Source organism: Koromonas soli (genome assembly GCF_059726265.1).
In genome coordinates, this window is the sequence record NZ_AP040872.1 from 2,011,069 (window position 1) to 2,068,739 (window position 57,671).

The window sequence follows — 57,671 nt, forward strand, 5'->3', positions numbered from 1 at the left end:
GTGACTGTTGCCTTGCCGAAGCCATGCTCCTCAGCGTGTTCCGCCATTTTCTTCTGCGCGTCTTCGCAGGAGAGGCCATTGAACGGGCCGGAGTTGATGAGCAACGAATCCTCCGCCACAAACGGCAGCACAGGATGTTCCGGCTGTCCGGCTTCAGGCGGCTCCTGCTCGCGGCGCGGCAGAATGACAATGCGGATCTCGATACCATACTTCTTCGCAAACTCATAGTCGCGCTCATCGTGCGCAGGCACCGACATAATCGCGCCTGTGCCGTAATCCATCAGGATGTAGTTCGCCACCCAGATCGGAACGCGCTCCTGGTTGAACGGGTTGATCGCGAAATGCCCCGTATCGAATCCCTTCTTGTCGAGCGACCCAATGTCTCCCGACTCGCGTGCCTTCTTCTGGTCCGCGAGCATCTCTTCGAGGTTGGCAAGCTTCGCCGGGTCCTGGCCTACAAGCTCCGCCACCAGCGGATGCTGCGGCGCAAGCTGCAACGACGTTGCGCCAAAGATCGTGTCAATGCGCGTCGTGAATACCGTGATCTTTGTTCCGCTTCCACCGTCCAGAGTGAACTCGACGTTCGCACCTTCGCTGCGGCCAATCCAGTTGCGCTGCATCGTGCGCACCTTCTCCGGCCACCCATCCATCGTGTCGAGACCCTGCAACAGCTCGTCGGAGTAATCCGTAATGCGCACCGACCACTGCTCCAACTCGCGCTGTTCCACCAGCGTGTCCTCGTGACGCCAGCAGCAGCCATTCACCACTTGCTCGTTTGCAAGCACCGTTGCGCAGTTCGGACACCAGTTCACCTTGCTCTTCTTGCGATAGGCCAGGCCCTTCTCATACAGCTTGAGGAAGAACCACTGGTTCCAGCGGTAATAATCAGGCAGGCAGGTCGTCACCTCGCGTGACCAGTCATAGCTGAATCCCAGACGCTTCATCTGCGCCTTCATCGCGGCGATGTTGCCCAGCGTCCACTCGCGCGGCTGGCGCTTATTCTTGATCGCAGCGTTCTCCGCCGGAAGGCCAAATGAATCCCACCCCATCGGATGCAGCACATTGTGTCCGCTCATCCACATGTAGCGAGCCAGCGCGTCGCCAATAGCGTAGTTCCGCACGTGTCCCATGTGCAGTGCACCGGAAGGATACGGCAGCATCTCCACCACGTAGTACTTCGGCTTGCTGCTCGAGGGCGGCTCGGGCGCATACCGATGAAGGTCGCTCTCCCACAGCGCAGCCCATTTCTGTTCGACCGGCGTCGGATCGTAGCGGGTATCATCTGCCGCACGCGTACCACGCACCGGCTCGGCGACTGTGTTCGCTGGCGCGTTCGCCGCATGCTGGCTCAACGGCGGATTGACGATGCCGAGTTCCTGGGCCATGCCTTTTACGTCTTCCACAATGCCTTCCGTGGCTTCGCGTACCACTTCAACGACCTGATCAATGATGTCGGAAGGAGATTCCGATTTCGGGGTAGTTTTCTGCTCGTCTGCCATGAGTATTTGCTTCGCCCTATGTGTATCGAAAACTGCGGTATGGATAAGCTCTTATTCTACAACTTGTGCGCAGCAACGCTAAAGCAGCCACCGTCGGGCGATAACTCTCTAGCTGATCGGACGCGACCCGAGAATCAGTATCTGCACCAGTCTTTTTGCGCTTTGTGCCCAGTCCGGTGCCGACGCTACGTTGGAGACGCCAACCAGCGCCCGGAGCAGATCGAGCGGATCAAGATCGGCTCGAACATCACCGCTTGCAATCGCCCGCTCCACCAGTCCGTGGATCGCACCTTTGATCTGATCGCCTGAAGCGGCGAATAGTTTCGAAGGTCCTCCAACCAGCGTATTCAGTGCAGGCGCAATAATCTGCTTCGTTGAGATGTAATCCACAAACAGCAACATCCACGACCGCAAAGCCTCAATTGGAGGCATCGTTGCCGCAAACTCCCGCTCTGCAGCCGCCAGCTTTTCAACTTCGCTGCGATACACCGCCTCCAGCAGCGCGTCCCGAGTCGGAAAATGGCGATACAGCGTTCCCGGGCCAATCCCCGCCTGCTTCGCGACGTCATCCAGGCTGATGTTCGTCCCTGCACGCGTGAAGGCGTCCTTCGCAACCTCCAGTATCCGCTCGCGGTTGCGCTGCGCATCTGCTCGAGGCTTCCGAGCCACGGGTTTTGAATTCTTTTTCGCCATAGCTACTTGCAAACGGAGACACCCTCCGTTTATTATCCTCTTCACGGAGACAGTCTCCGTTTTATCCGCAATCGCACCGGCAGTCAATCACGAGTGTGTTGCACTAAACATTTCCGGCAGCAGGAGGAAGACAATGGCAAACGCATTTGGCGCGACCTCAACCACTGAAGATGTTCTGTCCGGCGTGAACCTACACGGCATCCGGATCCTCGTTACCGGTGTTTCCGCAGGACTTGGCGTCGAAACCGCGCGGGCACTCGCCGCCCATGGCGCGAGTGTAGTGGGCGCCGCCCGCGATCTGGCAAAGGCTGAATCCGCCACCGCTCCAGTCCGCAAAGACGCGGCAGCCAACGGTGGAAGCTTCGAACTGGTAGCGCTCGATCTTGCAAACCTCAAAAGCGTGCGCGCCTGCTCTGACAAATTGCTTGCCAAGAGGGAGCCCTTCGACGTCATCATCGCCAACGCTGGAGTCATGGCCACGCCCTTCGGCCACACAGCCGACGGCTTTGAAACTCAGCTCGGCACCAATCACCTGGGTCATTTCGTATTCGTAAACCGTATTGCATCCCTGCTGCGCGCAGGTGGAAGGCTCATCAACCTGGCCTCGTCCGGCCATCGCTTTGCCAACGTGGATCTTGAGGACCCAAACTTTGAGCACACGCCTTATGATCCATTCGTTGCCTACGGTCGCTCCAAAACCGCCAACATCCTTTTTGCTGTCGCCTTCGACAATCGCCATCGTGGACGCGACATACGAGCTGCAGCCGTGCACCCCGGCGGCATTCAAACCGAATTGGGTCGTCACATCTCACCGGCTCAATTGCAAGCCATGGTTGATCAGATGAATCAGCAGCTTGCAGCAGAGGGCAAAGCACCCTTCCAGTTCAAAACCGTTCCGCAAGGCGCTGCAACTTCGGTATGGGCCGCCGTTGTAGCTCCGGCTGACGAAATCGGAGGCCGCTATTGCGAGAACTGTCATGTCGGCAGCATCGTTGCCGATAACGTAACCATCTCCGCCATCAGCGAAGGAGTCCGCAGCTACGCGCTGGATCTCACATCAGCCGAGGCGCTCTGGAAGAAAAGCGAAGAACTCGTAGGGGAATCTTTCGCCTAGAGCGGCATTTCATCCTGCCACTGATTTCAGCGCTTCTATATTGTGAAGATCATCAAAGGGCTCATCGACAGGCGTCTCCAGAATGAAGGCTGCGTGCGCGTGGCGCGGATCATTCAGCAGGCGCCGAAACGCCTCGAGCCCGATACTTCCCTTCCCGATGTGATCATGGCGGTCGAGTTTCGACCCACACGCAGCTTTGGCGTCATTGCAGTGCCACACGCGCACATTCCCAATCCCCACCGTAGCCTCCAGCTGCCGCATCGTCTCCTCATACCCCTCCGCCGTGACAATGTCATATCCGCGCACGTGCGTATGGCAGGTATCGATGCACGATGCCACAGGAATGTGCTTCCCCAGTGCGGCAATCAATTCCGCCACGCTCTCAAAACTCGACCCCAGCGAGAACTCGGCTCCTGCCGTGTTTTCAATCAGCAGCGTGAGGCAGTGATCGGCCATATTGAGCCCATCGCTCGCCCGCGAAATGGCCGAGCACGCATTGTCGATTCCCTGCTCCCGGCTGCAACTGCGAAAACTCCCCGGATGAAGCACAACGTATTCCGCGCCAATTGAGATCGCTCGCTGCATCTCGGCCCTGAGCGCAGTCACTGACTTTTCCGTGAACACCGGGTCCGTCCCCGCCACATTGATCAAGTAGTTGGCATGAATAACCAGCGGCTTCAGATCGTACTCTGTCCGCAGGCGTCCCATGTTCTCGCATTGCTGCGTAGTTACGTCATAGGGCTTCCACATGCGCGGGCTCGAGCTGAAAATTTGAAATGTGTTGCACCCCAGCCGCCACGCACGCTCCGCCGATGTATCGACGCCTCCGGCCGTGGAGGTGTGAATGCCAATGCGGCGCGATTTCGGTTGAGGGCGGTGTTCCGCCGCTGGAATCAGTTTCAGGACGTCGCGTTCAGGCTTGCTGGCAGAGCTCTTGACGGCACGAGGCATTGAGCGATTGTAAGACCTCCGTGAGCACCGATCCAAAATGATCAACCCTGCTTCATTGCAGAACGTTGTGCATCGAATTAAGGTTAGACCAACGACAAGATGGCAAAACCCCGCATTCCAATCAGCGATCACTTCGATGGACGACGATTTCACAACCCGCGCCGACGCGAGCGCGGTCTCGGCGACCTTGTGCGCTGGCTACGCTCACGGCAGCAAGGTCCCTGGCCTGAGTGGGTCGAGAGCACTCCCGGCAGCGCCCCGCCCGCTCGCATACCGTGTCCGCATGATTCGCCCGATGCCCTGCGCCTCACGTTTATCGGGCACATGACTTTTCTTCTGCAATGGCAAGGGTTGAACATCCTCACCGACCCAGTCTGGTCCGAGCGAGCAAGCCCCGTGCAGTTCATGGGACCACGTCGCGTGCGTCCCGCAGGCATTCGCTTCGAAGATCTCCCGAAGATCGACATCGTTCTGCTCAGCCACGATCACTACGATCACATGGACCGCACGACGCTGCAGAGGCTCTGGACCTCGCATCGCCCTCAGTTCTACACCTCCCTGGGCAATGCACGCCGTTTGCGCAGCTTCGGACTCCCCGGCCTTAGTCGCGGCGATGTAGTGGAAATGGATTGGTGGCAGCAGTCTCTGTATCCCGGCGGAATCCGTATCGTTTGCACTCCGGCGCAGCACTTTTCAGGACGCACGCCCTGGGATCGCGATTCGACGCTATGGTGTGGGTTCGCCCTCGTGCCGGAATCCGGACCTGTCGATGGCCGCGCAATCTACTTCGCTGGCGACACTGGCTTTGGACCGCTGTTTTCCCAAGTTGCACAGAAGTTCCCAAGGCCGCGTCTGGCATTGCTGCCCATTGGCGCATTTCGTCCCGAGTGGTTCATGAGCGAGGTGCATTGCAGTCCGGCCGATGCTCTGGAGGCACATAAAATCTTGAACCCGGGGCTGAGCGTCGCCTCTCATTTTGGTACGTTTCCACTCGCGGATGACGGCTTCGACGAACCTCAGTTTGAACTGACGAACCTGCTACACACGCTTGATCCCCAGGCGACCGCAAATTTCGTCGTGCTCGCTGAAGGCGGATGGCGCATGGTGGACTGAACCTACTCACGGCAGAGCACGCGCGGTGGTATGCTAAACGGCATTACGCCAACAAAGAGGCTTTACCTCCATGGTCAACCCGCGCGGTTCTGAATCCCAACCCACACCTGACTCCAACGAATCTTTCGCCGATATGCTCACGCAGTACGAGCGCTCGCACACCCACAAGGCTCCCGACGGAAACAAGCAATTGGAAGGCACCGTAGTCGCCGTCAATGCCGAGTCCGTGTTCCTCGATATCGGCTACAAGACCGAGGGCATCCTCCCAATCGCCGTATTCCAGGGTGCCGGAGAGACGGTGAAGGTGGGCGACAAGCTTCCTGTGTCGGTCAAGGGCCGCAACCCGGAAGGCTATTACGAACTGTCGCGCATGAAGGTGGAGCTGCCAACCGACTGGTCGGCGCTCGAGAAGGCATTTGCTGAGAAGACAACGATCCTCGGCACCGTGACCGCCCTCGTCAAGGGCGGACTCAGCGTTGACGTTGGAGTACGCGCCTTCATGCCATCCTCCCGCAGCGGCGAGCGCGATGCCAAGCTGCTGGAAAAGATGGTGGGTGAGCAGATTCGCTGCCGCATCATCAAGCTCGACGTTGCCGACGAGGACGTCGTCGTCGATCGTCGCGTCGTCCTCGAAGAAGAGGAGCGCGCCAAGCGCGAACAGCGCTACGGACAGATCGAGGAAGGCGCAACTCTCAGCGGCACCATCCGCAGCCTGGCCGATTACGGTGCGTTCGTCGATCTCGGTGGAGTGGATGGTCTGCTGCACGTCAGCGACATGTCGTGGGGCCGCGTCGGCAAGCCCGCAGATGTGCTCTCGGTCGGCCAGCAGGTCGAGGTCAAAGTGCTCAAGATTGATGCCGAAAAGCACCGCATCTCCGTCGGCCTCAAGCAGCTCCAGGCGCATCCTTGGGACGCCGTTCCCGAGAAGTTCAAGGTCGGCGACCGCGTGACCGGCACGGTCACGCGTATCGCAGAGTTCGGTGCATTCGTCGAACTGGAGCCAGGAATCGAGGGCCTCATTCACGTCTCGGAAATGTCCTGGGGCAAGAAGGTGCGCAGGGCCGATGACGTCATCAAGCCCGGAGAAACCGTCGAAGCCGTCATCCTCGGCGTGAACCTTGGCGAGCGTCGTATCTCGCTCGGATTAAAGCAGGCTCTCGGCGATCCGTGGTCGCAGACGGCACAGAAATTTGCTCCGGGCACCGTGGTCGAGGGTCCGGTGACTAACATCATGAAATTCGGAGCTTTCGTGCAGTTGGCCGAAGGCATCGAGGGCATGGTGCACGTCAGCGAGATCAGCGCCGAAAAGCGCATCGAGCATCCCAGCGACGTGCTCAAGGCTGGGCAGGTCGTGAAAGCTCAGGTGCTCGACCTCGATCTCGAAAAGCGCCAAATCCGCCTCAGCATGAAGCAGTTGATCCCGACCGGCCTCGACGAATACATCGCCGAGCACAAAGCTGGTGACGTCGTCACCGGACGTCTCATCGAGGAATCGGGCAATCAGGCGCGTGTCGAACTCGGCGATGGCATCCAAGCCACGTGCAAAATCGCCCCGGTTGCGTCAGTCAAAGACGAACCCAAGGCGGAAAGCGGTAAGCTCGACATGAGTTCGCTTTCAGCCATGCTGAACGCAAAGTGGAAGGGTGGCCCAACGACCGCCAGCACATCGAAACCTGAACCGGCGCGCGCCGGGCAGATTCGCAGCTTCCGTATCGTGAAGCTGGATGCTGCTTCGAAGAAGATCGAGCTCGAACTCGCCTGAGAGTCAGCTTAAAAGACATTGCGCCGCAAGTTGGACTATCAACTTGCGGCGCATTTCTTTTGGGAGAATTGGCTTACCGGCCAGCCGCCAGTGCACGCTTCTTCTCAATCGCCTGCACCAGGCTCTCCACAACGGCGGAAACCTCAGGTCCACTGTCGATCACTGTATCTGCATAGGCCTTGCTCGGCAGCAGGAACTGTTTCTGCGCGGGCAGCACCGTGTTCTCGTATTGCCAGCGAATCAACTCCAGCGGACGCTGGCGTTCCGTGATGTCGCGCACCTGGCGGCGACGGAAGCAGGTTTCGTCAGCCGTAGTGAGATAGATAGACAGGTTGTAATGCGGGCGCAGCTGCGCGAAGTGCAATGCCAGAATGCCCTCAACAATCAGCAGCGGCTTCTGGGCCAGATTTTCTGTGCGATCCGGAACCCGCAGATGCTCCGAGAAGTCATAAACAGGAATATCAATGGCACTTCCCGATGCATATTGCGCTACATGACTGGCCAGCAGAGATATATCGATTGCCTCAGGAGCGTCGTAGTTCAGCTTCGAACGCTGCTCAAGGGGAAGATGGTTCATGGCGGTCGAGTAGGTCTCCATCGAAATGACCTGCCCGCTCAGGCGTGAAGCTGCGCGCCGGGCCACCGTAGATTTGCCGCTTCCGGTGGGCCCGGCAAGTCCGACTATAAATGGCTTGCTGGTATTCGAAGGATTGCTCATGATGCAAGTGATTGTTGCAGGTATTTAGTTCAATTTGCATGAATTTTGTGCAAATGGTTTCAATTCGGATACGCGGCACTACCCTCCCCAACGGATTCCCATGGCTGCACGGCAATTGCCCGGACCATGCAGCCTCCGCTAAACTAATGGTTCTGCGAGGGAACCATGCTGGTAGTAATGCAATCGCGCGCTACGCCCGACGAAATCCGTGCCATCTGCGAAAGAATCGAGGCCCTGGGCTTCCGGGCGCACTCAGTCGAAGGCGCTCAGCGCTACGCCATCGCCGTCACCGGCGATCTGCGCGGGATCGAGACCTGCGGGATTGAAGAAATGCCCGGAGTACAGGAAATCATCCGCATCAGCAAGCCTTACAAACTGGTGAGCCGCGAGGCCAAACCCGAAAACACCATTGTGCGGTTCCCCAACTCCGACGTCACCATTGGCGGCGAGGAGTTCGCCATCATTGCCGGGCCGTGTTCTGTCGAGAGCCGCTCGCAAACGCTCAATGTGGCGGAAAAGGTAGCAATCGCTGGCGCACGCATGTTCCGTGGAGGCGCCTACAAGCCGCGCACCTCGCCCTACGCATTCCAGGGCATGGGCGTCGAGGGCTTGAAGATTCTGGCCGAGGTCCGCGAACGCTTCGGCATGCTTATCGTGACCGAGGCCGTTGATACCGAAGCGCTCGAAGCCATCGAAGACTACGCCGACATGATCCAGATCGGTGCGCGCAACATGCAGAACTTCTCGCTGCTCAAGCGCGCAGGCCGTTCCCCGCTCCCCGTGCTGCTCAAGCGCGGCATGAGCGCAACCCTCGAAGAACTTCTGATGGCCGCCGAATACATCATGAGCGAGGGCAATCGCAACGTGGTTCTCTGCGAGCGCGGCGTGCGCACCTTTGCCGATCACAGCCGCAACACGCTCGACCTGAGCGTCATCCCGGCAGCTCAGAAACTGAGTCACCTGCCCATTCTCTCCGATCCAAGCCACGGCACCGGCAAGCGCGATCGCGTCACTCCGCTCGCCTTGGCCTCAGCCGCCGTTGGAGCCAACGGCCTCATCGTCGAAGTGCACCACGATCCCGACCGCGCACTCTCCGATGGACCGCAATCCCTGTTCCCCGATCAGTTTGCCAACATGGTCTCGCAAATTCGCGCGATCCTCCCTGTCGTAAATCGCAAACTCGGTCCCGCACCATACAAGCAAACCAGCGCCACAGAATCGCAGGTAGCACGCTCGTGAAGCTACAACAGATTTTCTCAATGGGCCGGCAGTCTGCCGGCCTTGCACTTGTCGCCGCACTCATTCTTGCAGGCTGTGCCCAGCGAAGCGCGGAACCGGCACACAGTTTCGCGTACATCACCAACTCGGGTTCGAACACCGTAAGCGTTCTCGACCTGGGTACGCTGAAGGTCATTCGTACCCTGAACACAGGCAACAATCCCTCCGGTGTCACCGCCAGTCCGACCAAAGACGAAGTTTACGTTGTGAATACTGACTCCGGTACGGTCAGCGTCATTAACGCAGCCGCCAACCGGGTAGCCGGAAACATTGCCGTCGGACGCACGCCTTACTCGATCTCCGTCACCTCGGATGGCAAGCGCGGGTGGGTCGCCAATGCCGATTCGAACACCGTGACCGCGCTCGACCTCGACTCGCATCGTGCCGTTGCTCAGATCGCAGTCGGAAAGCAGCCCGGGGTCGCGCGCGTTGCACCAGATGGCTCTGTGGTCGCAGTCGCCAATCGCGGCGATGACTCCGTTACGCTCATCGATGGCCCCACGATGAAGGTGCGCGGCACGCTTCACGTCTGCAAATCTCCTGACTCGCTAGTGATCCTGCCGGACGCATCGAAAGCCGTCGTTGGCTGCTCCGGCTCGCGGCAGATTGCCTCCGTAAACCTGAAGAATTCCGCCGTAGAGGCGCTGCTCAGAGTGGGTGGAACCCCCGTTGATCTCGGCATGAAACCCGATGGCGGCGAAGTTTTCGTCTCCAACTACGAGGCGCAGACGATTTCCGCCGTAAGCCCTTACACCGATGAAGTCGCACAAAGCTTCCTTGCCGGAGATCATCCCGTGCGTGCGCTCGTTAGCGGAGATAACGCCACGCTCTTCGTCAGCAACTTTGCATCCAACGATGTGGCCGTTTTCGAAGCACTGACGCGCAAGCTGATCACCACGGTGCAGGTCGGCTCGCATCCTGACGCGCTGGCCCTGAGCCCGACGGAAAACATGCTGCTAGTGGCCAATGCGGGATCAGGAGATGTAGCCGTGCTGCGCCTTGATCGCCGACGTGACAAAAAAGTTCAGCAGCCCGCGCCGCGCTTGTTCCTAATGATTCCAACCGGACTGAGGCCTTCCCAAATCGCGGTGAAAACGGCATCGAAAGCTATCTAGCATGAACATCTGCACATACTGTGGGCGTGAGTTTCAAGCTGAGTCAGACACGGACAGCCTCTGCCCTCAGTGCACGGCAGAGGTGCTCTCCAGCAGGCAGGCAGAAGAGACTCCAAGCCGCTTCCGGCAGTTGCTGGAGTCGCCCACGATCGTACTCATTGCGCTGAACACGCTCGTGTACGTGCTCATGGTGATCCAGAGCCGCCATCTTGACTTCTCCGGTTCGGGCGAACTGCTGCTGAACTGGGGCGGCAACTCCGGCGTACTCACCCCGAGCGGACAATGGTGGCGCCTGCTCACCTCCACGTTCGAGCATGGCGGCTTGCTGCACATCGCGCTGAATATGTGGTGCCTCTACAACCTGGGGTGGCTGGCAGAGTTGCTATTCGGACGCGGGCGATTCACGCTGCTTTACCTGTTGTGCGGCATCGGCGGCAGCCTGGGCAGTATCTGCTGGCACGCAAATGTATTAAGCGTGGGCGCATCTGGCGCAATCTTCGGAATCGCCGGCGCGCTCATTCCGGCCATGCTGTTGCACAGCAACCCGCAGCTCCGCGCGGCACTCAAAGGCCAACTCACCAGTATCGCAATGTTCGTCCTTTACAACCTCGCATTCGGAGCTGCCGTGCGGGGCACCGACAACGCCGCCCACGTCGGTGGTCTGCTTACAGGATTTGCCCTTGGAGCCATCTTTCCCACCGGGCGTGACCGGCATCAGTCGCGCGGCCAGATGCGCGTACTGGCCGGCACCGTAGCCATCCTGCTGGTCTTCGCCGGCGCTGGATACTATGCGCGTCAACACAACGAAACTTACATCGAACTCGACCGCGCCTCCGATGCTCGTGAAAAGGGTGACATGCAGGAAGCTCTAGCCCATGTACAGCGGGCAGTAGAGCTGAAACCTGACAATGCGCAGGCACAGTTTCTGCTTGGAACTCTGCTTGTCAATGAAAAGCGCTATCCCGAAGCGATGAATGCATTTGCCGAGACTACGCGCCTGCGTCCCAAGTTCGGTCCAGCGTATGTCAATCTGTGCTTAACTCAGCGTCAATTGCACATGCTGCAGGAAGCATTGGCAAATTGCGAGCAGGGCGTGCGCCTCTCCGGCAACGATTCGGAATCCTGGTTCAACCTTGGCAGAGTTCGTTACGACCTGAATGATCTTCCGGGCGCGCGCGACGCTCTGGCCAAGGCCGTCGCCATCAATCCTCAGGGCTTCGATGAAAATCTGCAGTACGCGCTGCTCTTGATCTCCAACGGAGAAACAGCGCGGGCCCTTCCCTACCTGCAAAAGGCACACGACTTGCGCCCGCAGGACGACGGAGTGACCCGGATATGGCGGAGAGTACAGGGGCAATAAACGGAGCCACCATGTCGATGGCTCCGCGTCTTTACGCTGCCGGTTGACAGACCTGCTCGAAAGCTTGCTTGAGAGATGCGGCAATGGCTGTCGCATCGCGAGTCTCAATCTCTGAGCGTGGCATGAAGTAGGCGAGCTTGCCCTCACGCAGAATAGCAATACTCGGCGATGAAGGGGGCTGTCCCTCAAAGTAGGAGCGGGCCCGCTCGGTGGCAGCCACATCCTGACCAGCGAATACCGTAATCGCATAGTCAGGCTTGACTGTATTGCCCAACGCAGCGCGAACGGCGGGGCGCATCTTCCCGGCGGCGCAACCACAAATAGAATTGACCACTACCATCAGAGTTCCCTGAAGATTGCGAACTGCGCTGTCCACTTCTTCCGGGGTTCGTGCTTCCTGCACGCCCAGCCGAGTAAGCTCCTCACGCATGGGCACGACCATAATCTCTGGATACATTTCGCCTCCACTACGTTGGATGATTGCTTCCCATGATCGGGCGCAGAACCCTGCGGTGGAGAGTTATCATGAGAGCAGAATGTTGCAGATTCGAGAGAATGTCCGCCTTGCTCCCTACACCACTTTCCAGGTTGGGGGCGCAGCCCGCTATTTTGTTGAACCAACCAGCGAGGATGAAGTCATCAAGGCCTTGCGTTGGGCGCAAGAGCGCGACATACCTGTTTTTGTGCTCGGCGGCGGCAGCAACCTGCTGGTGAGCGATGCAGGCTTCTCCGGACTCGTCCTCCACATGTCCATCCAAGGCATCACCAGCGTCGAGCATGATGGCACGCGTATCTACACGGTCGGAGCAGGTGTGGATTGGGACACGCTGGTCGAGCGCTCGGTTCGAGACAACTGCGCCGGACTTGAATGCCTGAGCGGAATTCCCGGCACCGTCGGCGGAACCCCGGTACAGAACGTCGGAGCTTACGGGCAGGATGTTTCGGAGACCATCCTTCGCGTTCACGCCATCGACACAAAAACTCTCCAGCCAGTCGAGTTCGACAACCCAGCGTGCGAATTCAGCTACCGGCAGAGCCGCTTCAACGGACGCGATCTAGGCCGCTACATTCTGGCCCGGGTGGAGTACGCATTGACTCCCGATGGTGCCCCGAAAATCGCATACGCGGATTTGAAACGTTTCTTCAGCGGCGAACTCGCAAATGGCAGTTCCCCGAGCCTTTCTCAAACTCGCGATGTAGTCCTCTCGATTCGGCGATCCAAGGGAATGGTGCTCGACGAAATGGATTTCGATAGTCGGAGCGCCGGTTCGTTCTTCAAAAATCCTCTAGTAAGCCGCGCCGAGTTTGAGCGAATTGAGTCCATTTCGTCCCCACCCATTCCGCATTTCGACGCCGCGGATGGAAAGGTTAAATTGGCTGCAGCATGGCTGATTGAGCATTCCGGACTCGCGAAAGGGTTCGCGCTCGGACCGGTGGCCATCAGCAGCAAGCACACCCTCGCCCTCACCAATCGCGGCGGAGCCACCGCGGCCGACGTGCTGCGCCTGAAAGCTTTCGTTCAGCAAAAAGTGCGCGATAGCTTCGGAGTCGATCTGTATCCCGAGCCAGTGATGCTTGGTTTTGATCGCTGCGAAGCCGGACAGGCCGGCTAGTGTCGCAGAAGTTGAATCGAGTGAGTTTTGATGATCAGCCAAACGGTCTGACCATTCTGCAAAGCTAGATTCTGCAATGCTCCTCGCGTAATGTGGACGCAGAACACCGTTTCTCCACCACCGCTGCAGACGACCTTCAACTCGATCATCCCCACCCGGTCTTCGATCATCTCAATGCGTCCGCACAGCAGATTGCGTGCGGAGATGGCGCTCGGGCGCTCGGTGGCCAGCAGAATGTCGCCTGCCCGCAATGCCAGGCGGATCGCATCTCCAGAATTCTTGCGCGCGAGCGGCGACTCCAGCATTAAGCCACTTCCTGCGACGCGACAGGTCATTGTGCCAAGTGCTGGATGCGTTTCTTCGACCGTGGCATCGAACAGATTCTCGTATCCCGAGAGCACTGCGCGCTCGCTGCTCACCGGCGCATTGAAGACTTCGCTCGGTTCCCCATCGGCTGCGATCATTCCCGTCTCGATCAACAACACTCTACGCGCCAACGAATACGCCTCCGCCTGGTCGTGAGTGACGTAGAGCATTGGGATACCGCGTTCACGCTGCCAGTCGAAAAGCATCTCGAGAAGCAGCGGTTTCAGCGCCATATCAAGCCCAGAGAGAGGCTCGTCCAGCAACAGCAATTCCGGCTCGCGAACGAGAGCGCGCGCCAGCGCAACCCTCTGCTGCTCGCCGCCTGAGATGGCTGCCGGACGACTCGAGGCCAACGCTGTTATCTGGAATCGCTGCAGGATTTCATTCACCCGCCTTTCGCGTTCCGAACGTGGCAGATCGAGCAATCCATAATCAATGTTCTGCCTCACGCTCATGTGCGGAAAGAGCGCAGGCTGTTGCGAAAGGTAGGCGACCCGGCGCTCGCGAACAGGCACATTGATTCGCTCGCGGCTTGAAAACAGGATGCGACTGCCAATTTCAATACGGCCTTCTTCTGGAGTTCGAAACCCGGCGATGCAGTCGAGCACCGAGGTCTTGCCCGCCCCGGAGCGGCCAAAGAGCACGACCGCCTCTCCGCCCGTCTCGAAATCGCATTCAAGCTTGAACTGCGACAGCGGAAGCTGGAGCCACACTCGCAGCGCTCTCCCCGAACCGCTCACTGCAGCCTCCAGTTGCGCTTGCGATTCAGCGCATGGATGAGCACAAGCAGCACAAAGGAAATCGCCAGCAGCGTGAGGGACTGACGTCCTGCGGCGGCATAGTCGAGCATCTGCACATTGTCGTAAATGGCGATCGAGGCAGTCTGCGTAACGCCGGGTATGTTGCCGCCGAGCATCAGCACCACCCCGAACTCCCCAAGCGTGTGCGCAAAGCTCAACGCAAAACCCGTGACGATCCCCGGAAACGCAATGGGGAACGTGATCCGCCAGAATGTGCGCCACGAAGAAGCTCCAAGGCTGGCGGATGCCGCAAGCAGGCGGCGATCCACCGAGGCCAGAGAGGCCGTGAACGGCTGCACTGCGAAAGGGAGACTATAGATGATCGAACCGATCACCAATCCGGCGAAGGTGAAAGCAAGGGTGTGGCCGGTCATGCGCTGCCACGTCGCTCCAAGCACTCCGCGCGAACCAAACTGAATCAGAAGGTAGAAACCGAGAACCGTCGGTGGCAAAACGATGGGCAGCGCGATGAGAGATTCAATCAGAAAGCGCAGCCGAAAGCGTGTAAACGCAAGCCACCATGCGACAGGAAGTCCGAGTACCAGAAGCAGAGAGGATGTAACCAACGCCAGCTTTAAGCTCAGCAAAAGCGGTGAGTTCATCAAGTACTCCGGGCAGAGCAAAGCATGCGTTCAGGCGAACGGGGAAACGCGTCTTCGCTGGCCGGTGTGGACTACTTGTGCGATGGGTTACGTAGGCGCTTGAGCTGCCACACACTACCCGGCAGACCGCGCGTCTCGTTCAAAACGGCGACCGTTGCCAGCACACCCATCACGACGAACAGCGCGAAGAATATCACTCCAACGACAAGGACTGGCATATAACACCTCAGTGCTATTGTCTTCCGACACCTACCGAGCTTCGGTGATGCCCATCACTGTCGCCAGTGAGCTTTCAGACTAAACGAGCTTTGCGAGCTCGCCGTCGATCTGTCCCAACTCTGTGTTCAGCAGAGTGGTATAGCGCTCGTTGCTGGTACGCGCCAGTTGTTCGCAGATGCGAGCGCGATTCAGTTTCAGGGCTTGCACCTTGCGTGCCAATTCTGCTTTTGCGCGCAGCAGGCGGGCTTTTTCATCTACTGCCTGTTCTTGTGAGGCTGTTTGTTGCTGGAGTTCACTTTGCTGTTCTGCGACTGATTTGCTTTCCCAACCATTAGCCATATATCGATTATATGCAGCTTTGAGCGAGTTCGACAAAGCAAAGAGGGCCAGAATACCGGCCCTCCCGCGAAAAATCCCGCAAAACTAGAATTTAAATACCACTCCAGTGCTATAGCGGAAGTGGTTTTCACCATCGCTGTGGTTTGTATGAATGTAGTCGAACTGCCCCAGGCGGAACGCCACATTTTTCGCCAGCTTAACGTCAAAACCTCCGCCGAAAGCCACAGCAAAAGAGTTTGTCGAGTAGTCGCTGAGACGGCTAACGCTCAGACGCTCATGATCGGCACCAAGCAGAACGTGCACATAAGGAGTAACGGCGGAACTGCTCTTAACGGAGTAGCTAGGCCCAAACAGATATGTGTAGCGGGTTACATCGTCACCTGACTTATGAATGTCGCTGGCATTTACGCGAGTCACGTCCGCGGTGAATCCGATGTTGTTATGAAAATACCGTGTGGCCTGCAGTTCGACACCGTTCAGGTTCGCATTATCCAGGCCGTAGTTCTGCAGACCGGCGCGCATGTAGCTGTAGCCGGCGAACACTTCGGCATTTTGCGAAGACTGTTGTCCAAAGAGCACTGTACTTGAAGCAAGAACGGCGAGTAGAACAAAAACTTTACGCATTTTACTTATGGTCTCCCTTAATTCGAATCGCAAACTCGGCGCCTGACAGCCGGTCATAATTTCCGGTCAGCATCACAGAGGATGGTCAGGATGGCTTGCGTTTTCACACGCGAGAACCCAACCTAGCATCGAGAGTTGCTGTGCATACCTGTTTGCAGCAACACTCCACAAGCTCAAATAATTCAGAGTTCATTCGAGCAATCCACACAAAGAAAAACCGCCGGACGCATCCGGCGGCTCGCAACATCGACACAGCTAGAACCGCGCCACCACACCACCCGTGTAGCGGAACGACGATTGATTCGACTTGTAATGATTCGTATAGACGTAATCCACTTGTGCGAGGCGAACTCCAAGATGACGCGACAAGTTTGCATCAAGTGAAACTCCGCCAGCCGCGGCGAAATCCGTATTGCGGTAATCGATCGTGGTGTTCGAGAAAGGCACTGTCAGATCATCGTGATCGACACCAACCAATGCATGGACCGACGGCGTAAACATCACGAGTCTTGGCAGGCGATATGCCGGGCCGCCCATATAACTGGCGCGGCTGTACTTGATTCCAGTGCTGTCCACGCGGCCATTAGCGGTGCGCGCGAAGTCCAGCGTAAAGCCAAGATTGCTCTTGTAAAAGTGGCTGAACTGAAAATCGAACCCGTTGAGGGTCGCTGTGTCCACAAAGCCGCTGCCCGACACATCTGCGTGCTGGTACGCATAGCCGATGTAAAACTCGGTGCGCGGAATCTCCATAGGCTTCGGCGGTGCCATCTGAGCCATGCCCAACGCACAGCAAGCGAGGACGAAAGCAAAAAGAACAGTCAATCTACGCATCAATATCGATCCTCCGGGAGGTGAGAACCATCGCCGGCGAGCCCCGAATGCGGCTTCTAGTCGCCGGACCTGAACCTTGAGATGAATGGCTCGTCTGCCCTCAACTTAACACGTCGAAGCCGCAAAAGGGCAGAGGCGCTTTCACTCGACCCTCTTCATTTGCGGCATTCGTCAACTCAGGATAAATGACTATTCGTTTTCGTGCGATTCCCGCATCACCCTCAAGGAGCGTCCGGCAATTTGCGGATTCTTTTCCGCCGGACCGTTGGAGAACGGTTGCTCCAGGTTGCTCGTATCGAGAATGTTGCGCCAGGTGCGGTTATTTGGCGTGGGCGGCAGTTTGTAATCGACGGCATCGTGGTACGAATTGAGCAGGATCAGGAAAGTGTCATCTTTCACCGGTCGCCCCATCTCGTCCACCGTGCCAAGGGTGTCACCATTGAACATCACGGCAATGCTGCGAATCCATCCCGCGTTCCACTCTTCCTCGGTCATCTCATGGCCGTCCGCTCCGTACCATGCGATGTCTTTCACGATCGAGTTGCGAATGCTGCGGTCCTGGTAGAAATTGCGGCGGCGCAGGTTGGGATGTTTGCGGCGCAACTCGATCATTTTGGAAACGAAATCCAGAAGATCCTCTTGCTGCTTGGCGCGCTCCCAATCAAACCAGCTCAGCTCGTTGTCCTGACAATAGGCGTTGTTGTTGCCGTACTGCGAACGCGCGATCTCGTCGCCGCCGCAGATCATCGGCACACCCTGCGAGAGTAGAAGCGTCGCAAGGAAATTGCGCATCTGCACCTGGCGGGCACAGATGATGTTCTCATCGTCGGTCGGGCCCTCAGCCCCCATATTCCAGGAGTTGTTGTCATTCGCGCCGTCCTGATTGTTCTCGCCATTCGCAATGTTGTGCTTGTCGTTGTAGCTGACTAGATCGTTCAGCGTGAATCCATCATGCGCGGTGATGAAGTTGATCGACGCGTAAGGCTTGCGCCCGTCATTCTTGTAAAGATCACTGCTTCCCGTCAGTCGGTACGCCAGATCGGAGAGCATACCCTCATCGCCCTTCCAGTAGCGGCGCACGGTGTCGCGGTACTTGCCGTTCCACTCCGCCCACAGCACCGGGAAATTTCCCACCTGATAGCCTCCTTCCCCTACGTCCCACGGCTCGGCGATCAGTTTGAGGCGCGACAAAATCGGGTCCTGGTGGATGATGTCGAAGAATGAAGACAGGCGGTCCACATCGTGCAACTCGCGGGCGAGAGCCGAGGCCAGATCGAAGCGGAACCCGTCCACATGCATTTCCGTTGCCCAGTAGCGCAAGCTGTCCATGATCATCTTGAGCACCTGCGGATGGCGCACATTCAGCGTATTCCCCGTGCCGGTGTAATCCATGTAGTAGCGGGGCATCTCGGGAACAAGTCGGTAATACGCCGTGTTATCGATGCCGCGGAAATTGAGCATCGGGCCGAGATGATTGCCTTCGCCGGTATGGTTATACACCACGTCGAGGATGACCTCGATGTTCTCGCGATGCAGCGCCTTGACCATTGCCTTAAACTCGGCAACCTGGCCTCCGGTATCGCCGCTTGAGGAATAGCGAGCCTCCGGACTGAAGTACGCCACCGTGTTGTAGCCCCAGTAGTTGCGCAGATTCACGTCTATGAGGCGCTTGTCATCGATGAACTGATGTACGGGCAGCAATTCTACCGTCGTGACGCCAAGCCGCTTCAAATGTTGAACGCTGGCGGGGTAAGCAAGTCCGGCGTAGGTGCCGCGCAGCTCTTCCGGAACCTCCGGATTCAGTTTGCTGAACCCCTTCACGTGAAGCTCATAAATGACCGAGTCGGAGAGCGGAATGTTTGGAGAACGGTCCTGCTCCCAATCGAAGTACGGATTGACCACGACGGCTTTTGCCATGCCTTCGCAATCGTCCTCTTCATCGCGCGTCAGGTCAGGGTCGGCGCCGCCAAACTGGTACGGATAGATCGGCTTGCTCCAATCAATGCCGCCACAAACCGCTAGCGCCTGCGGATCGAGAAGCAACTTCGAAGGATTAAATCGATAGCCGTTTGCGGGGTCCCACGGGCCATAGATGCGATAGCCGTAGAGCTGTCCGGGGTTGATACCTTGCAGGTATCCGTGATGCACAAATGCGGTCGTCTCGCGTAGTTCGACCCGTTCGATCTCCTTCCGGCTCCGGTTGTCGTAGAGACACAGTTCAACTTTGGTTGCGTGTTCGGAATATATGGCGAAGTTCGTTCCGGTTCCATCCCAGGTGGCTCCAAGGGGATAGGGCCTGCCTGGCAAAACTGTTGGGGACATTGAATGCCTATCGTAAGAAGAAAAAATTGCCTGCCATCATTGGATGCAGGAACAAAGTTAACGCTGTATCAGCAGCAAAGGAAAAGGCCTTCCGAGTGGAAGGCCTGAGAAAAATCCTCTGATTCCTATTTCAGTACAGCGGTGTGTACCAGGTTTGGCTTGCCTGCGAAGTAGTTATGATCGCCGAGGTTGCGATAGAAATGCCCGGCCAGTTCCGCGGCCTTTGGCCCGTACACGGCGTGGTCTCCGCGCAGGAAGATCACCGTAACGATACGGCCATACTGTGAGTTGGCAAACGACCCAAACCAGCCAAAGCGAGTTCCCTCATTGCTGCAGGTTCCGGTCTTGCCAAGTACCTGCTCTGATGTGAAGTTGGTGCGCAAGCTGCGCGCCGTACCGTACTGCGTCGCGCCCAGCATGCCGACGCTAACTTCGGGAATCAGCGGCGCGATGTCCAGATAGCGCTTCACTTTCGGCTGGAAGTTCGTAGCCTCGACAGCCGATGTCGGATGCTGCAGGTAGTAGAGCGTTCCACCGTTAGAAATTGCCGCCATCAGCGCGCCAAGCTGCAACGGAGTCATGCTGACGCTCTCGCCAAAGGAGCACATCTTGCCGACGCCGCCAAGGCTCGCCGGAAGCTCCGAGCTGGGATATACGCCCAGATGCTCGCCTTGAATGTTCCACCCTGCCAGCTCGCCCAATCCAAACTGGTGAGCATAGTAGCTAACCTTCTGGAATCCGAGGCGACGACCCAGCGCTTCAAAATACTGATTATTGGAGTGCGCCAGCGCCTGGTTCATGTTCATCTTCCAGCCGCCCAGGTTAACCGGCGTGTCCTTTGTTACAATGCCTTCGCTCAAGGCGGCCAACGCCACCGAGACCTTGATCGTGGAGCAGGGCTGCGCACCGCTCGACAATGCCAGCTTCTGGTTCACCATCGCCAGAATTCGTCCATTGCTGGGGTCGATGGCCACTACCGTACCGTTCAAGCTTCCAAGCGCTTCCACCGCAGCCTGACGAACCACCGGATCTTCGCCGGTTGTGATATCGCCTGCTTCAGGATCGGCCAGATAGGAGCTTGCGCTGAAATGCTCCCAATAACGTGCCTTCTTCTTGCCGCGCTTTCCCGTAACCACTACATCCGAGGTCTTCCCTGCCCGCTTGCTGGCGCGTGCAACGGCGCGCCCGTGCCGGGAGGCCGCCATGCGACGCTCGGTCGCCGCGCTCTCTTTGATCTTGCGATTGCTACGCCGTTCCTGGCGTGTCGAAACCGTGGCCGCAAAAGAACTGAGGGCCAGAACGAGCACTACAAGCGCCACCAGCGCGGTTTGAACTCTACGGGATTGCACAAAGTTACACATTCTACTTAGCCTCTACTGCCGCTCCGTCTTACGCGGGCGTGCTCCATATCCATCTATTCTTGCGGTGAATGTCTGGATGGTATGTGAGTTGTTCCTTCAGATACAAGCTCAATCAACCATCTCAGTGATACTGATTGATAACCTAAGTACAATTCCCAACTCTGATCGATGCTTGTGCTCTCGGCAGAGTTGCAGAATCGCACTCGTTACGCAGGGTCATCAACCGACGAACTCCCGCTCAGTTGATTGGTAACACAATCAGCTTCGGACGGAGGCTTACCGTCTTGAGTCCCCTGCTTGCAAAATGCATTTCATCGGAAAAAACTGCACGACTACTCGCCGGAAGATAATCGGCTCGCGGATACTCATCGCGTCGCGCAATGCGTGCGCGTGTGGCTCGATCCATTGCGGATCAAGACACGCGCACGCCTGGGTCTAGCTTTGATCGGAATTCTTCTTGCGCAGATACGCCGGAACATCCAGTTCATCGCGATCCTCGCCCGAATCGAAATCTTCGAGCGACGGCATGGGCCGCGTTGGCTGCACCGCTTCCCACACTCGCGTCTGCTGCTGCAACGGCTCCGGTGCGCTCTCAGGGATAGGCGCGGACTGCGCCATGGGCGCCATCGGCGTCGGCTCGGGAATCGGGTCCGGCTCGTCATTCATCAACTCGTACACCGGATCCTGACGCCGCGTAATTTGCGGCTCCGCAGGCGTAGCCCACTGTGCCTGGCGTGCCTGCTGGATGGCGGCTGCCGTCGACGTCATCGCATCCCGCGAGTGGCGCGCCTCGGAACGGAACCCCGTAGCGATCACCGTGATCTTCACTTCGTCCTTCATCTTCTCGTCGAGCACGGCACCGAAGATGATGTTCGCATCCTCATGCGCGGCGCTCTGGATGATGGTCGAGGCCTCATAGACTTCCGCCAGCTTGAGCGAACTGGAACCGGTGATATTGAGCAGGATGCCCCGTGCTCCATCGATGGCTCCGGCCTCGAGCAACGGCGATGCAATCGCGCGTTGCGCGGCTTCCAATGCGCGGCGGTCGCCCTTTGCCGTCGAGGTGCCCATAACGGCATAGCCCATACCCGCCATGATCGCCTTCACGTCCGCAAAGTCGCGATTGATGATGCCCGGAATCGTGATGATGTCGGAAATTCCCTGCACCGCCTGACGCAGGATGTCGTCCGCCACGCGGAACGATTCGAAGAAACCGGCGTCCTGCGCTACCGCGAGCAGTTTTTCATTCGGGATCACGATGACCGTATCGACCGAGTCGATCAGTTCGTTCAACCCGCGCTCAGCCTGATTCATGCGGCGCTTGCCTTCAAACGCAAACGGCTTGGTAACAACCGCCACCGTCAATGCGCCCATTTCGCTGGCCAGCGAGGCAATGATCGGCGCAGCTCCCGTTCCCGTGCCGCCACCGAGGCCCGTGGTGACGAATACCATGTCCGCGCCTTCCAGCGCGCCTATGATGCGATCCGTGTCCTCGAGCGCAGCCTGCCGGCCCACTTCAGGATTTGCACCTGCGCCCAGACCATTCGTAAGCTTCACGCCGAGTTGCAGCTTTTTCGGGGCGCGCGACATCTGCAACGCCTGCAGGTCGGTGTTGGCCGTGATGAACTCAACGCCCTCCACCCCGGTCTCGATCATGCGATTGACCGCATTGTTGCCGCCGCCCCCCACGCCGATCACCTTGATCTTTGCGTTATTGCGCGGCTCCTCGTGAAACTGAATCCGAATATCCTGCTCCATAGATAAAACTCCGCCTCACCCTTGGCGCTCCCTGCGCGCCCTTATGAATTAGTTCGTATATCCCCGGGCAAACAATGCTCGTACCCGCGCTCCGAAGCCGGTTTCTTCCTTGCCTTTCAGCACACGTGCGCGTTGCGTATAAAAAACCATTCCGATTGCCGCAGCGTATTCCGGTTCCTGTAGTTCCACCGGCAGTTGCGCCATTCCCATCGGCAGTCCAAGACGTGCCGGACGTCGCAAAATGTCTTCACAGGTCTCAGTCAGGCTGGTAAGGCGCGCTCCGCCACCCGTAAGGATGATGCCTCCGCCCAGCATATCCAGCACTCCGGCATGGCGCAGGTTGTCGCGGCAAAGCTCCATCAGCTCCCGCGCGCGCGGCTCGATAATCTCGCCAAGATCGCGCTGCCGCATCATGCGTGCGGGGCGGTCGCCAACCGAAGGCACTTCGATCTCGTTCTGCTCGTTGATGCGTGTCACCATCGAGCAGCCAAACTGGCGCTTCAGACTCTCAGCGTCGATCAGCGGAGTCTCTAGTCCATAAGCCACATCTCGGGTGAAATTGATGCCGCCCAGCGGAACCACTCCCGAGTGCACAATGACGTCTTCCTGCACGACCGCGATATCCGCCGAACCTGCTCCAATGTCGATGACCGCTGCTCCGAGTTCGCGCTCATCGCGACGCAACACAGATTCGGTGCAGGCCAGCGCCTCGTATACGGTGTCTTCCACATGCATGCCCGCACGGTTCAGCGTGGTGACGATATTCTGTATCGCCGACTGAGCGGCGGTGATGACGTGTACGCGAACCTCGAGCTGGCGGCCCATCATACCGACCGGCTGGCGAATGCCGTCCTGGTCGTCCACCACGAATTCCTGCTGCAAGAGGTGAAGAATCTCACGATCTTCAGGCATCGCGATTTCGCGCGCACGGTCTCCGGCGGCCTGTACGTCGGCCGAAGTCAACTCGCGCACACGCGATCCAACCGAGATAATGCCGTGGCTGTTCACCGAGCGAATGTGCGGCCCGCTAACGCCGACTACTGCGGAATCAAGCGCCATCCCGCAGCACTTTTCAGCGCTCTGCACCGCTTCGGAAACGCTCCTGGAAGCCAGTTCCAGATCGACGACGACTCCCCGCCGCGTACCTGCCGAAGGCGCAATCCCATGACCGCGATAACGCAGTCCGGCCTCGGTTGTCTCCACCACGAGCGCCACAGTTTTCGCGCTGCCCAGGTCGATGACCGTGATGATGTTTTCGTTTCGCTTGCTCATCTACTTCCGTTTCTTCTTTTGCTTATGCAATGTTTTGTTTGCTTTCGCAGGCTCCTGCTTGCGCGGTGCCGCAGGTTTTGCGGCTTCGGGGGGAGTTGGTTTTGCAGGAGGAGCTACAACGGCGGCGCGCAAATCCGGGTTCAGGATTACCTCGCGCCCGTAACGCAAATCCACCGACTCCAGCTTACCGCGTTCCTGCTCCCACTTCTGCACATTGGAGAGGAACACCATGAAGTGCCGGAGAAAATCTTCGCTGCCCAAGTGCAGCAGGATCGGAGCCGAGCCACCGCGGGCAAGTACCTTCACGTCTGCAGGATCCGACAGATCAACTTCGTCGAGATTGCGTGAGTACTGCGTCTTCGCCGCTCCGCTGCCGTCGCCATCATCCAGTTCGTGAATCAGTCGCGCATAGATCTTCATCCGCGGCGCGCGCGTCGAAAGCGGCTCGCTCTCGCTCATCCCCAGAATCACCGGAAACGAATAGCTGCTCTCGACTGCTTGCGGGATCTCCATCACGACCCCATGCGAGTCAATCAGCGCCACGCGCTCCCCGAGCGCCACAAACGCAACCGGAGTGCGCTCCTTCACAATGACCCGCAGATGATTGGGCCATAGGCGCATGACCGAAGCCGTCTCGATCCACGGAATCCGTTCCAATTCCTGTTTGCGGTCCTGCAAAGAAATCTGGAAGATGTTTCGCCCAATGTTTTCGCGCAGCTTCTCCATCACCTGCGTCCGCGAATTCGGAGCGTCACCCGCAAGTTCAATATCATTCTCTGAGCGCACGCGGAAACGCCACGAGTGCAGGGCAAAGCTCTTCGCCTCATAAACGCCCGCACCCAGTGCGGCGAGCAACACAACCGCAATCACGATGCTGCGCACGCGCGAGGCCGTTTTGCGCGGCAGGGCGCCACGCCGAACCGGTACACGCTTGCTCACCCGTCGGAACTGTTGTTGCTCCTCTTCGGCGTCATCTTCTTCCGTCAATCCGGCGTCGAGCGGCAGGGCGTCGTCCGCAAATGAATTGCGGCTGCCCGCGCCACGGCGGTAGAACGGATCGTCGGAGGGTGGTCCCTGATTTCGAGCCATAAGAGTGCAAGCAGGCAGCGAGCGCCTTTCGCTCACTATACCTGCTTTTGGGGTGGATTCAGCTATTGATTATCGAGGCTCCTCTCGTAGATTCCAAGTGATAAACACCCGGAAATGCGATACGGCGAGGAATGCACCTGCTGCGGTGCACTCATCGCCGTCACTCTACGCCTTGGCCACCTGCTCGCGGGCGCGAAGCTTCTCTAGAATCTGTGAGCCCAGTTGCGATACCGATCCCGCGCCAAGGGTCATGATCACATCCCCGGGCTGGGCGTGATCCACAACCGCGTCCACTGCGGCCTCGAAGCTTGCGGCAAATTCCGCTGGTTGATCGTTGCGGCAATGAATCTTCTTTGCCAGCGTCAGGCCGCTCACGCCCGCAATCGGCTGCTCGCTCGCCGCATAGATGTCGAGCACCAGCAACCGATCCGCGTCAGGAAAGGCCGTCGCAAACTCATCCATCAGCAGATAAGTGCGCGTGTAGCGATGCGGCTGGAAAATCACATGGATACGCCCATCAGGCCCCAGCCATTGCCGCGCAGCAGCCAGCGTCGCGCGAATCTCCGTCGGGTGATGGCCGTAGTCATCCACCACCTGCACGCCCGCCCCAGTTCCCTTCTTCTGGAAGCGGCGATCCACGCCTCGGAACTGCGCAATGCCTTCGCGGATGCGCTCGACAGGAATCTCCAATCCCATTCCAACCGCAATCGCCGCCGTCGCATTCAGCACATTGTGTGCGCCGGGCACAAACAGATCGAAGCGTCCCAGGTCATTGCCATGAAAGCTCACTGCGAAGCTATTATGCAGTGCGTCCGGAGCATGCTCGGTCACTACATCAAAAGCGCGGAAATGGGCGTCAGCGCGGGTTCCATAGGTGAGCACGCGGCGCTCGACTCGCGTCAGCAGATTTCGCAGCGCCTCGTTATCCGTGCAGGCCACGACTGTGCCATAGAACGGAACCTTGTCCATGAACTCCACAAACGTCGCCTGCACGTCGTCCATGTCGCGATAGCAGTCCATGTGTTCGCGATCGATGTTGGTAACAACCGAAAGAATCGGCGACAGCTTCAGGAACGAACGATCGCTCTCATCCGCTTCCGCCACCAGGTACTGCGACGTACCAAGCCGTGCGTTCGAGCCCATCGAATCCACACGTCCGCCGACTACAACCGTTGGGTCAAGTCCTCCGGCGGCAAGAACAGCGGCAACCATGCTGGTTGTAGTCGTCTTGCCATGCATGCCCGCAATGGCGATTCCGTATTTCAGGCGCATCAATTCAGCCAGCATCTCCGCCCGTTGAATCACCGGAAGATGCAAGCGCCGGGCCTCGGCCACCTCGGGATTCTCACGATTGACCGCCGAACTGGTCACCACGACCTCGGCCTCTTGCACATTGGACGCAGCATGACCTGTGAAGATCTGTGCTCCGAGCTTCGCGAGGCGCTCCGTCGTCGGCGTAGTCCGCAGGTCCGATCCGCTTACGCGATAGCCAAGAGTGAGCAGCACCTCGGCAATTCCGCTCATGCCAATGCCGCCGATGCCTACAAAATGAATGCGCTGAATATTAAGAAACATGACTTCAAGATTGTACGGCAGGCAGGCGCTTGCCGGGCGGCGAGTCAAACAAGATGCGGGTTCTCTTCCATCTCCGGAGCCAGAATTCCTTCGGGCAGCGAGCCTCCGTTGTAACTAGCCATGCGATTTTTCCATTTCAAGAAGTCGCCAATGCGCTGCGGCTCAATTCTGACCTCTACCCGGCGCAGACTCGCCAGCAACAGGTTCATCTCGTTCATCAGCCCCTCGGCCTCGCGCAGCTTGCGGTTGGATTTCTTCGCCAGCTTCACCTCGCGCCCACACGCTTCCAGCAATCCCCAGCCCGCGGGCATCTCTTCCGGGCGCAGCATGCCCTTCGGCGCCAGAAAATATCGTTCGCAACCAAGCGCAATCTCCGGATTCCTCCGCCAAGGCTTCGCCGCATCCGCCAGAAAATCCGCCCGGCTGATCTTGCATTCGATCACAATGGAGTGGTTCTTGCCCTTCCAGCCGATGGCGTCCGGCATCTCACCCGACGAACATCCCTGTTCGCTCAGCACGATGCCGCAGCGGTACCGCCGCAACCAGTCCTCCGCCATCTCCACCAGCCGCGCGTGAGTCATAGAGTCTTTATCGCACGAAAAGCGCGGGTTGGCGATAGCTTTCACACCACCTTGGAACGCAACCCCGACCTACTTGAATTTGGCGTAGAAGAACGCTGCCGTGATGATGAAGTTCGCAACGCTGATCCCGGCGCGCAGGTAGGAGGAACGAATCAGCAGTGTCAGCTTAGCGCCGAAGTACCCCCCGGCCGCCGCAGCCACCAGCATCACGACGGTGTCGTGCCAGACCACTTTGCCCGTGAACGCAAAACACACCACGGCCACCGTGTTTGCAGCCGCCACCAGCATGACCTTGCTGGCATTCATGGCCTTAATGTCATGAAGCCCAAGCAGGCTCCATGTGGAAAGCATCATAATGCCCACTGCCCCGCCGAAATATCCGCCGTAAATTCCAAGCACGAATTGCGTCGCAAGTACCAGGAACGCGTTCGGCGTAAAGTGCTCCTGCAAGCGCTGCCCGATCTGAGGACCAAAAGCAAACGTCGTCGCGCCTACCAGCAGCAACCATGGAATGATCTTGTCGAACGACGAACTTGGCGTGTACATCAACAGTAGCGCCCCGCACAGCCCCCCAACAAGAGTGACCGCGAACATCGCTCGAAACGGAACCGTGCCAATCGGCTTGAAGTGGTTTCGATAAGCCCACGCGCTCGTGAGACTGCCCGGATACAGCGCGATAGTGCTCGACATGTTAGCAGCCACCGACGGCACGCCCATCCAGATCAGCGAGGGCACGGTGACAAACGATCCGCCACCCGCCGCGGCATTCATCCCACCCGCCGTCAGCCCCGCCAGCAAAAGAAAAAGAGTGCGACTCATCATCCCGCAACTTAGATGATAAATTCCGCACTCTCGTCTTAATCTTTGAAACCTCTACGTCGAGTAATCCGCGTTGATGTGGACATACTCGACCGTCAAGTCGCAGGTCAGGAAGAGCAGCGAGCTCTTGCCTCGCCCCAACTCCACCTTGATCTCATACTCCGGCTGCTTCAGATACTCATGCGCCTGCTTCTCGTCGAACGCGTACGCCGCACCGGCCTTGCATACCTGCTGTGGGCCGATGAAGATGTTCACCTTCGTCGGATCCACGGCAACGCCGCTCTTGCCAACCGATGACAGAATCCGTCCCCAGTTCGGATCGCATCCCGCCCACGCCGTCTTGACCAGCGGAGAGTTCGCAATCGAGCGCGCAATAATCCTCGCCTCATCCTCCGACTTCGCACCCGCGATCTGAAGACGCACCAGATGCTTCGCGCCCTCACCATCGCGCACCACCTGCTCGGCAAGCGAGGCGCATACGGCACGCAATCCCTCGGCAAACTTTTTCGCCACGCCCGGCGCGCCAAGACTCACCTTTGAGGCTCCAGAGGCGAGAAGCAGAACCGTGTCGTTCGTCGATGTGTCGCCATCCACGGAGATCGCGTTGAACGTGGGATCGACCGCCGACTTCAGCGCGGCCTGCAGTTCCTTCGGCTCGGCATTGAGGTCGCTGAAGATGTACACCAGCATCGTCGCCATGTTGGGATGAATCATCCCCGAGCCCTTGCACACGCCAGCAATGCGAACCGTCTTCTTCCCCGCCGCAAACTCCACCGAAGCCATCTTCATGCGCGTATCGGTCGTCATGATCGCCGTGGCAAAAGCCTTCAGCGCCTGTTCGTCACTTGCGCGCCCCTCGACCACCGCAGGCACAGCGGCAATCAACTTCCCTACCGGCAGCGGCACGCCAATGATTCCCGTCGATGACGGGATGATGAATTCCGGCGCAGCTTCCAGCGCCTTGCCCAGCGCGGCACAGCTTTCTTCTGCAACGTTGACGCCAGTGGCTCCGGTCGCGCAGTTTGCGTTTCCGGCATTCACCAGCACCGCGCGCACGCGGCCCTTGTTGCGCTTCATATGCGCGCGGCCAACTTCGACCGGCGCTGCCGCCACACGATTTTTCGTGAACATCACCGCAGCAGAGGCGCCCAGAGGAGCCTCGGCCAGCGCGACGTCGCTGCGACCGCTTGCCTTGATGCCTGCTTTTGTAGCTGACCAGGAAAAGCCCTGGGGAAGGAATACCGGTTCGTCCGGTCCGTGCAAATTCATTGATCCAGTTTCACCAGCGGCTGTCTCACACGAAGCTGCAGCTTTGCCGGGCGAGGCAGGATGGCAAAGTGCGGCAGTTCGCCGCGATACATCGCCACCTCGTCGCACTCCTGCAACTTGGGACAGTTCGCACAATCTTTATAGATTTTGTCCGGCAGTTCTTCGCGCTTCGCCTCGATAAAGCCAAGGTGGGCAAAAAACTCCGGGATGCGTGTGAACAGGCACACGCAATGTACATAATGCTGCTCGGCTTCGTCGAGCAATGCATCGACCAGCAAACGGCCCGCGCCCGCACCCTTGTAACGCGGCCACACGGCAATCGAGCGAATCTCTGCCAGGTGCGTGCCATAAAGGTGAAGCGCGCCACAACCAATCATTGTGTCGCCCTCGACCACCACCGTGAAATCGCGAATGTTCTCGCAGATCTCCGGCAGTGAACGGGGCAACAGCGTGCCGTCACCCGAGAAATCCGCGATCAGACTGCGAATATTCTCGGCGTCCGGCAATATCGCTTTACGCGTGTACATCGACTGCCTCAGACTCTTGGAACTGCTGGGTACGCCGCGCCATCGCGGCCAGCGCCTCAGCCACCCGGGAGCGCGCCGTCCCACCTGTTACATTATGGCAGTCCAGCACAGCTTCCAGCGTGACATTTGCATAAAAGTCATCCCCGAAAGCCTCACTGATCGAGCGCAAATCGGACAATGCCATCTCGTGCAGCTCCCTGCCCTGCTCCAGTCCCAACCGCACGGCCTTGCCGATGAATTCATGGGCACGGCGAAAAGGCACGCCCTTACCAACTAGGTAAGTAGCTGCCGCCATCGCATTCATGTACCCCGAACCGGCAGCCTTCGCCATCTGTTCGAGGTCAAACTGCACCTCACGCATGAAGCCCACCGCAACCCGCAGCATCATCGTGACCGTCTCGGACACAACAAACACCGGCTCCTGCGTCTCCTGCATGTCCTTGTTGTAGGCCAGCGGCAGACCTTTCAGCGTGATCAGCAACTGCTGCGCCGCGCCAATCACCCGTCCAGCTTTACCCCTGATGAGCTCCAGCCCGTCCGGATTCTGCTTCTGCGGCATTGCGCTTGAGCCTGTCGAATAGCTCTCCGGCAGGTGCACGAAACCATACTCCAGGGTGGAGAACAGAATGAACTCCTCCGCCCAGCGGCTCAGGTGGACAGACAAAATTGACAGCACCTGCGCGAATTCAATCGCGAAGTCGCGGTCGCTGGTCGCATCCATGCTGTTGGAGGTAGGCGCAGTAAAATTCAACTCACCCGCCACCATCTCGCGATCTAGGGTGAGGGTCGCTCCGGCGATGGCTCCCGAACCCAGCGGACAGTAGTTCATACGCTTGCGGCAATCGCGCAGCCGGTCGGCATCGCGCAGGAACATCTCGCAATACGCCAGCAGCCAATGCGCGACCAACACCGGCTCCGCGCGCTGCAAATGCGTGTACGACGGCATGGCCGCCATTCCAGCCTGCTCTGCCCGTCCGCGGGTGGTGTTCACCAGGTCCAGCAGCAGCGCCGATATCTCATCGCACGCGGCTCGCACATACAACCGCAGATCGGTTGCAATCTGCTCATTGCGACTGCGCCCGGCGTGCAGTTTCAGCGCGGTCTCGCCAATGATCTGCTGCAGGTGCTTTTCGACAAAGTGGTGAACGTCTTCCGCTTCCTCATCGTTGAGGAACTCGTGCCCCGTTGCCGAGAGCTTCTCCAAGCCCTGCAGCATCGTTGCGTATTCGTCTCCAGAAAGTACACCAGCCGCGAGCAGTGCTTTCGCGTGCGCGCGGCTGGCTGCGATCTCTTCCTGGAGCAGGCGTTGATCGAAAGGAAACGACCTCTGCCAGCGCTCAAATTCAGGATCGAGCGGTTGCCTGAACCGCCCGGACCACATCTTCACTTCGTCACCTCAATAGCAGTCTTCTTCTTCTGATTCAGCATGCGAGCGCGAGCAGGCAGAGCCAGAATCTTGATGAACCCGGCAGCATCCTTCTGGTCGTAGCTCTCGTTCATGGTGAACGAAGCGATATCAGCGTTGAACAGCGAGTTCTCCGACTTGCGGCTGCTGATGCCCACATTGCCCTTGTAGAGCGCGAGCTTCACCGTGCCGGTCATCTCCGTCTGCGTCGAGGCAACGAATGCATCGAGCGAAGCGCGCAGCGGCGTGAACCACAGGCCGTTGTACACGATGTCGGCGTACTTCAATGCGACGTGCTGCTTGAAATGCGACAGGTCGCGATCGAGGCACAGCGCTTCGAGCTCACGATGCGCCAGCAGCAGCAGCGTGCCACCCGGAGTCTCGTACGCACCACGCGACTTCATGCCGACGAACCGGTTTTCCACCAGGTCGATGCGGCCAATCGCATTGCGGGCGCCAATCTCATTCAGCAGTTCGAGCAGTTGTACGGCAGGCAGAGCCTGACCATTTACCGAAACAGGCACGCCCTTATCGAAGCCGATTTCCACTTCCTCCACGCGATCCGGAGCGGTCTGCGGAGAGTTCGAAATCTGCCACGTCGTATCCAGAGGCGCGTTCGCCGGATCTTCCAGTTCGCCGCCTTCGTGCGAGATGTGCCACAGGTTGCGGTCACGCGAGTGAATCTTCGTGCGGCTCGCCGTGATAGGAATATTGCGGGCTTCGGCGTAGTCAATGCAGTCTTCGCGCGACTTCAGCGTCCACTCACGCCATGGAGCAATGATCTGCAGCTCCGGCGCAAGCGCCTGGAACGCGTGCTCAAAACGAACCTGGTCGTTGCCCTTGCCCGTGCAACCATGGGCGACAGCTTCCGCGCCTTCAGCCAGCGCAATCTCCACCTGGTACTTTGCAATGATCGGGCGTGCCATCGAAGTTCCGAGCAGGTACTTGTTCTCATACACCGCACCCGCCTGCACGCACTTCCACACGTACTCGGTCAGGAACTCTTCGCGCAGGTCCTTCACCACAACCTTGGAAGCGCCGGTCTTGATCGCCTTGGCCGCGACCTCTTCCATGTCTTCGCCTTGGCCCACGTCGGCAACGAATGCGATCACGTCGCAGTTATAGTTTTCCTTGAGCCACGGAATGATGATCGAAGTATCAAGCCCGCCAGAATATGCCAGTACAACTTTCTTCTTAGACATTAAAGCTCCTCGATGGGAAGCGGCGGGAGCCGCCTCCTAATAGCTGCAGAAGGATCGCCTTCTGAATGTGCAGACGGTTCTCCGCCTGGTCAAATACAACGGACGCTGGCGAATCGATTACCGCCGCTTCCACTTCTTCACCGCGATGAGCCGGTAGGCAATGCATGAACACTGCCTCCGGCGCGGCGTTTGCAAAAAGTTCTGGAGTCACCTTGAACGCCGCAAAGATGCGCGCGCGCTCTGCCGTCTCGGCCTCCTGCCCCATGCTGGCCCACACGTCCGTGTAAACCGCATCGGCATTCTTCACGGCCTCGATCGGATCGTTTACGACCTCAATCGTTGCACCCGTTTCGCGTGCAATTTCCCGCGCAGCCGCCAGCACTTCGGCCTTCGGCTCGTATCCCTTCGGCGTGCCCACGACAATATGGCTGCCAAACAGCGCTGCACCCATCATCAGCGAATGCGCGACATTGTTGCCATCCCCAACATAGGCCAACTTAACTTTGTGCAGGTCGCCATACTTCTCGCGCAAGGTCAGGAAATCCGCCAGCGCCTGGCAGGGGTGCTCGTAATCGCTCAGCGCATTGATGACCGGAATTGACGCAAACCGCGCCAGCTCCGTCACCGTGCTGTGATCGAAAGTGCGCAGCACCAGCGCATCCACCCAGCGTTCCAGGTTGTGAGCCATATCGCTCAGCGGTTCCCGTTCGCCAATGCGCGAAGTCAACTGATCGACAAACATCGCGTGTCCGCCAAGCGAGTAGATGCCCGACTCGAACGTCAGCCGCGTACGGAACGATGGCTTTTCGAAGAACAGCACGATCTGCTTTCCTGCCAGAGCCGTGCGAAAATCCCCCGGACGCGCCTTCACCCGCGCTGCGAGCTCCAGCAGAAACTCTGCGTCTGACGGCTTCAGATCGCTCATCGCTGTGAGGTCGCTCAAAACAGGCGTGGGCGTATCGGCAATATCATTCTTTTCCACGGGACGAGTCGCCATGGCATTGTCCTCCTCTAGAGTCCGGATCATCGATCCGGGGACAGTTACTTCGCGCTGCTCGCTGATGCCTTGAGGAGCCTCTGTCGAGGGCTGCGCTTAGGTGCGGGCGCAGCGTCGCCAGATGACGCGCAGGAGGACAGTACTCGGTCGAGCGTTTCCACTAAGGACTTCACTTGCTGGGCCGTTACAACATACGGTGGCAGGAATCGCAACACCGTCTCGTGCGTCCGATTGATGATGATCTTCTGTTCGAGCATCGCCTTCTGGACAGCCTTCGCCAGGTCAGCCGATTCCAACTCCACACCAACCATCAATCCCACACCACGAATATCAACAATCGAGCCGTGCCGCGCATCGAGTTGTTGCAAAAGATCGAAGAAGATGCCGCCTACCTCTTTGACATGGCTCAGAATCTTCTCTTCTTCAAGTACGTTCAGGACTTCCAATGCAACGGCACAAGCCAGCGGCCCGCCGCCAAACGTCGTGCCGTGCATGCCCGGATGAATTGCTCCGGCCACTTCTTCGGTCACGAGAATCGCGCCCAGCGGAAGCCCTGCAGCCAGTGGCTTTGCGAGCGTGACCACATCCGGCTTCACACCGTAATGCTGGAACGCGAACATCTTGCCCGTACGTCCCAATCCACACTGAATCTCATCCAGCAGCAATAAAGCGCCAGTGCTTTGCGTCAGCTCGCGAGCGGCCTTCATGAACTCGCGGCTGACCGGATGTATTCCGCCTTCGCCTTGTATCGGTTCGATGCAGATGGCGCAGACCGTATCGTCAAACTTCTTTTTCAGGTCCTCGACATCGTCAAACTTCACAAATGTCACACCTGGCATCACCGGAGCGAACGGCTTGCGATACTTCTCCGTGTACGTCGTCGCCACCGAACCCATCGTGCGTCCGTGGAACGAGTTCTCAAGCGCCAGAAACTTCGTGCGCTTCCCCAAGCCCTTGCCACTCGCCACCGCGCGTGCGATCTTCAGCGCACCTTCCCAGGCCTCGGTTCCGCTGTTCGAGAAGAATGCGCGGTCCAACCCCGAAAGCTTTGTCAGCTTCTGCGCAAGCGCCGAGGGATACTCGGTGTAGAACAGGTTCGAGCAATGGATCAGCTTCCCTGCCTGCTCCTTGATCACCTTCGTGATCTTCGGATGCGAATAGCCCAGGGCCATCACGCCGATTCCGCTCAGGAAATCGAGATACTTGCTGCCATCCTCGGCGTAAAGATACGCGCCCTTGCCATGGGTCAGCAGAACCGGGTGGCGATCGTAAGTGTGGAGCAGATATTTTTCTTCCAGCTTCTGAACCTTGCTCAAACTCACGACGCCATCACCTCCGTACCGCATTCAATCTTTGTCTGGTAGAAAACCGGCAAGCTGTCGGCCTCAAGAGCTGGCAGGATGCGCACACGCTGCACACCTGAACGCAGCGCCTCCTGGCAAGCCTGCAGCTTCGGCAACATTCCGCCGCACACCACCGCGGACTTCACCAGTTCCGGAATCTCGCTGATCGACAGCCAGCGGATGATGGCTCCATCGCGGCCCTTCACACCCGCTACGTCGGTCAGGAAGATCAACGCATCGGCCTTGCAACCCGAGGCACACGCAGAAGCCATCTGGTCGGCGTTCACGTTGTAGTACTCGCCATCGGACCCCAGCGCGAGGCTAGAGATCACAGGAATTCCATCGTTGTCCCAGATCGCTTCGATCCAGCGAGAATCCACCGAGCTAATCTCACCAACGAATCCGAGATCGCCACCCTTGGTCTGTTTCTTGCGCGCTAAGAATGCTGCGCCATCGCCGCCGCAAAGTCCTACCGCCGCCTGCCCCGTCGCGGTGATTGCCGCAACCAACTGCTTGTTCACGCGTCCCGCCAGCACCATCAACGCGATATCACGCGTATCCGAATCCGTTACGCGGAGGCCGTTCACAAACGTGGACTCTTTGCCCATCTGCGCCAGCGTCTGCGTCAACGCCTTGCCACCACCATGCACCACGGCAACCTTGTGCCCTTCCGATGCGAGATCGGCAATCGCCTGCACGCACTTCTTCAACAACGCTTTATCTTCGAGCGCCGCACCGCCAATTTTCACCACGAGCTTCATCATCAGAATCCTTCTTTCTCGCTCCACCCGTACATCACGTTCAGGTTTTGGAGCGCCTGGCCCGCCGCGCCTTTCATCAGGTTGTCCAGGCAGGACACCACGATCAGGCGCTTTCCATCCGGGGCCAGTTGAAACCCCACATCGCAATAGTTGGTCCGCAGCGAATGCTGAATCTGCGGCAGGCTCCCATGGTCATAAACCCGGACCCAATGAGCGTCGCCGTAAAAGTCCCGCAACACTGCTTGAATTTCGTTCGGAGTGACTGGCTTTGCCAGTCCTAGATAGATCGTCGAAAGTATGCCGCGTGGAATCGGCAGCAGATGTGGAGTAAAGATGAGTTCATCCGATTGCAACCCCGCCTGTTCCAAAATTTCGCCGGTATGGCGATGTCCAAACACCGAGTACGCCGAGAAGTTTTCGGCTACCTCAACGAAATGCGTTTTCTGTGTCGGCTTCTTGCCCGCGCCAGAAACGCCCGACTTACAATCGCAAACTACGCCACGCCCGGCGTCGATCAGGCCCGACCGCACCAGCGGCGTCAACGCCACAATCACCGAGGTCGCATAGCACCCAGGATTTGCCACCAACGCTGCATCGCGGATTTCTTTTCGATGCAGTTCCGGCAACCCATAGACCGCCGACTCGTCCAATTTCGCCGCCGCAGCCGGGTCTTTATCCTCGAACTTGTAAACCGCGCGGTTAGCAGCTTGCTTCAGCCGCCACGCACCGCTCAGATCTACAATCCTCAGGCCCTTCGCCAGCGCTTCCGGAACCAGTTCCCGCGAAAGCTCATGCGGAGTGGCGAGAAACAAAACATCAACGCCGCGCGATTTCAGCAACTCCCAGGAAAAAGGCTCCAGCGGGTAGCTCGTGTTCGCGGCATATTCCGGATATAAACTCTCCTGGGCACCTTTTGCGCTCTCACGGGTCAAAAACACCGGAGTAGCCATTTTCGGGTGGCGAAGCAGCAATCTCGCCAATTCGAATCCCGCGTACCCCGTAGCCCCCATCACTGCGGCCTTGATCTTGGCCGCGCTCACTGCATCATTCCTTTGATCCGTAACGACATCTTGTGCGCATTCTTCTTGCTTTGTGAAATCACCAAAATCGTGTCATCCCCCGCGACCGTCCCTACAATCTCAGACCAGCCTTCGGAGTCAATCGCAGCTGCCACCGGCTGCGCCGAACCCGTTGCCGTCTTGATCACCAGCAGGTTCTGCGCCTCGCGCACCTCAATCACAAACTCGCGAACCAAGCGCCCCGCCGAATGAAACGCGGGCTCCGCCTGCTGATCGCCATTGGATATGCGATATCCCGAGGGGCTCTTCACCAATGACAGTTCGTTGATGTCGCGCGACAGCGTCGCCTGGGTTACATCAAAACCCTGTCGCAAAAGCAGCTTGCGCAGTTGTTCCTGGTTGGCAATCGATTCCTGCTGTACCAGATCCAGAATTAGGTTTTGACGCGACAATTTCGACATAAGCTTCCAGGACCGACGCAGAATTTTTATTCAGGCGACCGTATAAGTATGCATGCTCGATACAGTGCACGTCAATGAATTCTGAAAGGAATCTGAAGGAGTCTGTGAATAAATCGCGTGAATATTCGTGCATAAAGATGGAGCGGCGCTTACGCCGCCCCATCTTCTAAGGGATATACATCAAATGCTCGACGCCTGCGCCATAATCTGTGCCTTCTTGCTCTTCTTTACAAGCCACAGCATGTAGCCAACCGTCGCCAATCCTCCAACAAACAGGGTCAGGAATAGCACGATGACTCCGGTCTGCGGCCGCACAGCCAGAGCGTCAAGATTTGCGTATGGCTTCAGGTAGGCCACCCGCAGCAGGAACCGCAGGCAGACCATCAGGAACAACGTCACCAGCGACATGCCAAAACCGGCATGCACCAGCCGCGAGGGCTTTTCCGCAAGGCTCCCGATCAGGATCAGCAGCATCGCGGAGATCACCGAGATCAGTGCCACGCCGAAAACTGCGCCGGCCAGCGGGTCGCGCAACAGTGTCATCGCAATCTCGCGAGGGATGGCCAGCAGCAACCACATGCCGAGCAGGAATTGCAGTCCCGTACATCCGGCAAACACCAGCGCCGAACGCTGTACAAGCCATTTTCCGTATCCCGCATCCTGCTTCATCCTGCGCATGCCAATCTCAGCCAGGATGGCCGAGAACAGCGCGATTGCGCCGTTGACGATGTGCAAGTATCGCGGCACCAGGCTGTGGTCGCCCAGATTCAGGCTCCATCCATTCGGATGTGCGCGATACATCGAGAGCCAGCGCTCGGGGCTGAGCATCAGCGTCATGTTGTTGACAAAGATGAACGCGATACTGAGCAGCATGACAACCGAAAGCGCCAGAACGAAGGCGCCTCTTCCATTCCCTTTTCCGGCCACATACGAGAAGTAGTAATAGCCGTAGTAGGCGACCATCACCAGCGGAATCACCATCAGCCACAGCGAGCCAATCAGAATTGAACTCGTATACAGGAAGTTGCCGTAAAGCACCTGCACAAACAGCAACGCAGCAACGCCCAGCGTCACCGTGAACGCCAGAAACCCCGGCAGCATGCGTGACAGTTCGCTTGCGAGCTGTCTCGAATACGGATGCTCGGAGCTACGGCCGCGCAGATAGTTCCAGAGCGTCCATATCCCTCCGCCCAGTGCGGAATTCATGGCCACCACGTGCAAGGTAAACACCACCAGCAGAAGTGCGGTAAACAGCCACACCGGCCCGGGCAGTGGCAACGGATCGACACGCGGAATCGGAATCGTCTGCATTAGCGCACCTCCTGCTGGGAATGGTTTGGCCGCACAAGTTGCGAATGCGTCGTTCCGGTCGGCATCTCACCCGGCCCCTGTTTATGAGGCATTGGCTTGCTGGCCTCGTGAGAAATATAGAACGCCAGCGCCTGCGCCTGATCGTCGGGCGCGTTGAATTTCGGCATGTTGCTGCTCATCGCGTCCAGCGCCGGGAAAGTCTCCTGCACCTGCGGTGGCGTTGCATTTTCAAAAGCGCCTCGCAGTGGCCGCAGGTTCCCGTTCACCGTGTGGCAATGGCCGCACCGTGCGCCGAAAACCTTCTCGCCCACCTCGAGCCTGTTCGCATCCGTGATGTTGAACTTCCACTCGGCGTTCAGTGAAGCCAGGTACTGTCCCAGGGCCTTCCGATCCTGTTCATCGCCCGCGTAGGGAGGCATCGTCCCACGCAGCACGTGAATATGTTGCAGGATATCGGCTGCAAAGTCCGCATCCCAGCCATCCACGCGGCGTTTCATCCCGCGGTAGCCCCCAACAGCGTGGCAGCTTCCGCATTGCAGTTGGAAGAGGTTCTTGCCGTATCCCACGCCTGATCTTTCATCCGTCAGCAGGAAGTTCGCGTTCTTGCCAACTCCGGTCTGCTGTAGTGACTCCATCTGCGCCGCGCGAAGGTCGTTCGCATAAACGACCTCGTTGATCACCCACGGCTTGCGCACAAACTCGCGCAGATATTCGCCCGCGCCGATCATTCCCAACCCGCACACCACCAGCACGGCCACTACAGGAGCCCGCATCCAGCGGGGCTTCCACACGCCGAAGACCAGTGCGATCACCAGAGCCAGCAACGTAAACCCGACTCCCCCGCGCACCGCATGCCTCACTCCCGTCAGCACTCCATTAAGATAGAGCTGCGAAAAGCGGGGAATGCAGGCAAAGTACCACCACAGCGAAAGCGGCAGGACCAGGGCGCCAACAATCATCCACAGCGCCGACCAACGAGCGACCTTTTCGCGCCCCTCATTTCTCGGCAGGGTTACATAGCCAAAGATCCCCGCCAGAATAAAGCTGACAGCCGTTCGCGCTACCAACGATGGCAGGAATGTTGGATTGAAAATGCCGTCCCAGAAGTTCTGAGTCTGAACCCAACGTCCCGGGGTCAGCATAAAGGTGAGGATTCCGTTGATAATGAACAGACTCATCCAGGCCGCAACAAAGTAGATCCACCCAATGATCTGGTGTTCGCGGGCTGCGAGCCTGTCCCACGTATTCGCGTAAATGATGGCGGCAGCAATCTCGACAAAGAAGAAGACCCACTCAATCGCCCATGCCCACACAAACGTATGAATCAGGGTTGAGGTCGCTTCCGGGCTCACCAATCCGATGGTGAACCAGATTCCGACGCCGCTGATGGCGCCAAAAACCAGCGTGAGGAGAGCAAAAAACTTCGAGTGACGGCGACAATACTCCAGCATTGCTGCGTCTTTTTGTCGTCGCGCAAGATGCTCAGTCGCTACTAGGAAAAATCCCCCGCCGACGGCGAAATGCGAGACGAAGACATGTAGCACTGCGACCAGCGCAATCAACATTCCGCCTGGTATCGCAAGTTGCCAGTTTGGATAGTTCAAGGGGTGAGGCTCCTGAATCGAAACGGATAACTACCTCTGTATCTTCTATCGGAGCTCGGCTGAATGCAACGAAGATTGGCCAAAACAGATTCATCCCAGGCAAAAGCACTGGGATGAATGAATAGATCAATTTTTTGGAGCGCCACAAGCGCTTCCGAACCCTTACTCGGGTTAGTTGAAGAAGGCGGCGTTCTTTTCCGCGGCGTCCTGCTTATCGGCCGGCAGTTCGTCAGCAGCGTAAATCGAGTTGGTCGGGCACTCCGCGATGCAGGCGCCGCAATCCATGCACTCTGCAGGATTGATGTAGAGCTGTGAAGCAGCCTCGTACGTAGCTTCGTCCTTCGTGGGGTGGATCGCGCCACCGGGACAGGCATCGGCACAAAGGTTGTCTTTCACGCAGGTATCGGTAATGACGTAGGCCATCTCTGAATTCTCCTTGCGCGGAAACGGGTTCAGGGGGATGCGAATCCAAGATCTGCCCGCGCGCAAGTGAATCATAGAACGCAGGGGTGGGCCGGACTCTGTGATTTCAATCACTTTTCTTGATCATCGGTCCAAATTCTCAGCCATGGCCCGCACTTCGCCCGGAGAAAGTCCCCGCTCCCGCAATTGCCGCAAGCTGAGCGCATCGTGCCGCTTCGCCAAGCGCACGCCGTTTTCATCCTTCATAAGTTCGCAGTGGTAGTACGCCGAAGTCGCTAAACCCAGAGCGCGTTGCAGCAGTATCTGCCTCGCCGTCGAACGCAGCAGGTCCTCCCCGCGCACGACTTCGGTGATCCCCATCGCTGCATCGTCCACGACCACCGCCAACTGATACGCCGGAACATCATCGCGCCGCCACACGACAAAATCCCCAAAATCCCGCCCCGCCATGAAGGCCTGCCGCCCCATCCTGCCATCCTGAAATTCGATCACTTCGCCATCCGGCACCCGAAATCGCCAATTCACCCCTGCCGGAGCTGAGGCTTCAATCCGACGATCGCGGCATGTTCCCGGATAGATCGGCTCATCGTTGTCATCGTGAGGCGCCGTCGCAGCCTGCGCCAGATCTTTACGCGAGCATGCACACGGATAGATCCGCCCATCGCGCAACAGCTTCCGCCAGGCCTCTACATAAAACTCGCGCCGCTCGCTCTGTGTGTAAGGGCCGTACGCACCACCCACATCGGGACCTTCCTGCCAGTCGATGCCATACCAGCGCAGGTCTTCAAACATGCCGGCCACATACTCAGGACGACACCGCTGCGCGTCGAGATCTTCATTTCTGAAGACCAACACGCCCTTCGCATCCCTCGCCCGCTCATACGCGTGCCAAAACGTACGCGCATGCCCAAGATGGAGATAGCCTGTCGGCGACGGTGCAATGCGTCCGCGATAACCCTCAGCATTCACATCGAGATTCTAAATGGACTTCGCCAGCCAAACGCATTCTGGGATTGACTCCCTCCAGCCGAGGAATCCCATCCGCGTTACCCTTCTTAACTCAAATTCATCGCCTGCAGTTCCCTTGCAGAAGTAGCATTGTTCGATCTTTGAAGGAGGAGTTATGAATCGCATTCTTCGCGCAGCAGTTCTCGCTCTGGCCTTCGTTATTTGTTTCTCCCCTGCATCCTTGGCCGGGACGAAAGACCCCGCGCCTGCCCGCGTCCCACCGCAAATCCTGGCTGCGACCAAAGTATTCCTCGCCAATGGTGGGAGTTCCGTTGAAACTTCGGAAGGCATTTCCCCAACCCTGCCCTATGACGAATTCTATGCGGGAATGAAATCGCTGGGACGCTTCGAACTCCTGCCCGGCCCGGCTGACGCCGATCTCGTACTGGAACTCCGGTTCATCACCGTCGCCCCAACCGTTCTTCGGAAAGAGGGGGAACGCACAAGGCGCCAATTAGAACTACTCTTCATCGATCCAAAGACGCACATCACGCTCTGGACACTCTACGAGCAGTTCGACGGCGCCATACTGGACTCCAACAAGCGGAAGGACCTCGATCAAGGCATCGCCACACTCCTCAACGACGTAAAGAAGCTCACAACAACGCCTGCACCTTAGCAGACCAGCAAAGGCCGGTTCTCGAGGCGGAGTCTGGGAACACCTACATCAACCTGCGCGTATCCTGAAACAACTTCAGGGGGACGCCATGAATCGAGAGCGCGCGTTGAAGGTGGTCTTGGTTTTCGTCGGAGTACTGTTCTTAGCTCTGGCCTATCCCATGGTGCTGTTCATTCGGCAGGAGCCTGCGTTGTCCATGATGCTCAGCCTCTATGTGACACTTGGAATCTTCCTGCTCTTGGCCGTTCGCTCCCCGGCGGAACATCGCAGCCTGATTGCTTTCACAGCATGGTCGAGCTTCGCTCACGCAGCGCTCATGAGCTACCAGGCATTTCGCCACATAATCGCCCACGGCGAACTCGTCGGAGTAGCGTTCCTGATTGTCATCGGAGTCCTCCTCGTAGCGCTCGCCCCCGCACGCCGGTCTGCAAAAGTCGTTCTCAACCGTGTGGCGTAGCTCATAACCAAAAAAGGAGGATCACGATGCGTGATCCCCTTCTTTCTCGGTCCTGCCTCAATTAAGCAGCGTTCGCTCGTTCCACGATCTCGCGCGCTTCTCGTACCGCGCCCATCACTTCGTCAAACGAGTTGATGGCAAACAACCGCTTGTGCACCTCGTCCACCTTGACACTCGTGTTCAACACTGTTTCCACGCTGAAATCGCAAACCTCGCATCCCCCTGTGATCACGTTCGTGCACTCGGCCTGCGACGAAGCCACGCCCGAGCCATACACCTTCACTTGCCCGTCCTGCCTGATCAGCCCAAACTCAAACGTGTACCAGTAGAGACGTCCCATGCGCTCCAGCTTCTCTTCGTTGTCCATCGAGAAGCACACCCGTCCATACTCTGCAACAGCATCGGCAAATCGATGCTCGGCAAACATTGGCAGGTGCCCCAGCGCATCATGCAGAATATCGGGCTCCGGAATATAGTCCATCGATTCACGGCTGCGCAGCCATGTCGTTGTCGGGAACTGTCGATTCGCCAGCATCTCGAAGAACGCACGCGACGGCATGAATCCCGAAACCGGCTGCACCTTCCATCCGGTACGCTGTTCCAGCTTCCGGCTGATCTCAGCCAAATGCGGTATCTGCTTTTGCTCCAGCCCGAGTGCGTTCCAGCCTTCCAGATATTCCCGACACGCGCACTGCTGCAGTTGTGCCATCCGGCGGGCGACCAGTTCGCTCCAGAGGACATGCTGATCGGGTGTGTACTTGGAATAGTCCTGCTCAATCAAAAATGGTTTTGCCGCGACCAGCTCGGTGTGCTCCATACTCGGCATCGGTCACCTCTCGTGATCTCCCCAAGCGGGAGATGCGTTATCTGAGATGCCACGCGCAGCCAATGAGTAGAGCAGAAATTCCGAGTGCTCCCACCACTCGCCGCAGACGCTCGTGCCATTCCCTGCGAACTTTGTTACGCTGTCTTCGGAGACTCTCGTATGTCAAATCTGAATAACAATGAACAGCCTGAAATCCAAATCCAGAATTCGGACGATTACCGCGAAGGCTATTCCAACAGCGTGCAGGTCCGGATGAGTGTGTGGGACTTTTTCCTGGCATTTGGCATGGCCATTCCGGGCAGCGGTCCCGGCATTGAGCTGCGCAATTTTCAGGGAATTTATCTAAGCCCGCAGCAGGCCAAAGCGCTGGCAATCATGCTTCACCAGAACATTCTCAATTACGAGCAGACCTTCGGCGAAATCAAAATCGATCCGCAATTCGCGCAGAACGGACCGATTCACTAAACATGGCTGGGAGACCCCCGCACACTCGCACCCAAGCCGTTTTGGCTCTGTGGGGGTTTGCCGTCATCTTCGCCGCTTTGTGGGTGGCACATCTGCCCTGGCTCCGTCTTCCCTACTTCTGGGATGAGGCCGGATACTTCATCCCGGCCGCTCACGATCTGCTTCTCACCGGCGACCTCATTCCCCACACAACGCTTTCCAATGCTCATCCACCGCTGGTCATGGTGTGGCTGGCGCTGTGCTGGAAGCTGACCGCCTACACGCCTCTGGTCACCCGCACTGCGATGCTGCTCGTAGCTGCCTTCGGTCTCACTGCGTTGTGGCGCATCGCCCGGCGGGTAGCGAGTCCAGAGGTGGCCATCGCCACCGTGGTGCTCACGGCGCTTTCGCCCACCGTGTTCTCGCAGTGCATGATGGCCCAGCTCGACATCGCTGCCTTTGCCCTTGTGCTGTGGACCCTCGACGCGCACCTCCGTGGCCAGCGCTGGCGCGCCGTAGTATTCGCCGCCCTTGCAGCGGTCGCCAAGGAGACCACTGTCGCCATAACTCTCACGCTGCTCGGGGCCGACCTGATCGGCGTGCTCGCCTACAGAGTGCGTCCGCGGTGGGCAGCAAAATGGTGCCTGCGACGGGAAACCGTTGCGTGCAGTGCGGCTTACCTGCTCTCTCTCGCGCCGCTGATTGCCTGGTATGCGTATCACAACCACCGCACCGGACACGTCTTCGGCAACCCCGACTACCTACGCTACAACGTGGGCGCAACGGTCACGCCAACGCGCATCCTTTTCGCCGGACTCATGCGCCTGTGGCACGCAACCGGATACATGAATCTGTTCGTGCTCACCGCGTCCGCGCTGGTGCTGTGGTGGAGCGTACGCGGGCAGGACTCAAGCGCATACGCTGGTAATCCCCTCCTCCGCCGACAGCAGCAAGAAATGAGCGACCCGAACGGTGTTGGCGATCGAGGCCGGCAGATTTCGCCGAGTGTGCAACTGCTATTCGTTCTGATAGTGCTGGCGCAGGTGGCCGAGTTTTCCGTCGTCGGCGGAGCGCTGCTGGCGCGCTACATGATCGCCGCGATCCCCTTGACGGTGCTGCTCGCGGCGAACGTTGTTCGCCTCTATGCGCCGCAGTGGAAGCTCTGGATTGCCGGTTGCGCAGTGGCCTTCATCGCCGCGCTGGTGTTCAATCCGCCATGGTTCATCTCGCCGGAAGACAACCTGACATGGACACATTTCGTCCGCATGCACCAGCAGGCCACAAGCTATGTCGAGCAGCACTATCCGCAGGACCGCATTCTGACCGCGTGGCCTGCATCGGATGAACTGAATCGTCCCTTCCTCGGCTACGTGCGCGAACCGCATAGCGTCGTCCGCATCGAGAACTTCACGCCCGAAGAAGTCCTGCGCGCCTCGCAACAGCCGGAAAGCTTCGACATTGTCGTGGCCTTCTCGACCAAGTTCGAACCGCAGCGCGGCCTGTTCCAACGCATTCCCGGATGGACTCGGCTCCAGACGCGCTACTTCGATTTCCACCAGGATCTTCCGCCCCAGACGATCGCGCGCATCCTGCACGGGCGCATCGTTTGGAAAGCCGCAACGAACGGAGAGTGGGTCGCAGTGATCGAAGTTGACAAGATCAGGGATGCAAGAAATCAAGGTTTCAAGGTGTCAAAGTTCGAAGGTGTCAAGGTTTCAAGGTTCTAACGTTTCACCTTTCAAGCTCCTCGTATCGTTCGAATTCAAGGTGTTCAGTGTCATTCCGAGCGAAGCGAGGGACCCCTCCCCTCTTCACCCTGCCCCACCATTACCCGCCTTTTATATGTTGGGCACCCGCACTGTTCGATTCCGTTACCATTTCACTAACCTCTGCCGCCCGAACAACCGCATTAACCACCCCGTTAACTACCAACGCCCCTTCATGTTCTCCGAGTACTTAAAAACTTCAAACCGGAACGCACGAATCACACACTTTCGCTCGAATTCGCACCCTTCCTTGCACCATGTCAACCCCAAAAACCTCACAACACTTCCTAATCGACTGAGAACACACGAGATACACCTCCACTACCACTGATGGGATTCGCACCCCATTGTGTTACTCTGAAATTAGGAGAACCCACACTCCTCCTAATGAACTCTTCGTAAGTTACCTGTTTTCAAATTTTTGGCGGGAAATATAGGGGGGGGTACCCACCCTCCAAGGATTGGGTACCCTCTCGAGAAGAAGAGCAGCTCACCAGGCAGTGAGGTTCACGCGGTCAAGCCAGACGTCGTAGTTGGTGGCGTTGCTCGCTTCGTCCATCTGGAAGGCGACATTGAGTTCGTTGCCGCCGCCAGGCTTGGAGCCGTAGGAGCGATTGATATAGGACTTGTTGCCGTTGAGCGTGACGGCGATGAAGTGTTCCTGTCCATTGACGCGCTCGAACTCAAGCACAAGGTGGTTCCACTGGTAAGTAGGCGGAGCCGAGCAACCGATGCCGGTGTGAACCCATGCGGCAGCAGCCGTGTTCCAGACGTCCCACTGATGGGCCGCGACGTTGCACTGGTGGCCGAAGATGTATTTGCGGCCATTGGCAGCCTGATTGGCGTCGAACTCAAGCGCCTGCACAGCGCCAGCGTTGGTGTAATAAAAGTACAGGTCATAGATAAAATGCGTAGCGTCGGGCATGACCTGAAGTTCCTTCCACCAGAGAGCATTGCCAAACGAAGTCTTGCCGCCAATCCAAAAGTGCGCGGACTTGCCGTCCATTGACGGCGAGTTGACATACTGCGAGAACGAATACGGAACAGACGGCCCGTGACCGCCCTGTCCGGCGCAGGACCCACAACTGCTCCAGCCACCCATCTCATCGATGTTGGTAAACGTAGGCGCCTTGCCGCTGCTATTGGAACTCTGTGAGGCACCGTTGCTTCCGGAAGAGCCGGAACCGCCGCTGGAGGAAGTAGTACCGCTGCTGCCTCCTGTCGTGGAGCCTCCTGTCGAGGTGGTCGCGGTCGCGGCAACCGTAACGCTGGCGGTAGCGACCTGGTTGGGATCGGCCTGACTGATAGCCGTAATGGTATGCGTGCCGTTAGAGGTCGGAGCGGTGTAGAGTCCCGCGGCAGTGATGGTGCCTACGGCGGTATTGCCCCCGGCAACGTTATCCACCGTCCATGCGACAGCGCTGGCGATCGAGGAACTGAACTGCTGCTGGGCTCCGTGAGTAACGGTTGCAGCCTGAGGAGTGACGGATACAGCAGTGGTGGCGGGTACGGCGGCGTTCTGGTGGCTGGAGCCTCCGCCGCAAGCAGCGAGCGTGAAGACGATGCAGACGGCTGCGGCCGCCTGAAGCCAATGTGTGTTGTTATGTTTCACGGTTTCCTCCATCGATTCGTTCACGAATGCGGTTGCTGTGCGGTTCACGTGCGCGTTGAGAACACTTGAGCTGCACACCGGTTCATGACTGAAATGGGCAGTGGCAGACGGCCGCTGCCGTGCGGTGGTTGGGCGACGCAAATGTTTCCCGGTCGCCAGGGTTTTGAATTTTGCGGATTTTGCTTACCGAGTTCTCAAAATGGCAGGGCTCCGTGGGTGGGAGCCACCGTCAGCACTCGGGTGGTGGGACCGCCCGATTCCCTGCCGTGGAACTCACACCATGGTCTCTAGTGAAATCTGTCTAGAAACACACAATATATGCACGCGGAGAATCATTCAAAGTCACTGCTGGATTTGCCCAGCTCACGCGCACGTAAGAAGACATCCTGGAACATTGCTGCGGTAAGTTTCCCAGTTGCGGTGTTCTGGTTGGAAGGATGGTAAGAGGCAAGAAGCGTGACACCGTTGGGAATCAAGTATTCGGCAGCGTGACCGAAGGTGTAACCGGTCTTGCGCTGGATGACCTGCTGACGGCGCAGCGCGTCAAGGTACGCATCGAAAGCAATCTTGCCGAGTGCGACGACAACTTTCACGTGCTTGAGCAGATGAAGCTCGCGGTCGGTGTACTCGGAACAATTGGTAATTTCGGAGGGTAGCGGCTTGTTGTCCGGAGGTGCGCAGCGGACGGCGGCGGTGATCCATAGATTGTGTAGCGTAAGGCCGTCGTTGCGGCCTGTTGCCGTAGGCTGCGAGGCGAATCCAAGACGGTGAAGTATGGGATACATGAAGTTGCCGGAGGCGTCTCCCGTGAACGGGCGGCCCGTGCGATTGCTGCCGTGGGCTCCGGGAGCTAGGCCCAGGACGAGCACGCGGGAGGCGGGATCCCCAAAGCCGGGTACCGGCCTTGCCCAGTACTCGCAATCAAGGTAGGCGCGCCGCTTCTCACGACCGATGCGCTCGCGATATTCCACCAGACGCGGGCAGCGGAAGCAGTTGATGACCTCGGTTTCGAGAAGAACGAGGGGGTTGAGCGGTTTCGATGAGTTTTCGGAAGTCGATTTCGCGGGCACGCGAGAAATATACGACAGTGAAGAGTGACGGGCCAGTTGCGCCAGCAAGTCGGGCCAGAGTCATCAAAAGGCCGATTGAGCGCCAATGTGAGTGACCGGACCGAAAATCCAATGCGGCTGCTGGATTGAGCCCAACGCCTGAGAAGGAAATCTCATCTGTATAAGCACGCCACTTTTCGAAAGTTCTAAACGGGGCCGTAGAGAAACGACCCAGGGAGATTTCTGAACATGAAGAAACTGTTACTCGTCGCTACACTTTCACTCGGCACATTCGCGTTCGCTCAAACATCATCAAGCGGATCAGGTACGGGCGCAGCCGGAAGCATAGGATCGAGCACGTCAACACAGTCAACTCAATCCACCACCCAGAGCGGTACCTCCTCCACGATGCCGGGTAGCAACGTGGGCGACGCTGGAAGCCAGGGCACACCGTCGAACAACACCACGCTGAACGGCCAGACGGGCGGAAGCACGACCGGAACGACGAGCACCGCACCAAGTGCCGATGGCACCTCGGCTGGCGCTAGCACGGGTTCGGCCAACACCGGCACCAACGCGACTTATGGTACCGGCAGCACGAGTTCCAACCCTGGCTCGATGAGCAACCCGAATGGCAGCAGCACGGGCACGAGCACGGGAACGACGTCCACCTCGCCCTCGACCACTTCGCCTTCTTCGACGACCACGCCGGACTCGACTACGACGACTTCGCCCCGGTAAGGCCAGGCAGAAGTAAACAGGAAAACGGTTGAGGTTGACCCGAAGGTGGCCCGTAGAGATACGGGCCACAACTTTTTTCGGGAAGATTTCTTTCGCCCTCAGTTTGACCCACACTTGTCCCGTCTCATACACTGAATCGTTCGCAGTTGGCAATCGAGCCGCTGCATGTGCTCTCAGAAAGAACAACTGGCCGTTCGGCCGTTACAAATCTTCAGAAGAATTAAGGCTATCCCGTTGACATCCACTGACTTGACATCTACCGATTCCACCGCCGAAGTAACGAAAAACCCCTGCGAGCGCGAAGTCTCCGTCGAGGTTCCCGCTGATGAAGTTATGCGCGAATGGAAGAGCGCAGTCGCGCAATTCCAGAAGCATGCCCGGATCCCCGGCTTCCGCAAAGGCAAGGTCCCGCCTTCAATCGTGCGCAGCAAGTTCGCGGACGAGATTAAGTCCGAAGTGGTTGAGCACCTAATCCCCGCCGCATTCCGCGAGGAGACCAAGAAGCAGAACCTGATCCCGATTGGGCAGCCGCGCGTGGTTGAACTCGAACTGGAAGAAGAAAAGCCGCTGAAGTTCAAGGCTGTATTCGAGATTCTGCCGCCATTCGAGGTAGAAGGCTACAAGGACATCAAGGTGACGCCCGAGACCGTGTCGGTGGACGACGCTGAAGTCCAGAAGACGATCGACAATCTGCGCGAACAGAACTCTACCTACGCAAACGTGGAAGAGGATCGCGGACTGAACGATGGCGACTACGCTTCCGTGGCATTCAAGAGCACGAGCCAGGAAGAAGGCGCCGAGCCGGTCGAAATGAAGGATGTTCTCGTCGAAATCGGTGGCGCAAACACGCTGCCGGATTTCACCAACAATCTGCGCGGAGCCAAGGCAAGCGAGACTCGCAGCTTTGACGTGACTTATGCCGAAGATTTCGGCGATAAGCGGCTGGCTGGAAAGACACTGCATTATGACGTCGAGGTTAAGGGCATCAAGACGAAGGTCGTGCCAGAACTAAACGACGAGTGGGTCAAGGATCTGGGCCAGGAAGACCTGAACACCCTGGACGATCTCCGCAAGCGCATTCACGAAGGAATGGAGCACGAGAGAAAACATCAGGCGGAACACAAGGCGAAGGACGAACTATTGCAGCAGTTGACTGCAAAGTTCCCCATCGATGTTCCAAACGTGTTGGTGGAAAACTCGATCGATCAGCGTCTTGAGCGCGGATTACGTTCGCTGGTATCGCAGGGTCTGCGTGCAGAAGATATCAAACGCATGGACCTGAGCAAGCTACGCGAAGGCCAGCGTGAGAGCGCCCTACGCGATGTGCGTGCCAATCTGCTACTGGAGAAGATCGCTGACGTGGAGAACATCCAGGTGAGCGAGGAAGATCTCGACAAGGAGATTGCCGCAGCAGCACAGCAGTCCCGCCAGAACCCGCTCGCACTGCGCAAACAGTTGGAAGAGAAGAATGGATTGGAAAGCCTGCGCTCGCAATTGCGTTGTGATCGCGCACTAGATTTGTTGTTGAAGCAGTCCGAGTAGTAGTTGTGGTGAAACGAATTGTCATCCACCGCGCTCCCGGCAGCATCAAAGCTCACGGGAGCGCGTTACTAGAACTGAGGAGAGGTTGAGACCTCGGATTGTAAAGGAGCCGGATAACTATGCTTGTACCGATGGTGGTCGAGCAAACCAGCAGGGGCGAGCGCGCCTACGACATTTACTCCAGGCTACTTAGAGACAACATCATCTTTCTGGGCACCCCGATCGATGATAATGTCGCAAACCTGATCATCGCGCAGTTGCTGTTCCTGTCGGCCGAGGACCCGGAAAAAGATATTTCGCTATACATCAACTCGCCGGGAGGTTCGATTACGGCGGGTATGGCGATCTATGACACGATGCAGTTCATTCGCAATGATGTTGTGACGATCTGCATTGGACAGGCTGCTTCGATGGGCGCAATGCTGCTGGCGGCTGGCGCCGCTGGCAAACGCTATGCGTTGCCAACGTCACGAATCCTGATTCACCAGCCGCTGATCATGGGCGGAGGAATCTCAGGCCAGGCGACGGATATCGACATTCACGCGCGCGAGATCCTGAGAATGCGCGAGTTGATGAACCAGCTCATGGCAAAGCACACGGGTCAGGTTCTGGACAAAGTAGAACGCGACACCGAGCGCGACTTCATCATGAACGCTCAGCAGTCGAAAGAGTACGGCATTGTAGATGACATCATCTACAAACATAAGTAAAGCCCGCCTGGGCGAGGGTTGCTGGATTCGGCGATCCTCGCCTTCGGTGAATAACCGAAAATGTACAGGACTAAGGTACTCACGTTATTGCCAAGATCCTCGGTGCCGAAGACACTGTTGGGAATCTTTTTAGCATCTAACGGCCTTGCACATCCTGTGTAGGTGCGGGAAGATTTATGGTTACGGCAGTCGTTGTTCGGCAATGCAGTTGATCGCGGACAGCAACACAGTCGATCGTCTCCTGTCCAGGACCAACTTCTTAGACACACCGGGCTACCCGGGAATGCAACAGGAGTCATTAGTGAGATCCAGGTCTGGTTCTGACGAAGTATTGCGTTGTTCGTTTTGCCACAAATCACAGGACGCGGTGGCAAAACTGATCTCCTCTCCCTCTGATTACCCACGCGCATACATTTGCGACGAATGTGTGGCGGTCTGCAACTCGATTCTGGAAGACGATCGTAGCGAGACGACGACCGCGGCAGGGCCTAATCACTTGCCCAAGCCACAGGAAGTCAAGGTTTTCCTGGACGAGTATGTAATCGGTCAAGAGAAGACAAAGAAGAAGCTCGCCGTGGCGGTTTACAACCACTACAAGCGCATCTACATGAATCGCCAGCGCACGAGCGAAATCGAGTTATCGAAATCGAACATTCTGCTGATTGGACCCACGGGCACTGGCAAGACCTTGCTGGCGCAAACGTTGGCCAAGATGCTCGATGTGCCGTTTGCCATTGTGGATGCGACCACGCTGACCGAAGCCGGTTATGTAGGCGAGGACGTGGAGAACATCATCCTGAAATTGTTGCAGGCCGCCGATGGAGACGTGGCGCGTGCGCAGACCGGCATCATCTACATCGACGAAATCGATAAGATTGGCCGCAAGGATGAGAACCCCTCGATCACGCGTGATGTGTCGGGCGAAGGTGTGCAGCAGGCGCTGTTAAAGATCCTCGAGGGTACGGTGGCCAATGTTCCTCCGCAGGGCGGACGCAAGCACCCGCACCAGGAATTCACGCCGGTGGACACGACGAACATTCTGTTCATCGTAGGTGGAGCATTCGTGGGTCTGGAGAAAGTGATCGAGCGCCGCGTCGGCAAGCGCTCTGTGGGCTTCAAGACCGGAGATGATGCGCAGCGCGAGGAAGTCACGCACATCAACAAGCGGGATGACGAGTTGCTGCAACAGGCGCAGCCCCAGGACCTGATCAAGTTTGGCCTGATCCCCGAGTTCATCGGCCGACTTCCTGTGATGGGCGTGCTGAGCGATCTGGACGAAACCGCGCTGGTTCAGATTTTGACGCGGCCGCGCAATGCTATTGTGAAGCAGTATCAGCGACTGTTCGAGTTTGAGAATGTCAAGCTGAAGTTCTCGGACGAAGCGCTCTCGGCAATTGCACGGGAGGCCCTGAACCGCAAGGTGGGCGCGCGCGGACTGCGAATGATTCTCGAAGAGCTGATGTTGGATCTGATGTATCAGCTTCCAGGTCAGAAAAAGATCAAGGAATTCGAAGTCACCCGCGAAATGGTCGAACAGCGAGACGTGTCGATGCCGCGAGTGGAAAAGCAGGCATCCTAACCAAAAGAAATGCACCTATAGCCCAGCCGCCACTGGCTGGGCTTTCGTTTTAGGCGAAATAGCGATAAGGCTGATCCAAGAAAAGCAATGATGGGCAACTTGGAGGGGATCGATAATAAAGAACTTCGGTCACATCCCTGTGAGGGCCGCAAAGCTTTGGAGCGCGGGAGGATAGCGCTAGTGAATGGCGCTTCGGAAGTGGAGTCGGTTTCGAATTGGCTCAATTTCAGCAAGTCTGGGCTGCAAATTGCTGCAGGTCAGACTTATTGCCGCCGATATAACGTTGTAGTAGGCTCAAGAACAATCTGCGGTAGCCAGCGAGTCGTGGCGGATCGTAATGAATCTAACTGGCATACCCACAAGGGAAGTGAGGCTGCGTGAGCCTGATAAAAGAAAAATTCGAAACCCGCAAGCTGCCGATGATGCCAATTCGGGATGTCGTCATATTCCCATTCATGATGACGCCCTTTGTTGTAGGCCGCGAGTCAAGCGTGCGCGCCCTCGAAGAGGCTCTTGCGGGAGATAAGCGGATATTCCTGGCGACCCAGCACGACCCGGGCGTGGACGAACCAAAGCCGGACGAGATATACCAGGTTGGCACGATCGTGAACATTGTGCAGAGCCTGAAGATGCCGGACGGGAACATCAAGGTTCTTGTTGAGGGCATCGAGCGCGGGCGCATTCTGCAGGTGACCGAAACCGATGGATTCTACATGGCTTCCGTGCGGGTGAACCGCTACACGCCGGAGATTACGCCGCAGGTAGAGGCGACAATGCAACGTGTCGCTTCCTTGTTTGAGCAGTACGTCAAGCTTTGCCAATCGCTAAATCAGGAGACAATCGCAGCGACGGTGCGCATGGACGACATCTCGCGCCTGAGCGATACGATTGCGGCGAACCTGCAGCTCTCGATTGAAGAGAAGCAGGAATTGCTGGAGATCTTCGATCCAGCCGAGCGGCTGGCGCGCATCTCGGACGTGCTAGATATTGAAATCGAAAAGTTGAATATGGACCGCAGCATCCAGTCGCGAGTGAAGCGGCAGATGGAGCGCGCGCAGAAAGAGTATTACCTCAACGAGAAGATCAAGGCGATCCAGAAAGAACTGGGGCGCGGCGAGAAGAGCGAATTCGACGAACTGAAGAAGAAGATCGACAGCTCAGGCATGCCTCCGGAGGTGCTGGAGAAGGCCACACAGGAATTGAAGAAGCTGGAGGCGATGCCTCCGATGTCGGCCGAGTCCACTGTGTCCCGCAACTATCTAGACTGGCTGCTGGCGGTGCCGTGGAAGAAAAAGTCGAAGGAAATTCGTGACATCGATTTCGCCGAACGCACGCTGAACGAAGATCATTATGGACTGGAGAAGATCAAGGAGAGAATCCTTGAGTTCCTCGCCGTGCGACAGCTGGTGAAGAATCCGAAGGGCTCAATTCTCTGCCTCGTTGGGCCTCCGGGCGTGGGCAAAACGTCGTTAGGCATGAGCATCGCCAAGGCGACAGGGCGCAAGTTCGTCAGAATGTCGCTGGGCGGCGTGCGAGATGAGGCGGAAATTCGCGGACATCGCCGCACGTACATCGGCGCACTGCCGGGCCAGATCATCCAGATGATGAAGAAGGCTGGGACACGCAATCCGGTGTTTATGCTGGACGAAGTCGATAAGATGTCGAACGATTTCCGTGGTGACCCATCTTCGGCGCTGTTAGAGGTGCTCGATCCAGAACAGAATTTCATGTTCGTGGATCACTACCTTGACGTGGAGTATGACCTGTCACAGGTGTTCTTCATCGCCACGGCCAACGTGCTGCACACGATTCCCGCTCCGCTGCAGGACCGCATGGAAGTGCTGCGGTTGCAAGGCTACACGGAACCTGAAAAGCTCGAGATTGCGCGGCAATACCTGGTGAAGAAGCAACTGGAGCAGGCAGGACTGACGGCCGCGAATATCGAGTTCGAAGAAGATGCCCTGCGCGGAATCACTCGCTACTACACCCGCGAGGCAGGTGTACGCAACCTGGAACGCGAGATCGGAAACGTGTGCCGCAAGGTGGCGCGCGCGGTGGTTCGCGAAGGCGAGAACTACTCGACAAAGATCACCGGCGACAGCCTGAGCGGGTACCTGGGGATTGCGAAGTTCCGCGACACCCTGGCGAACGAGAAGAGCGAGGTTGGCCTGGTGACGGGCCTGGCGTGGACGGAAGTGGGCGGATGCATTCTGACCACGGAAGTTGCGATCGTCGATGGCAAGGGCAAACTTACACTGACGGGCAAACTTGGCGACGTGATGCAGGAGTCGGCACAGGCGGCAATGAGCTATCTGCGCTCGCGCTGGCAGAGGCTTGGCATTCCGCGCGACTTCTACCGCAACGTCGACATTCACGTTCATGTGCCGGAAGGCGCGATTCCGAAGGATGGTCCGTCGGCTGGCATTACCATCGCAACGGCAATTGCGAGTGCGCTGAGCAAGATTCCGGTGCGTCGTGATATCTGCATGACGGGCGAGATCACGCTGCGCGGCAAGGTGCTGCCGATTGGCGGCATGAAAGAGAAACTGCTGGCGGCGCATCGCGCGGGAATCATGGAAGCCATTCTGCCTTCCGAGAATCAGAAGGACCTGGCGGAAGTTCCAGATAACCTGCGCAATGAGATGAAGCTGCACTTCGTGGATTCGATGGACGAAGTGTTGCAAATCGCGCTGGAGCAACCTCTGCCTGATATTCCAGTGGGGACGCCGCTCCCGATATCCCCAGCGGAGCAGCCGGAAGCTCGACAGTAGTAGCAATTCCAGACAAAAGAATTGGCCCGCTTACAAAGGCGGGCCATTTTGTTGCTCGCAGAACTATTCGACTTCAAATTCAGCGCGACGCTCTTGCGTGACCTTGCCTTGGAAGTCGGTTCCCTTCATCAGGACGGCGTAGCTTCCAGCGGGAAGAGCCGGCTCGCTGCGAAGCTTGAGACCAACGCGGACGACGGGATTGTTGGGCTGGATGAAAGTGGAAACGTCGAAGAGGCCAGACGAGAATCTCTTTTCGCCGGTCATGCGGTCGACAATCACATAGTCCATTGCGATGACGGGCTGCTTGAGCTCGGCCGCTGCAATCAGCGAATCATAGAGTTCAACGTATATAAATCCGGTCTCGCCTTTCTTCAAATGCACTCGGGCCTGCGGCTCAAACTGCATACCCTTGGTGATGAGAGGTGTGCGATCCTCAAGGCCTTCTTCAACAGTGACCTGGCTTGGGTCGTACTTGCTGATGTGACTCGTAACAGCGAGCGAGCTGATCGTGAACTGATTGCCATCGAACGGTTCGATGCTGAGCGGAGCTTCGATCTTGCCGAAGCTTTCTCCTTGCGAGGCGAAGACGACGGTGAGAGTGTACTGTCCACTGGCCGCTTCGAACTGCTTTTCGTAGTGAAGGGGAGTTTTGAGGGATTCCTCAAGCTGCTTCTTGTCTTCGAACTCGAGCTTGACGGTGTCGCTGAATCGGCCAGCAACCGACCTGTCGGCGCGTGAAACAACACCGAGCACATTGACAGTGGCGAGATGCTTGCCTTTCTCCTTCGTGATCTTGAGAGCCGCGGAAGGGATTTCCATGACAAGGTCCACACGAGCAACATTGGGTTGAGTGTAAAAGAATGGGGCCTGGATGGAGGCTTGTAGGGTGCCGGATTGCGGCGATGCGATTTTGGCTTCGAGTTCGCGCCCCTCACTTCTTCCTGCGAGCAGGTCAAGCGGCTTCTGGTCGCAATATCCACTGCGGGAACGAACCTCTGTGCCGCCGCGGTCAACTTTAACCTTGAGCGTGTGGCATTGGCCCGGCTTTACGTCCGCAGGCGTGTAGCTGAGCAGATAGTACTGGTCGAGATCGTCACCAATGCGCTGGAGTCCACCGAGCAGATCGTTGCTGTTCTTGATGAGGAAGCCGCCAGTGCCTTCGGCGAGTGCGAACAGGACCTGCTGATTATCCAGAGCGCTGGGCAGCGTGGGAATCAGCATGTTGCGCGGGTTCGACTGCTGTATGAAGCCGCGATTGGGGGTGCCTGCCCCACCCGCTGGACCACGGCTGGGCGAGGTAGGTCCGGTCCTGGGAGGGGTTCCTCCACTCGAGCCAGTGCCACCGCGTCCGCCAGTGCCCCCCGTTGCACCGGTGCCGCCAGTTCCGCCGGAGCCGCTGCTACCTGTGCCGCCGCGACTACCGCTACCACTACCGCCAGAACCGGCTCCGCCGCTCGTTCCTCCGCCAGTAGTTCCTCCGCCGCGCTGCATATCGTATGCCGCATAAACCAGCCGCGCCGTGCCCGCCTTGAGCATGCCGGCATACATGGGGATGGGCCGCAGCGAGTCAGTCACGCTGTTGTAGCTGCGAAAGCCACCTGCAACCAATCCGCGCACATCAATGGGATACACGGCTACATTGGCGCGATTGCAGGCGTCCACAGCAGCGGTCAATTCCGTCATTAACTCGGGTGTGAGAGGAAATCCTGCACTGAGAAAGACTACGGATTTGCGCCCGGGTACGGTGGTCATGCCTTTGGCGAGTTGACGGAGCGAGTTGAGCACATCGCGCGATGCGAAGGAACTCATTGCTCCGCTCAGTCTGGTAGAGGCAAGGTCGCCTGTTACATTGCTCTGCACGGGAGACTGCTGTGTGGAGCCGACGGCAACCTTGAGGCGTTTGACGTCAGCGGTGAAGTTGACGGTGACGCGAAGCGTGCCACTGTAATTGACAATGGACATCAATCGATTGGGGCCCGCATTAGCCTCAATGAACTTAGCAGCGGCGGCCCTGGCAAACTGCTGGTCTTGCAACTTCATCGATGCGTTATCAAAAAAAAGTACGAGGTATCGCGGCGAAGCGGGAGAGCTGGCTCCGTTCTCCGTCTCATAGGAGAAGGAACGAAGCACCTGCTCTTTGCCATCCTCGAAGACACGGAAGTCCTTTTGCGTGAGATCGCGGATGGGAATTCCCTTCTTGTCGGTAACGATCGCATCGACAAGAACAGAGCGCGATTCGGCTTTGAACACCGTGCCGCCATCGGTCTGCTGCGCGCAGATCAGAGACGGGAATGAGATCAGGAACAACGCTCCGATGAGAACCGCACAACGATGTATTTGCGAACGCACGTTTGTCTCCTCTATGGGATCTCAACCGCGATACTGCGGGCAGAAAGCATGTGCCCTTCCTTGTCATGTAAAACCACTCGCACTAGATAGGCTCCCGGCTTT

Annotated in this window: 53 protein-coding genes (2 of these 53 only partly in view); 16 read left to right on the plus strand and 37 right to left on the minus strand. The window is 57.9% G+C overall.

From position 1 onward, the window contains the following. Together leuS and AC6IY8_RS08785 are read right to left on the minus strand one after the other, a co-directional pair. Positions 1-1,499 carry the 5' portion of a leucine--tRNA ligase gene (leuS, locus tag AC6IY8_RS08780; protein ID WP_497778418.1) on the minus strand. It extends 1,243 nt beyond the left edge of the window, so only the first 1,499 of its 2,742 coding nucleotides appear in the window; its start codon is at positions 1,497-1,499; the stop codon falls past the left edge of the window. A gap of 108 nt (positions 1,500-1,607) precedes the next feature. After that, on the minus strand, positions 1,608-2,192 hold the full coding sequence (locus AC6IY8_RS08785) for a TetR/AcrR family transcriptional regulator (RefSeq protein ID WP_497778419.1): 585 nt from the start codon (positions 2,190-2,192) through the stop codon (positions 1,608-1,610). A 133-nt stretch (positions 2,193-2,325) separates the two neighbouring features. On the opposite strand from AC6IY8_RS08785, the gene AC6IY8_RS08790 reads away from it, so the two are divergent. Further along, positions 2,326-3,306: an SDR family NAD(P)-dependent oxidoreductase gene (locus AC6IY8_RS08790; protein ID WP_497778420.1), complete on the plus strand. Its 981-nt coding sequence runs from the start codon at positions 2,326-2,328 to the stop codon at positions 3,304-3,306. A 9-nt stretch (positions 3,307-3,315) separates the two neighbouring features. Here AC6IY8_RS08790 and AC6IY8_RS08795 read toward each other — a convergent pair whose 3' ends face one another. Beyond that, the gene (locus AC6IY8_RS08795; protein ID WP_497778421.1) at positions 3,316-4,257 is read right to left on the minus strand and encodes a deoxyribonuclease IV; all 942 of its coding nucleotides are present in this window, start codon (positions 4,255-4,257) and stop codon (positions 3,316-3,318) included. A 99-nt stretch (positions 4,258-4,356) separates the two neighbouring features. Here AC6IY8_RS08795 and AC6IY8_RS08800 point away from each other — a divergent pair, with 99 nt between their 5' ends. Next, on the plus strand, positions 4,357-5,370 hold the full coding sequence (locus AC6IY8_RS08800) for an MBL fold metallo-hydrolase (protein WP_497778422.1): 1,014 nt from the start codon (positions 4,357-4,359) through the stop codon (positions 5,368-5,370). Between the two features lie 70 nt (positions 5,371-5,440). Continuing rightward, positions 5,441-7,132 (plus strand): 30S ribosomal protein S1, encoded by a 1,692-nt coding sequence (locus AC6IY8_RS08805; protein WP_497778423.1) that lies wholly within the window; start codon positions 5,441-5,443, stop codon positions 7,130-7,132. 73 nt (positions 7,133-7,205) lie between these two features. On the opposite strand, the gene AC6IY8_RS08810 is transcribed toward AC6IY8_RS08805, so the two are convergent. Continuing rightward, positions 7,206-7,850 (minus strand): uridine kinase family protein, encoded by a 645-nt coding sequence (locus tag AC6IY8_RS08810; protein ID WP_497778424.1) that lies wholly within the window; start codon positions 7,848-7,850, stop codon positions 7,206-7,208. 165 nt (positions 7,851-8,015) lie between these two features. On the opposite strand from AC6IY8_RS08810, the gene aroF reads away from it, so the two are divergent. Genes aroF through AC6IY8_RS08825 form a run of 3 tightly spaced genes read left to right on the plus strand, consistent with a single transcriptional unit; the run spans position 8,016 to position 11,603 of the window. Beyond that, positions 8,016-9,089: a 3-deoxy-7-phosphoheptulonate synthase gene (aroF, locus tag AC6IY8_RS08815; protein ID WP_497778425.1), complete on the plus strand. Its 1,074-nt coding sequence runs from the start codon at positions 8,016-8,018 to the stop codon at positions 9,087-9,089. Next, entirely contained in the window at positions 9,086-10,243 is a 1,158-nt protein-coding gene (locus AC6IY8_RS08820; RefSeq protein ID WP_497778426.1) for a beta-propeller fold lactonase family protein, read from the plus strand. The genes aroF and AC6IY8_RS08820 overlap by 4 nt, the downstream gene beginning before the upstream one ends. Before the next feature lies 1 nt (position 10,244). After that, positions 10,245-11,603 (plus strand): rhomboid family intramembrane serine protease, encoded by a 1,359-nt coding sequence (locus AC6IY8_RS08825; protein WP_497778427.1) that lies wholly within the window; start codon positions 10,245-10,247, stop codon positions 11,601-11,603. 31 nt (positions 11,604-11,634) lie between these two features. Here the strand turns inward: AC6IY8_RS08825 and AC6IY8_RS08830 are convergent, their stop codons facing one another. Continuing rightward, positions 11,635-12,060, minus strand: coding sequence for a BrxA/BrxB family bacilliredoxin (locus AC6IY8_RS08830; protein WP_497778428.1), 426 nt, complete (start codon positions 12,058-12,060; stop codon positions 11,635-11,637). A 79-nt stretch (positions 12,061-12,139) separates the two neighbouring features. On the opposite strand from AC6IY8_RS08830, the gene AC6IY8_RS08835 reads away from it, so the two are divergent. Next, positions 12,140-13,216 carry a UDP-N-acetylmuramate dehydrogenase gene (locus AC6IY8_RS08835; protein WP_497778429.1) on the plus strand — a complete coding sequence of 359 codons (1,077 nt, stop codon included), beginning with the start codon at positions 12,140-12,142 and terminating at the stop codon, positions 13,214-13,216. Here the strand turns inward: AC6IY8_RS08835 and modC are convergent. The 27 genes from modC to gluQRS form a co-directional block, all read right to left on the minus strand. After that, positions 13,213-14,322, minus strand: a complete 1,110-nt coding sequence (gene modC, locus AC6IY8_RS08840; RefSeq protein ID WP_497778430.1) for a molybdenum ABC transporter ATP-binding protein — start codon at positions 14,320-14,322, stop codon at positions 13,213-13,215. The genes AC6IY8_RS08835 and modC overlap by 4 nt on opposite strands. Further along, positions 14,319-14,984, minus strand: a complete 666-nt coding sequence (gene modB / locus AC6IY8_RS08845) for a molybdate ABC transporter permease subunit (protein WP_497778431.1) — start codon at positions 14,982-14,984, stop codon at positions 14,319-14,321. Before modB ends, modC begins: the two co-directional genes overlap by 4 nt. Before the next feature lie 71 nt (positions 14,985-15,055). Further along, positions 15,056-15,202, minus strand: coding sequence for a hypothetical protein (locus tag AC6IY8_RS08850; protein ID WP_497778432.1), 147 nt, complete (start codon positions 15,200-15,202; stop codon positions 15,056-15,058). A 79-nt stretch (positions 15,203-15,281) separates the two neighbouring features. Beyond that, a complete protein-coding gene (locus tag AC6IY8_RS08855) occupies positions 15,282-15,578 on the minus strand; it encodes a hypothetical protein (RefSeq protein ID WP_497778433.1) in 297 nt (98 codons plus the stop codon). 48 nt (positions 15,579-15,626) lie between these two features. Next, complete coding sequence (locus tag AC6IY8_RS08860; RefSeq protein WP_497778434.1) at positions 15,627-16,166, minus strand: outer membrane beta-barrel protein; 540 nt, start codon at positions 16,164-16,166, stop codon at positions 15,627-15,629. Between the two features lie 255 nt (positions 16,167-16,421). Further along, positions 16,422-16,997, minus strand: coding sequence for a putative outer membrane beta-barrel protein (locus tag AC6IY8_RS08865; RefSeq protein ID WP_497778435.1), 576 nt, complete (start codon positions 16,995-16,997; stop codon positions 16,422-16,424). A 189-nt stretch (positions 16,998-17,186) separates the two neighbouring features. Beyond that, positions 17,187-19,319, minus strand: a complete 2,133-nt coding sequence (gene glgX, locus AC6IY8_RS08870; protein WP_497778436.1) for a glycogen debranching protein GlgX — start codon at positions 19,317-19,319, stop codon at positions 17,187-17,189. 125 nt (positions 19,320-19,444) lie between these two features. Further along, complete coding sequence (locus AC6IY8_RS08875) at positions 19,445-20,680, minus strand: penicillin-binding transpeptidase domain-containing protein (protein ID WP_497778437.1); 1,236 nt, start codon at positions 20,678-20,680, stop codon at positions 19,445-19,447. A gap of 435 nt (positions 20,681-21,115) precedes the next feature. Next, positions 21,116-22,438, minus strand: a complete 1,323-nt coding sequence (gene ftsZ, locus AC6IY8_RS08880; RefSeq protein WP_497778438.1) for a cell division protein FtsZ — start codon at positions 22,436-22,438, stop codon at positions 21,116-21,118. A 48-nt stretch (positions 22,439-22,486) separates the two neighbouring features. Next, the gene (gene ftsA / locus AC6IY8_RS08885) at positions 22,487-23,710 is read right to left on the minus strand and encodes a cell division protein FtsA (RefSeq protein WP_497778439.1); all 1,224 of its coding nucleotides are present in this window, start codon (positions 23,708-23,710) and stop codon (positions 22,487-22,489) included. Next, positions 23,711-24,799: a cell division protein FtsQ/DivIB gene (locus AC6IY8_RS08890; protein WP_497778440.1), complete on the minus strand. Its 1,089-nt coding sequence runs from the start codon at positions 24,797-24,799 to the stop codon at positions 23,711-23,713. Positions 24,800-24,964: 165 nt separating this feature from the next. After that, positions 24,965-26,374: a UDP-N-acetylmuramate--L-alanine ligase gene (murC, locus tag AC6IY8_RS08895; protein ID WP_497778441.1), complete on the minus strand. Its 1,410-nt coding sequence runs from the start codon at positions 26,372-26,374 to the stop codon at positions 24,965-24,967. 44 nt (positions 26,375-26,418) lie between these two features. Continuing rightward, positions 26,419-26,955 (minus strand): hypothetical protein, encoded by a 537-nt coding sequence (locus AC6IY8_RS08900; RefSeq protein ID WP_497778442.1) that lies wholly within the window; start codon positions 26,953-26,955, stop codon positions 26,419-26,421. A 69-nt stretch (positions 26,956-27,024) separates the two neighbouring features. After that, entirely contained in the window at positions 27,025-27,777 is a 753-nt protein-coding gene (locus tag AC6IY8_RS08905) for a sulfite exporter TauE/SafE family protein (RefSeq protein ID WP_497778443.1), read from the minus strand. Between the two features lie 51 nt (positions 27,778-27,828). Next, positions 27,829-29,043, minus strand: a complete 1,215-nt coding sequence (gene argJ, locus AC6IY8_RS08910; RefSeq protein WP_497778444.1) for a bifunctional glutamate N-acetyltransferase/amino-acid acetyltransferase ArgJ — start codon at positions 29,041-29,043, stop codon at positions 27,829-27,831. Continuing rightward, the gene (locus AC6IY8_RS08915; protein WP_497778445.1) at positions 29,040-29,570 is read right to left on the minus strand and encodes an N-acetyltransferase; all 531 of its coding nucleotides are present in this window, start codon (positions 29,568-29,570) and stop codon (positions 29,040-29,042) included. The genes argJ and AC6IY8_RS08915 overlap by 4 nt, the downstream gene beginning before the upstream one ends. Then, a complete protein-coding gene (gene argH / locus AC6IY8_RS08920) occupies positions 29,557-30,951 on the minus strand; it encodes an argininosuccinate lyase (RefSeq protein ID WP_497778615.1) in 1,395 nt (464 codons plus the stop codon). The genes AC6IY8_RS08915 and argH overlap by 14 nt, the downstream gene beginning before the upstream one ends. Before the next feature lie 2 nt (positions 30,952-30,953). Then, entirely contained in the window at positions 30,954-32,177 is a 1,224-nt protein-coding gene (locus AC6IY8_RS08925; RefSeq protein ID WP_497778446.1) for an argininosuccinate synthase, read from the minus strand. After that, entirely contained in the window at positions 32,170-33,174 is a 1,005-nt protein-coding gene (argF, locus tag AC6IY8_RS08930) for an ornithine carbamoyltransferase (RefSeq protein WP_497778447.1), read from the minus strand. The genes AC6IY8_RS08925 and argF overlap by 8 nt, the downstream gene beginning before the upstream one ends. 44 nt (positions 33,175-33,218) lie before the next feature. After that, entirely contained in the window at positions 33,219-34,496 is a 1,278-nt protein-coding gene (locus AC6IY8_RS08935; RefSeq protein ID WP_497778448.1) for an aspartate aminotransferase family protein, read from the minus strand. Next, positions 34,493-35,278 carry an acetylglutamate kinase gene (gene argB / locus AC6IY8_RS08940; RefSeq protein ID WP_497778616.1) on the minus strand — a complete coding sequence of 262 codons (786 nt, stop codon included), beginning with the start codon at positions 35,276-35,278 and terminating at the stop codon, positions 34,493-34,495. The genes AC6IY8_RS08935 and argB overlap by 4 nt, the downstream gene beginning before the upstream one ends. Before the next feature lie 2 nt (positions 35,279-35,280). Further along, positions 35,281-36,318, minus strand: a complete 1,038-nt coding sequence (gene argC / locus AC6IY8_RS08945) for an N-acetyl-gamma-glutamyl-phosphate reductase (protein WP_497778449.1) — start codon at positions 36,316-36,318, stop codon at positions 35,281-35,283. Then, positions 36,315-36,758 carry an arginine repressor gene (gene argR / locus AC6IY8_RS08950; protein WP_497778450.1) on the minus strand — a complete coding sequence of 148 codons (444 nt, stop codon included), beginning with the start codon at positions 36,756-36,758 and terminating at the stop codon, positions 36,315-36,317. Before argR ends, argC begins: the two co-directional genes overlap by 4 nt. Positions 36,759-36,938: 180 nt before the next feature. Beyond that, entirely contained in the window at positions 36,939-38,069 is a 1,131-nt protein-coding gene (locus AC6IY8_RS08955) for a hypothetical protein (RefSeq protein ID WP_497778451.1), read from the minus strand. Continuing rightward, entirely contained in the window at positions 38,069-39,673 is a 1,605-nt protein-coding gene (locus AC6IY8_RS08960) for a c-type cytochrome (protein ID WP_497778452.1), read from the minus strand. The genes AC6IY8_RS08955 and AC6IY8_RS08960 overlap by 1 nt, the downstream gene beginning before the upstream one ends. 171 nt (positions 39,674-39,844) lie before the next feature. Beyond that, positions 39,845-40,096 carry a 4Fe-4S dicluster domain-containing protein gene (locus AC6IY8_RS08965; protein WP_497778453.1) on the minus strand — a complete coding sequence of 84 codons (252 nt, stop codon included), beginning with the start codon at positions 40,094-40,096 and terminating at the stop codon, positions 39,845-39,847. A gap of 123 nt (positions 40,097-40,219) precedes the next feature. Beyond that, a complete protein-coding gene (gene gluQRS / locus AC6IY8_RS08970) occupies positions 40,220-41,065 on the minus strand; it encodes a tRNA glutamyl-Q(34) synthetase GluQRS (protein ID WP_497778454.1) in 846 nt (281 codons plus the stop codon). A gap of 154 nt (positions 41,066-41,219) precedes the next feature. Between gluQRS and AC6IY8_RS08975 the strand changes: the two genes are divergently transcribed. Then, positions 41,220-41,723 carry a hypothetical protein gene (locus tag AC6IY8_RS08975; RefSeq protein ID WP_497778455.1) on the plus strand — a complete coding sequence of 168 codons (504 nt, stop codon included), beginning with the start codon at positions 41,220-41,222 and terminating at the stop codon, positions 41,721-41,723. An 88-nt stretch (positions 41,724-41,811) separates the two neighbouring features. Next, positions 41,812-42,180 carry a DUF6632 domain-containing protein gene (locus AC6IY8_RS08980; protein ID WP_497778456.1) on the plus strand — a complete coding sequence of 123 codons (369 nt, stop codon included), beginning with the start codon at positions 41,812-41,814 and terminating at the stop codon, positions 42,178-42,180. 61 nt (positions 42,181-42,241) lie between these two features. Here the strand turns inward: AC6IY8_RS08980 and AC6IY8_RS08985 are convergent, their stop codons facing one another. Next, positions 42,242-43,006: a phenylalanine 4-monooxygenase gene (locus AC6IY8_RS08985; protein ID WP_497778457.1), complete on the minus strand. Its 765-nt coding sequence runs from the start codon at positions 43,004-43,006 to the stop codon at positions 42,242-42,244. A gap of 159 nt (positions 43,007-43,165) precedes the next feature. On the opposite strand from AC6IY8_RS08985, the gene AC6IY8_RS08990 reads away from it, so the two are divergent. Both AC6IY8_RS08990 and AC6IY8_RS08995 read left to right on the plus strand, forming a co-directional pair. Next, the gene (locus AC6IY8_RS08990) at positions 43,166-43,471 is read left to right on the plus strand and encodes a DUF3467 domain-containing protein (protein ID WP_497778458.1); all 306 of its coding nucleotides are present in this window, start codon (positions 43,166-43,168) and stop codon (positions 43,469-43,471) included. A gap of 2 nt (positions 43,472-43,473) precedes the next feature. After that, positions 43,474-45,177: a glycosyltransferase gene (locus tag AC6IY8_RS08995; protein WP_497778459.1), complete on the plus strand. Its 1,704-nt coding sequence runs from the start codon at positions 43,474-43,476 to the stop codon at positions 45,175-45,177. 529 nt (positions 45,178-45,706) lie between these two features. On the opposite strand, the gene AC6IY8_RS09000 is transcribed toward AC6IY8_RS08995, so the two are convergent. Further along, positions 45,707-46,828 (minus strand): Ig-like domain-containing protein, encoded by a 1,122-nt coding sequence (locus tag AC6IY8_RS09000; RefSeq protein WP_497778460.1) that lies wholly within the window; start codon positions 46,826-46,828, stop codon positions 45,707-45,709. A 332-nt stretch (positions 46,829-47,160) separates the two neighbouring features. Then, the gene (locus tag AC6IY8_RS09005; protein ID WP_497778461.1) at positions 47,161-47,898 is read right to left on the minus strand and encodes a uracil-DNA glycosylase; all 738 of its coding nucleotides are present in this window, start codon (positions 47,896-47,898) and stop codon (positions 47,161-47,163) included. A gap of 228 nt (positions 47,899-48,126) precedes the next feature. On the opposite strand from AC6IY8_RS09005, the gene AC6IY8_RS09010 reads away from it, so the two are divergent. The 5 genes from AC6IY8_RS09010 (at position 48,127) to lon (ending at position 55,220) form a co-directional block, all read left to right on the plus strand. After that, positions 48,127-48,618: a hypothetical protein gene (locus AC6IY8_RS09010; protein WP_497778462.1), complete on the plus strand. Its 492-nt coding sequence runs from the start codon at positions 48,127-48,129 to the stop codon at positions 48,616-48,618. 249 nt (positions 48,619-48,867) lie between these two features. After that, entirely contained in the window at positions 48,868-50,160 is a 1,293-nt protein-coding gene (gene tig / locus AC6IY8_RS09015) for a trigger factor (RefSeq protein WP_497778463.1), read from the plus strand. A gap of 119 nt (positions 50,161-50,279) precedes the next feature. After that, entirely contained in the window at positions 50,280-50,870 is a 591-nt protein-coding gene (gene clpP, locus AC6IY8_RS09020) for an ATP-dependent Clp endopeptidase proteolytic subunit ClpP (protein WP_497778464.1), read from the plus strand. A gap of 283 nt (positions 50,871-51,153) precedes the next feature. Further along, entirely contained in the window at positions 51,154-52,449 is a 1,296-nt protein-coding gene (gene clpX / locus AC6IY8_RS09025; protein WP_497778617.1) for an ATP-dependent Clp protease ATP-binding subunit ClpX, read from the plus strand. Between the two features lie 377 nt (positions 52,450-52,826). After that, entirely contained in the window at positions 52,827-55,220 is a 2,394-nt protein-coding gene (gene lon, locus AC6IY8_RS09030; protein WP_497778465.1) for an endopeptidase La, read from the plus strand. Between the two features lie 63 nt (positions 55,221-55,283). Here lon and AC6IY8_RS09035 read toward each other — a convergent pair whose 3' ends face one another. Beyond that, complete coding sequence (locus AC6IY8_RS09035) at positions 55,284-57,569, minus strand: VWA domain-containing protein (RefSeq protein ID WP_497778466.1); 2,286 nt, start codon at positions 57,567-57,569, stop codon at positions 55,284-55,286. 11 nt (positions 57,570-57,580) lie between these two features. After that, on the minus strand, positions 57,581-57,671 hold the final stretch of the coding sequence (locus AC6IY8_RS09040; protein WP_497778467.1) for a VWA domain-containing protein. It continues 1,649 nt past the right edge of the window; the window shows 91 of its 1,740 coding nt (coding positions 1,650-1,740); the start codon falls outside the window, past its right edge — the gene reads right to left on this strand; it ends in the stop codon at positions 57,581-57,583.

Excerpts from the sequence above, each read along its gene's own strand:
- AC6IY8_RS08980 (WP_497778456.1), top strand. The coding sequence starts at position 41,812 with ATGAATCGAGAGCGCGCGTTGAAGGTGGTCTTGGTTTTCGTCGGAGTA.
- AC6IY8_RS08900 (WP_497778442.1), bottom strand. The coding sequence starts at position 26,955 with ATGACTCACGCGCGGCTGGTGGAGATGGCGGAGGACTGGTTGCGGCGG.
- AC6IY8_RS08875 (WP_497778437.1), bottom strand. The coding sequence starts at position 20,680 with ATGTGTAACTTTGTGCAATCCCGTAGAGTTCAAACCGCGCTGGTGGCG.
- AC6IY8_RS08955 (WP_497778451.1), bottom strand. The coding sequence starts at position 38,069 with ATGCAGACGATTCCGATTCCGCGTGTCGATCCGTTGCCACTGCCCGGG.
- argB (WP_497778616.1), bottom strand. The coding sequence starts at position 35,278 with ATGAAGCTCGTGGTGAAAATTGGCGGTGCGGCGCTCGAAGATAAAGCG.
- AC6IY8_RS08995 (WP_497778459.1), top strand. The coding sequence starts at position 43,474 with ATGGCTGGGAGACCCCCGCACACTCGCACCCAAGCCGTTTTGGCTCTG.
- AC6IY8_RS08805 (WP_497778423.1), top strand. The coding sequence starts at position 5,441 with ATGGTCAACCCGCGCGGTTCTGAATCCCAACCCACACCTGACTCCAAC.
- AC6IY8_RS08850 (WP_497778432.1), bottom strand. The coding sequence starts at position 15,202 with ATGCCAGTCCTTGTCGTTGGAGTGATATTCTTCGCGCTGTTCGTCGTG.
- AC6IY8_RS08800 (WP_497778422.1), top strand. The coding sequence starts at position 4,357 with ATGGCAAAACCCCGCATTCCAATCAGCGATCACTTCGATGGACGACGA.
- AC6IY8_RS08785 (WP_497778419.1), bottom strand. The coding sequence starts at position 2,192 with ATGGCGAAAAAGAATTCAAAACCCGTGGCTCGGAAGCCTCGAGCAGAT.
- ftsA (WP_497778439.1), bottom strand. The coding sequence starts at position 23,710 with ATGAGCAAGCGAAACGAAAACATCATCACGGTCATCGACCTGGGCAGC.
- AC6IY8_RS08905 (WP_497778443.1), bottom strand. The coding sequence starts at position 27,777 with ATGATGAGTCGCACTCTTTTTCTTTTGCTGGCGGGGCTGACGGCGGGT.
- AC6IY8_RS08825 (WP_497778427.1), top strand. The coding sequence starts at position 10,245 with ATGAACATCTGCACATACTGTGGGCGTGAGTTTCAAGCTGAGTCAGAC.
- AC6IY8_RS08865 (WP_497778435.1), bottom strand. The coding sequence starts at position 16,997 with ATGCGTAGATTGACTGTTCTTTTTGCTTTCGTCCTCGCTTGCTGTGCG.
- AC6IY8_RS08795 (WP_497778421.1), bottom strand. The coding sequence starts at position 4,257 with ATGCCTCGTGCCGTCAAGAGCTCTGCCAGCAAGCCTGAACGCGACGTC.
- aroF (WP_497778425.1), top strand. The coding sequence starts at position 8,016 with ATGCTGGTAGTAATGCAATCGCGCGCTACGCCCGACGAAATCCGTGCC.
- AC6IY8_RS08810 (WP_497778424.1), bottom strand. The coding sequence starts at position 7,850 with ATGAGCAATCCTTCGAATACCAGCAAGCCATTTATAGTCGGACTTGCC.
- AC6IY8_RS08835 (WP_497778429.1), top strand. The coding sequence starts at position 12,140 with ATGTTGCAGATTCGAGAGAATGTCCGCCTTGCTCCCTACACCACTTTC.
- AC6IY8_RS08860 (WP_497778434.1), bottom strand. The coding sequence starts at position 16,166 with ATGCGTAAAGTTTTTGTTCTACTCGCCGTTCTTGCTTCAAGTACAGTG.
- AC6IY8_RS08985 (WP_497778457.1), bottom strand. The coding sequence starts at position 43,006 with ATGCCGAGTATGGAGCACACCGAGCTGGTCGCGGCAAAACCATTTTTG.
- AC6IY8_RS08965 (WP_497778453.1), bottom strand. The coding sequence starts at position 40,096 with ATGGCCTACGTCATTACCGATACCTGCGTGAAAGACAACCTTTGTGCC.
- AC6IY8_RS08790 (WP_497778420.1), top strand. The coding sequence starts at position 2,326 with ATGGCAAACGCATTTGGCGCGACCTCAACCACTGAAGATGTTCTGTCC.
- argF (WP_497778447.1), bottom strand. The coding sequence starts at position 33,174 with ATGGCGACTCGTCCCGTGGAAAAGAATGATATTGCCGATACGCCCACG.
- modB (WP_497778431.1), bottom strand. The coding sequence starts at position 14,984 with ATGAACTCACCGCTTTTGCTGAGCTTAAAGCTGGCGTTGGTTACATCC.
- AC6IY8_RS08890 (WP_497778440.1), bottom strand. The coding sequence starts at position 24,799 with ATGGCTCGAAATCAGGGACCACCCTCCGACGATCCGTTCTACCGCCGT.
- AC6IY8_RS08915 (WP_497778445.1), bottom strand. The coding sequence starts at position 29,570 with ATGTACACGCGTAAAGCGATATTGCCGGACGCCGAGAATATTCGCAGT.
- AC6IY8_RS08990 (WP_497778458.1), top strand. The coding sequence starts at position 43,166 with ATGTCAAATCTGAATAACAATGAACAGCCTGAAATCCAAATCCAGAAT.
- clpX (WP_497778617.1), top strand. The coding sequence starts at position 51,154 with ATGCAACAGGAGTCATTAGTGAGATCCAGGTCTGGTTCTGACGAAGTA.
- clpP (WP_497778464.1), top strand. The coding sequence starts at position 50,280 with ATGCTTGTACCGATGGTGGTCGAGCAAACCAGCAGGGGCGAGCGCGCC.
- ftsZ (WP_497778438.1), bottom strand. The coding sequence starts at position 22,438 with ATGGAGCAGGATATTCGGATTCAGTTTCACGAGGAGCCGCGCAATAAC.
- AC6IY8_RS08925 (WP_497778446.1), bottom strand. The coding sequence starts at position 32,177 with ATGTCTAAGAAGAAAGTTGTACTGGCATATTCTGGCGGGCTTGATACT.
- AC6IY8_RS09010 (WP_497778462.1), top strand. The coding sequence starts at position 48,127 with ATGAAGAAACTGTTACTCGTCGCTACACTTTCACTCGGCACATTCGCG.
- murC (WP_497778441.1), bottom strand. The coding sequence starts at position 26,374 with ATGTTTCTTAATATTCAGCGCATTCATTTTGTAGGCATCGGCGGCATT.
- argR (WP_497778450.1), bottom strand. The coding sequence starts at position 36,758 with ATGTCGAAATTGTCGCGTCAAAACCTAATTCTGGATCTGGTACAGCAG.
- glgX (WP_497778436.1), bottom strand. The coding sequence starts at position 19,319 with ATGTCCCCAACAGTTTTGCCAGGCAGGCCCTATCCCCTTGGAGCCACC.
- argH (WP_497778615.1), bottom strand. The coding sequence starts at position 30,951 with ATGTGGTCCGGGCGGTTCAGGCAACCGCTCGATCCTGAATTTGAGCGC.
- argJ (WP_497778444.1), bottom strand. The coding sequence starts at position 29,043 with ATGAATTTGCACGGACCGGACGAACCGGTATTCCTTCCCCAGGGCTTT.
- AC6IY8_RS08975 (WP_497778455.1), top strand. The coding sequence starts at position 41,220 with ATGAATCGCATTCTTCGCGCAGCAGTTCTCGCTCTGGCCTTCGTTATT.
- AC6IY8_RS08830 (WP_497778428.1), bottom strand. The coding sequence starts at position 12,060 with ATGTATCCAGAGATTATGGTCGTGCCCATGCGTGAGGAGCTTACTCGG.